This is a genomic window from Sandaracinobacter sp. T42 (genome assembly GCF_059115405.1).
The window spans coordinates 2416808-2474478 of sequence record NZ_CM181101.1; the positions used below are offsets into that span (position 1 = coordinate 2416808).

The 57671-nt window shown below is 66.0% G+C and carries 50 protein-coding genes (2 of these 50 running past the window's edge); 26 read left to right on the forward strand and 24 right to left on the reverse strand.

Annotation, left to right across the window (positions count from 1 at the left end):
* The 8 genes from ACW9TV_RS11785 to ACW9TV_RS11820 all read right to left on the reverse strand — a co-directional run.
* A protein-coding gene (locus tag ACW9TV_RS11785; protein ID WP_494303658.1) for a cytochrome P450 crosses the window boundary here: on the reverse strand, positions 1–977 show its 5' portion. 244 nt of this gene lie to the left of the window's left edge; the window shows 977 of its 1221 coding nt (coding positions 1–977); its start codon is at positions 975–977; the stop codon falls past the left edge of the window.
* A 43-nt stretch (positions 978–1020) separates the two neighbouring features.
* A complete protein-coding gene (locus ACW9TV_RS11790) occupies positions 1021–2169 on the reverse strand; it encodes an alpha/beta hydrolase family protein (RefSeq protein ID WP_494303659.1) in 1149 nt (382 codons plus the stop codon).
* Positions 2170–2171: 2 nt separating this feature from the next.
* A complete protein-coding gene (locus tag ACW9TV_RS11795; protein WP_494303660.1) occupies positions 2172–2762 on the reverse strand; it encodes a VOC family protein in 591 nt (196 codons plus the stop codon).
* A gap of 86 nt (positions 2763–2848) precedes the next feature.
* Complete coding sequence (locus ACW9TV_RS11800) at positions 2849–4996, reverse strand: TonB-dependent receptor (protein WP_494303661.1); 2148 nt, start codon at positions 4994–4996, stop codon at positions 2849–2851.
* Between the two features lie 421 nt (positions 4997–5417).
* Positions 5418–5867: a MarR family winged helix-turn-helix transcriptional regulator gene (locus tag ACW9TV_RS11805; RefSeq protein ID WP_494303662.1), complete on the reverse strand. Its 450-nt coding sequence runs from the start codon at positions 5865–5867 to the stop codon at positions 5418–5420.
* 119 nt (positions 5868–5986) lie between these two features.
* On the reverse strand, positions 5987–7237 hold the full coding sequence (locus ACW9TV_RS11810) for a cytochrome P450 (RefSeq protein ID WP_494303663.1): 1251 nt from the start codon (positions 7235–7237) through the stop codon (positions 5987–5989).
* 38 nt (positions 7238–7275) lie between these two features.
* Complete coding sequence (locus ACW9TV_RS11815; protein WP_494303664.1) at positions 7276–8796, reverse strand: AMP-binding protein; 1521 nt, start codon at positions 8794–8796, stop codon at positions 7276–7278.
* An 83-nt stretch (positions 8797–8879) separates the two neighbouring features.
* On the reverse strand, positions 8880–9869 hold the full coding sequence (locus ACW9TV_RS11820) for a flavin reductase (protein WP_494303665.1): 990 nt from the start codon (positions 9867–9869) through the stop codon (positions 8880–8882).
* 94 nt (positions 9870–9963) lie between these two features.
* On the opposite strand from ACW9TV_RS11820, the gene ACW9TV_RS11825 reads away from it, so the two are divergent.
* Together ACW9TV_RS11825 and ACW9TV_RS11830 are read left to right on the forward strand one after the other, a co-directional pair.
* Positions 9964–11199 carry an acyl-CoA dehydrogenase family protein gene (locus ACW9TV_RS11825; RefSeq protein ID WP_494303666.1) on the forward strand — a complete coding sequence of 412 codons (1236 nt, stop codon included), beginning with the start codon at positions 9964–9966 and terminating at the stop codon, positions 11197–11199.
* A 104-nt stretch (positions 11200–11303) separates the two neighbouring features.
* On the forward strand, positions 11304–11912 hold the full coding sequence (locus ACW9TV_RS11830; protein ID WP_494303667.1) for a LysE family translocator: 609 nt from the start codon (positions 11304–11306) through the stop codon (positions 11910–11912).
* Between the two features lie 55 nt (positions 11913–11967).
* On the opposite strand, the gene ACW9TV_RS11835 is transcribed toward ACW9TV_RS11830, so the two are convergent.
* The gene (locus ACW9TV_RS11835; RefSeq protein WP_494303668.1) at positions 11968–12858 is read right to left on the reverse strand and encodes a ribose-phosphate diphosphokinase; all 891 of its coding nucleotides are present in this window, start codon (positions 12856–12858) and stop codon (positions 11968–11970) included.
* On the reverse strand, positions 12855–14378 hold the full coding sequence (locus ACW9TV_RS11840; RefSeq protein WP_494303669.1) for a thymidine phosphorylase family protein: 1524 nt from the start codon (positions 14376–14378) through the stop codon (positions 12855–12857). Before ACW9TV_RS11840 ends, ACW9TV_RS11835 begins: the two co-directional genes overlap by 4 nt.
* Before the next feature lie 121 nt (positions 14379–14499).
* Here ACW9TV_RS11840 and ACW9TV_RS11845 point away from each other — a divergent pair, with 121 nt between their 5' ends.
* From ACW9TV_RS11845 to ACW9TV_RS11875, 7 genes are all read left to right on the forward strand, one after another.
* Positions 14500–15243, forward strand: a complete 744-nt coding sequence (locus tag ACW9TV_RS11845) for an ABC transporter ATP-binding protein (protein WP_494303670.1) — start codon at positions 14500–14502, stop codon at positions 15241–15243.
* On the forward strand, positions 15240–17603 hold the full coding sequence (locus ACW9TV_RS11850) for an ABC transporter permease (protein ID WP_494303671.1): 2364 nt from the start codon (positions 15240–15242) through the stop codon (positions 17601–17603). The genes ACW9TV_RS11845 and ACW9TV_RS11850 overlap by 4 nt, the downstream gene beginning before the upstream one ends.
* Complete coding sequence (locus ACW9TV_RS11855) at positions 17600–18757, forward strand: efflux RND transporter periplasmic adaptor subunit (protein WP_494303672.1); 1158 nt, start codon at positions 17600–17602, stop codon at positions 18755–18757. Before ACW9TV_RS11850 ends, ACW9TV_RS11855 begins: the two co-directional genes overlap by 4 nt.
* Before the next feature lie 58 nt (positions 18758–18815).
* The gene (locus ACW9TV_RS11860) at positions 18816–20390 is read left to right on the forward strand and encodes an MBL fold metallo-hydrolase (protein ID WP_494303673.1); all 1575 of its coding nucleotides are present in this window, start codon (positions 18816–18818) and stop codon (positions 20388–20390) included.
* Positions 20391–20512: 122 nt separating this feature from the next.
* Entirely contained in the window at positions 20513–23065 is a 2553-nt protein-coding gene (gene mgtA, locus ACW9TV_RS11865; protein WP_494303674.1) for a magnesium-translocating P-type ATPase, read from the forward strand.
* A gap of 175 nt (positions 23066–23240) precedes the next feature.
* The gene (locus tag ACW9TV_RS11870) at positions 23241–23735 is read left to right on the forward strand and encodes a GAF domain-containing protein (RefSeq protein WP_494303675.1); all 495 of its coding nucleotides are present in this window, start codon (positions 23241–23243) and stop codon (positions 23733–23735) included.
* Positions 23736–23811: 76 nt separating this feature from the next.
* Complete coding sequence (locus ACW9TV_RS11875; protein ID WP_494303676.1) at positions 23812–24612, forward strand: enoyl-CoA hydratase/isomerase family protein; 801 nt, start codon at positions 23812–23814, stop codon at positions 24610–24612.
* On the opposite strand, the gene ACW9TV_RS11880 is transcribed toward ACW9TV_RS11875, so the two are convergent.
* Positions 24609–25157, reverse strand: coding sequence for a hypothetical protein (locus ACW9TV_RS11880; protein ID WP_494303677.1), 549 nt, complete (start codon positions 25155–25157; stop codon positions 24609–24611). The two genes, ACW9TV_RS11875 and ACW9TV_RS11880, sit on opposite strands and share 4 nt — an antisense overlap.
* Positions 25158–25260: 103 nt before the next feature.
* A complete protein-coding gene (locus tag ACW9TV_RS11885) occupies positions 25261–26385 on the reverse strand; it encodes a baeRF11 domain-containing protein (RefSeq protein ID WP_494303678.1) in 1125 nt (374 codons plus the stop codon).
* Positions 26386–26544: 159 nt separating this feature from the next.
* Here ACW9TV_RS11885 and ACW9TV_RS11890 point away from each other — a divergent pair, with 159 nt between their 5' ends.
* A complete protein-coding gene (locus ACW9TV_RS11890; RefSeq protein WP_494303679.1) occupies positions 26545–27060 on the forward strand; it encodes a DUF1269 domain-containing protein in 516 nt (171 codons plus the stop codon).
* 31 nt (positions 27061–27091) lie between these two features.
* On the opposite strand, the gene ACW9TV_RS11895 is transcribed toward ACW9TV_RS11890, so the two are convergent.
* Positions 27092–29353, reverse strand: a complete 2262-nt coding sequence (locus ACW9TV_RS11895; RefSeq protein WP_494303680.1) for a S9 family peptidase — start codon at positions 29351–29353, stop codon at positions 27092–27094.
* Positions 29354–29481: 128 nt separating this feature from the next.
* Between ACW9TV_RS11895 and ACW9TV_RS11900 the strand changes: the two genes are divergently transcribed.
* The 6 genes from ACW9TV_RS11900 to ACW9TV_RS11925 all read left to right on the forward strand — a co-directional run bounded on the left by ACW9TV_RS11900 (position 29482) and on the right by ACW9TV_RS11925 (position 32637).
* The gene (locus ACW9TV_RS11900) at positions 29482–29832 is read left to right on the forward strand and encodes a hypothetical protein (RefSeq protein ID WP_494303681.1); all 351 of its coding nucleotides are present in this window, start codon (positions 29482–29484) and stop codon (positions 29830–29832) included.
* A complete protein-coding gene (locus tag ACW9TV_RS11905; protein ID WP_494303682.1) occupies positions 29829–30116 on the forward strand; it encodes a type II toxin-antitoxin system RelE/ParE family toxin in 288 nt (95 codons plus the stop codon). Before ACW9TV_RS11900 ends, ACW9TV_RS11905 begins: the two co-directional genes overlap by 4 nt.
* 39 nt (positions 30117–30155) lie before the next feature.
* Positions 30156–30587 (forward strand): hypothetical protein, encoded by a 432-nt coding sequence (locus tag ACW9TV_RS11910; protein WP_494303683.1) that lies wholly within the window; start codon positions 30156–30158, stop codon positions 30585–30587.
* Between the two features lie 177 nt (positions 30588–30764).
* Positions 30765–31517: a sterol desaturase family protein gene (locus ACW9TV_RS11915; RefSeq protein ID WP_494303684.1), complete on the forward strand. Its 753-nt coding sequence runs from the start codon at positions 30765–30767 to the stop codon at positions 31515–31517.
* A complete protein-coding gene (locus ACW9TV_RS11920; RefSeq protein ID WP_494303685.1) occupies positions 31514–32185 on the forward strand; it encodes a methyltransferase family protein in 672 nt (223 codons plus the stop codon). The genes ACW9TV_RS11915 and ACW9TV_RS11920 overlap by 4 nt, the downstream gene beginning before the upstream one ends.
* Before the next feature lie 86 nt (positions 32186–32271).
* Positions 32272–32637: a hypothetical protein gene (locus ACW9TV_RS11925; protein WP_494303686.1), complete on the forward strand. Its 366-nt coding sequence runs from the start codon at positions 32272–32274 to the stop codon at positions 32635–32637.
* A 9-nt stretch (positions 32638–32646) separates the two neighbouring features.
* Here the strand turns inward: ACW9TV_RS11925 and ACW9TV_RS11930 are convergent, their stop codons facing one another.
* From ACW9TV_RS11930 to ACW9TV_RS11945, 4 genes are all read right to left on the reverse strand, one after another.
* A complete protein-coding gene (locus ACW9TV_RS11930) occupies positions 32647–33432 on the reverse strand; it encodes a DUF2189 domain-containing protein (RefSeq protein ID WP_494303687.1) in 786 nt (261 codons plus the stop codon).
* A 333-nt stretch (positions 33433–33765) separates the two neighbouring features.
* Positions 33766–35424: an ATP-dependent nuclease gene (locus ACW9TV_RS11935; RefSeq protein WP_494303688.1), complete on the reverse strand. Its 1659-nt coding sequence runs from the start codon at positions 35422–35424 to the stop codon at positions 33766–33768.
* A 24-nt stretch (positions 35425–35448) separates the two neighbouring features.
* A complete protein-coding gene (locus ACW9TV_RS11940; protein WP_494303689.1) occupies positions 35449–36498 on the reverse strand; it encodes a ribonucleotide-diphosphate reductase subunit beta in 1050 nt (349 codons plus the stop codon).
* Between the two features lie 378 nt (positions 36499–36876).
* A complete protein-coding gene (locus ACW9TV_RS11945) occupies positions 36877–38745 on the reverse strand; it encodes a ribonucleoside-diphosphate reductase subunit alpha (protein WP_494303690.1) in 1869 nt (622 codons plus the stop codon).
* 393 nt (positions 38746–39138) lie between these two features.
* On the opposite strand from ACW9TV_RS11945, the gene ACW9TV_RS11950 reads away from it, so the two are divergent.
* Positions 39139–40656 (forward strand): fumarate hydratase, encoded by a 1518-nt coding sequence (locus ACW9TV_RS11950; protein WP_494303691.1) that lies wholly within the window; start codon positions 39139–39141, stop codon positions 40654–40656.
* A 95-nt stretch (positions 40657–40751) separates the two neighbouring features.
* On the forward strand, positions 40752–41258 hold the full coding sequence (locus tag ACW9TV_RS11955) for a RidA family protein (protein ID WP_494303692.1): 507 nt from the start codon (positions 40752–40754) through the stop codon (positions 41256–41258).
* 19 nt (positions 41259–41277) lie between these two features.
* On the opposite strand, the gene ACW9TV_RS11960 is transcribed toward ACW9TV_RS11955, so the two are convergent.
* Positions 41278–42558: a serine hydrolase domain-containing protein gene (locus ACW9TV_RS11960; RefSeq protein ID WP_494303693.1), complete on the reverse strand. Its 1281-nt coding sequence runs from the start codon at positions 42556–42558 to the stop codon at positions 41278–41280.
* 154 nt (positions 42559–42712) lie between these two features.
* Between ACW9TV_RS11960 and ACW9TV_RS11965 the strand changes: the two genes are divergently transcribed.
* Positions 42713–43339, forward strand: a complete 627-nt coding sequence (locus ACW9TV_RS11965; RefSeq protein WP_494303694.1) for a glutathione S-transferase family protein — start codon at positions 42713–42715, stop codon at positions 43337–43339.
* Between the two features lie 25 nt (positions 43340–43364).
* Here the strand turns inward: ACW9TV_RS11965 and ACW9TV_RS11970 are convergent, their stop codons facing one another.
* The 4 genes from ACW9TV_RS11970 to fsa all read right to left on the reverse strand — a co-directional run bounded on the left by ACW9TV_RS11970 (position 43365) and on the right by fsa (position 47031).
* Positions 43365–44117: a hypothetical protein gene (locus tag ACW9TV_RS11970; protein ID WP_494303695.1), complete on the reverse strand. Its 753-nt coding sequence runs from the start codon at positions 44115–44117 to the stop codon at positions 43365–43367.
* A 17-nt stretch (positions 44118–44134) separates the two neighbouring features.
* Positions 44135–45403: an amino acid permease gene (locus ACW9TV_RS11975; RefSeq protein WP_494303696.1), complete on the reverse strand. Its 1269-nt coding sequence runs from the start codon at positions 45401–45403 to the stop codon at positions 44135–44137.
* Positions 45404–45472: 69 nt separating this feature from the next.
* Positions 45473–46378, reverse strand: a complete 906-nt coding sequence (locus ACW9TV_RS11980) for a tyrosine recombinase XerC (RefSeq protein WP_494303697.1) — start codon at positions 46376–46378, stop codon at positions 45473–45475.
* The gene (fsa, locus tag ACW9TV_RS11985) at positions 46378–47031 is read right to left on the reverse strand and encodes a fructose-6-phosphate aldolase (protein ID WP_494303698.1); all 654 of its coding nucleotides are present in this window, start codon (positions 47029–47031) and stop codon (positions 46378–46380) included. Before fsa ends, ACW9TV_RS11980 begins: the two co-directional genes overlap by 1 nt.
* Before the next feature lie 60 nt (positions 47032–47091).
* Here fsa and ACW9TV_RS11990 point away from each other — a divergent pair, with 60 nt between their 5' ends.
* A complete protein-coding gene (locus ACW9TV_RS11990; RefSeq protein WP_494303699.1) occupies positions 47092–49254 on the forward strand; it encodes a primosomal protein N' in 2163 nt (720 codons plus the stop codon).
* 15 nt (positions 49255–49269) lie between these two features.
* On the opposite strand, the gene thpR is transcribed toward ACW9TV_RS11990, so the two are convergent.
* Together thpR and ACW9TV_RS12000 are read right to left on the reverse strand one after the other, a co-directional pair.
* Positions 49270–49818, reverse strand: coding sequence for an RNA 2',3'-cyclic phosphodiesterase (gene thpR / locus ACW9TV_RS11995; RefSeq protein ID WP_494303700.1), 549 nt, complete (start codon positions 49816–49818; stop codon positions 49270–49272).
* 10 nt (positions 49819–49828) lie between these two features.
* Positions 49829–50440 carry an arylesterase gene (locus ACW9TV_RS12000; protein WP_494305090.1) on the reverse strand — a complete coding sequence of 204 codons (612 nt, stop codon included), beginning with the start codon at positions 50438–50440 and terminating at the stop codon, positions 49829–49831.
* Positions 50441–50523: 83 nt separating this feature from the next.
* On the opposite strand from ACW9TV_RS12000, the gene ACW9TV_RS12005 reads away from it, so the two are divergent.
* The 6 genes from ACW9TV_RS12005 to rpsA all read left to right on the forward strand — a co-directional run.
* Complete coding sequence (locus ACW9TV_RS12005) at positions 50524–51243, forward strand: ABC transporter ATP-binding protein (protein ID WP_494303701.1); 720 nt, start codon at positions 50524–50526, stop codon at positions 51241–51243.
* Positions 51244–51248: 5 nt separating this feature from the next.
* Entirely contained in the window at positions 51249–53795 is a 2547-nt protein-coding gene (locus tag ACW9TV_RS12010; protein ID WP_494305091.1) for an ABC transporter permease, read from the forward strand.
* Positions 53796–53944: 149 nt separating this feature from the next.
* Positions 53945–54685 (forward strand): Bax inhibitor-1/YccA family protein, encoded by a 741-nt coding sequence (locus ACW9TV_RS12015; protein ID WP_494303702.1) that lies wholly within the window; start codon positions 53945–53947, stop codon positions 54683–54685.
* A gap of 201 nt (positions 54686–54886) precedes the next feature.
* Positions 54887–55372: a glutathione peroxidase gene (locus ACW9TV_RS12020; RefSeq protein WP_494303703.1), complete on the forward strand. Its 486-nt coding sequence runs from the start codon at positions 54887–54889 to the stop codon at positions 55370–55372.
* Positions 55373–55517: 145 nt separating this feature from the next.
* Entirely contained in the window at positions 55518–56153 is a 636-nt protein-coding gene (cmk, locus tag ACW9TV_RS12025) for a (d)CMP kinase (RefSeq protein ID WP_494303704.1), read from the forward strand.
* Between the two features lie 132 nt (positions 56154–56285).
* A protein-coding gene (rpsA, locus tag ACW9TV_RS12030; RefSeq protein ID WP_494303705.1) for a 30S ribosomal protein S1 crosses the window boundary here: on the forward strand, positions 56286–57671 show its 5' portion. Its footprint extends 342 nt past the window's final position; the window shows 1386 of its 1728 coding nt (coding positions 1–1386); the start codon lies at positions 56286–56288; the stop codon falls past the right edge of the window.

Consider the following 57671-nt stretch of genomic DNA (forward strand, 5'->3'; position numbering starts at 1 on the left):
GCGGGGTCATGGTTGCCGGCCCCGTACAGCATCGCCACCCGCTCCCCCTTCCGGATCAGCTGCCCGCCGATTTCCACATCACATGTCGCGGTCCGCGCCATCTGGAAGACAGGGCTGAACCAGCGCAGCAGTTCATTCACCGCGCCGGGAATCAGCGACGGATCCGAAACCAGTTTCGCCCGCTCTTCCGGAAAGAGATGCAGGGCCCACAGCGCGCCCGCCAGGGAACTTCGGGTCGTTTCGTTCCCGGCGGCGATCATGTTCGAGAAGAAGCTCTTCTGCTCCGTCGTGTCGAGCGGGCGCCCATCGACCTGGCCGTTGGCGATCACCGTCAAAAGATCGTCCCTTGGTTCGCGCCGCCGCTCGGCCAGAAGATGCAACGCATATTCAAAGATCGCCAGATAGCGCGCATTGGCCACCTCCAGCGACGGGGCAAGATCCGGGTCATCCGTGCCGAACACCGCGTTGGTGAATTCGAACACGCGCCATTCATCCTCGGCAGGAACGCCCATGATCGCGCAGACGGTCCGGATCGGAACGATCGCGCCGACATCGCGGACAAACTCAACTTCGCCACGCCCTGAAAGGCTCCTGATCAGTTCGTCGATCGAGCCCCGGATCCGGGGCTCGATCCGGGCCATCGCAGACGGCAGGAAGGCCTGGGAGACAAGGTTTCGAAAGGCGGCATGTTCCGGATTGTCCATCGCCAGCATGAAACGGCTGAGCGTGCGGCCGATCTCGGGATCCATCGCCCCACGATTGTCTGTGGGGATCCGGAATCCGGCCGTGGAGGTGAAATGCGCCCCATCCACGGACACTGCGCGAATGTCTTCGTAACGCGTCAGCACCCAGAAGGGCGGCTGCTTCGACGATCCGGGATGACGATACACAGGCGCACGGGCGCGCAGTTCGTCATAGGCGGCATGCGGATGGCCGTACTCGAAACTCGATGTCTCGAGCAGATTGAAATCTGGCATGATCTGCCCTCCTCCGGCTGGCGCCGATCCAGCCGCAGCCCCTTCAGGGCCTGTTTGCGATCCAGTCCTTCACAAGCGTCGCGGCCTGTTTCACGAGCTCCGGCTGCCCGAAATAATAATGGTTGGCGCCCGGGATCACATGATGGTCGATGCTGCACCGGCTGGCGGCCTGCATCAGCCGCGCTGCGTGGCTGGGGGTGCAGGCATCGTCGGCCCCATTTTCGATCACCAGCATGGGGCAGCTGATGCGGGCCGCGCATTTCAGCCCGTCGGCATTGCTGTCGTCATAGGACCATTGCGACAGCCAGCTGCGCAGCGTGGTGAAGCGGGCCAGCCCCACGGGGCCGTCGTTCACCACCGCCGGATCACCCAGCATGCACCAGTTTGGCCTGCGCTCCGATGGCTCCAGCGTCGCGTCCAGGAAGCGTGGGTCGGCCATGGTGCCCTGCACGGTGAAGCAACGCTCGTGGTTCTCGAGCCCGGCCGCCTTCAGCGCCGCCAGTTCGGCCTTCACCCAGGCGGTGATGCGCCGGTTGCGCGCGATCTGCGCGGCGCGGTAGGTCGCCACGAAATCCGCGGAATAAGGCGGCTTCGGGCCGTCCGGGGCATAGAGGTTCAGGCGCGCATCGCGCTCGAACGGGCGGCTTTCATCGGTGATCGAAGGATCCATCCACTCCGTCAGCGTCAGGTTGCGCGACAAATGGGCGGCCAGCAGCAGAACGCCGTCCGCGGGAATGAACTTCGCCGCCGTCAGGTCATAGGGGTCACCCGCGGGCGTATGGGTCACGCGCGGATCCTGCGCCTCGGCCTGGTAGAACAGCGATTGCGCGCCCCCGCCGGACCAGCCGCCCAGATAGACGCGCTTGTAGCCCAGCCGTTCCCGCGCGTCGCGGATGCAGGCGCCGAAATCCATCACGGCCCGCTCCATGATCAGGGCGGTTTCATTGCCGCGATAACGGGTGTTGCAATAAATGGTGTGCACGCCCTGCCGCGCCAGCGTCGAAACCAGCGGCAGCCAGGCGCCGCCGCCGATCGGGTGGGAAAAGATCACCACGCTGTCGGACGGCGTCTCGGGCTTCAGGTGATGCGCCTCGATCGCCACCTTTCCGATCTGCCCCCCATAGGTGTCCTTGAAGCTGCTCGTCTCGTCGAACACGATCAGGTAGGGGATGCGCTCATAGGATACCGCCATGGTCAGGCCTCCTTTGTCTGCGGTTTCGATCGACCCCGCTGAAGAAGGGCGGCTTCGCCGAATTTCGCGATTTTCTGTTCGCGGGTGCGCGCGCTCCACCGGGCGAGCTGTTCAGGCAGGTGCGCGCGCTCCTCGGCGAAGATCCGGTCATGATCCGCTGTGCGGACTGTCAGTTCGATCTGGATGCCGTTTGGATCGTACATGTAGATGGATTTAACCATCCCGTGATCGACCGGCCCCAGCGCGCTGATTCCGTGGGCATTGATCCGTTCCTGCATGGCAAGCAGATCGGCTTCCGAACCCACTTCGAACGCGAAGTGCATGTCGAAGCTTTCCTTGCGCGCAAACCAGTCGGGATCGGCGGAACCCGGCGCGTCGAAGAACGCGATATATTCTCCGTTCTTCATCCGGAAGAAGATGTGCATGTAGGGATCCTGTTTGCCGGTCCCCGTCACCTCGTCCAGTACAAGGGCGCCGTCGGCCACCAGGCCAAGCACATCCTGGTAGAACCAGATGGTCTGTTCCGCATCGCGACAGCGGAAGGCCGCGTGATGCACGCCCCCGATCGGCCGCGCTTCGGTTGATGGGCTCATCCTGCCTCTCCTCGTTCAAATTCCATTCTGACCAGACGTCGGCTTTGCACAATCCCCCCGGTCGATCCGGCGTTCCCCCGCGTACGTCAGTAACGGAACTTCGCCTGGACGGCGATCGAACGGGGTTGCTGAATGAACTTCGAGATCACGTTGGCCGCCAACGGCGTCGCAAAGGCGTGGGAAGCCGTGATCTCGTTGGTTAGGTTTTTCCCCAGGAAGGCCAGTTCCCACCGGTCGTCGGCCGAACGGATGGCCGCGCGCAGATCGAACTTCGCGTGGCCGTCCTGCCCGGCGGCGGGATCGTAGGATTCTTCCAGATAGGCGAAACTGCGGAATGTCATGCCGGCATTGATGTTGAATTCAAGGCTGTCGCTTGCCGGCAAGGTCAGATCGGCACTCAGCGTGCCGCTCCATTTGGGGGATCGCGGCAGGGGCCGGCCGGCCGCATTGTTGTCGGCCGGAACGCAGCTGAGGTTGTCATACGGGCACTGGGCGCCGGGAAAATCCAGGAACTTCGCATCGAGATACGCGAGCGAGCCGGTCAGCAGAAAGCCTTCTGTGATGGCGAAGCTCAGATCGCCCTCGAAGCCCTGGCTGCGCGCCTTGCCCGCATTGCTCGTGATGAAGCTGGTCGTCACAGCATCGAACGAACTGACCTGCAGATTGCGGAAGTCCGTGCGGAACAGGGCCGTGTTGATCCTCAGCCGCCGGTCTAGCAGCGCCAGCTTCGCACCGACTTCGAAGGTCTCCGCACTTTCGGACTCCACCTGAAACTGAGCCGGTGTCGTCGTCGCCTGCGCGCCGACAAAGCCGCCGGCTTTCGACCCCTGCCCGTAAGAGGCATAGAGCATCGCTTCGGGCGTGGCATTCCACTGCACCGCGACCGACGGATCCCATTCCCGCTCCGTGCGCTGACCGGACAATGGCGTGGCAAGCCAGGTCGGAAGAACCACACCCGTCTTGTGCCGGGTCTGGTTGGCGCGCTTGCGATCAAAGGTATAGCGCAGGCCGCCGATGAGCCGCAGGGTTTCGGACATGTGCCATGTGACATTTCCGAAACCGGACCAGACGACATTTTCCTGCCGGAAGACCCGGTCCGACTCCCCATTGAACGGACCGAACTTGATCAGCGTGGTTTGCAGCAGATCATAGTCGTTCACATGAAAATATCCGCCGAAAATATACTCAACGGTTCCGGTCTCAGGCGAAGCCAGCCGCAACTCCTGAGACATCTGGCTGAATTTCTCGGCAAAACTCGATGCGAAAGCCGGCGCGGGCCCGAAATCCGCGTCAAGCCGCTTCTCGAAATCATAGGATGAATAGCCCGATATCGAGGTGAGCACATGCTCGCCGATTTCGAGGTTGGCGATTGCCGTGAGGTTCAGGTTGTTGGTGTTGTCGAAGTCCCTGTCGACAAAACCCGGAAAGCCACCCGTCGATCGCTTCAGATCAGGATCATCCGGCGTCAGGATCTGTTCCGACGCAGTCCCGGTCAGATCGACATGCCCGCCCTCCACCTTCAGCAGGAAATCCACCGGCCCGCCGGAATCCACAAGGATGGAGGCACGCCCGAACAGCGTCTTGCGCTTGGTTTCCTTGCCGCCGAGGATCAGGTTTTCGATGTACCCGTCATAGTCTTCATATTGCGCGGCCACACGAACCGCCACGGCCTCGCTGATCGGGCCCGAGACCATGCCGTAAAGACGGGTGCCGCCGGGTTCGAATTCGTAGCTGCCCTCGGCCGCCGCCTGAAGCTCGAAGGTGGGTCGGGCACTGATGACACTGATCGCCCCGGCACTGGTGTTCTTTCCCACGAGTGCGCCCTGCGGCCCGCGCATCACCTCGATCCGCGCCACGTCCAGAAACGGCGCCTGGAACTGCCGGGCATGGCCGCCATAAACCCCGTCCACGAACAGACCCACGGTCTGTTCGAAGGCGAGATTGCCGGGCGACGAGCCAATGCCCCGAATATAGAAGGCGTTGTTCCCGGGCGTCGTCTGCACATAGAAATTCGGCACGAAGCGATCGAGCTGATTGAAATCCTGGATGCCCATGGTCGTCAGCTTCTGCCCGCTCGCCACGGTCATGGAGATGGGCACATCCTGCACATCCTGTTCCCGCTTCTGGGCGGTCACGACAATCACATTGCTATCCACCTCAGCGGCGGCGTCCGCCGCCCCGGCCATCGCGGGCCCCGCAAGCGCCGACGAGGCGACGGACGCAATCAGGCCCACCCTTATAAGACGGGCGCGTTCAGCAAGCATAGCCACAGGCTCTCTCCCCTTCCCCATGAACGATCCGCCCGCTTTTCGCGGGTCACAATCTTCGGATCCCTCCGTCGCGGCCAGCCTCCCTCGCTGGCCTCCTCCAGACAGTTCGAACCTAGCCAGTCCAACCCATAATGTAAAGCAGATTGACATTATTGACAGCCGGAATGGCAGTCCTGAAATTATAAATATTTAATAATAAACAGATTTTTGTCATTTGCGGTCACGCGGCTTGCGGCATCGCGTGAAGCCTGTTCACCTGTCATGTCAGTCCCGATCCGCTGGAAGGATCAGCCACTCTTCCCGGGAAAACCCCGGGAACCCGATCGCCGGGCGCGGCCTTCCGAAGACCGGAACCGAATCGGCACAGGGGGATCGGCAAGCCCGGCTATTGAGCCGTGCGGGGCCCGATCATGACAGGCTCGCCCCAGGGATGGCGGAAGGCGCTGCGCAGCGCGTCCACCTGTTGCTGGCCGATGCGGTAGGCGAGCACTTCGGTCACCTCCCGCACGATGCGATTGGCATCCTTGCGCATAGCCCGCCCCTTTTCGGTGAGATGAACCGTCCGGATGCGGCCATCTTCAGCATCGGGCCGCAGTTCGAAGATGCCGCGCGCAACAAGGGAGTTGATCGTCTGGTGCACGGCCTGCCGCGTCAGCCGCAAACTCCGCGCGATGTCGGCCGGTCGGATGATGTTCATCTGCACATGGGTCATGATCATGGATTCCGTCCGGGACAGTTGCGGCAATCCGTGCGCCTTCAGGCTCCGCTGCAGGCTCTCGTCGAACCACTCGAAGCCTTCCATCAGCGAGACCAGAAGAAACTCGGTTTCAACCACGCCCATCCTCCCTTTCCGGCTCACGCAGGCCAAGACATACCCGGATCCTGGCGGCGGCAGCGATCCGGAGCTGGGCGGCGTCTTCTGCGGACATCCCATGAGGCCCGCTTGATCACATGTCAGCCCATGACTCGCCCCGATCCGGTCATAACCGCAAGCCTCTTGATTCCGCACACGAAATTGCTCTGCAGATAGTCAGGCTCTCCGATCGCTTCCAGCCCGGGAAAGCGCAACAGCAGCGCGCGCAGCATCGCGCCGAGCTGCATGCCGGCAATTCGCGCGCCCAGACAGTGGTGGATGCCGATTCCGAACGACAGATGACGGGCTGCGTTGTGGCGGCCGACATCCAGCCGGTGCGGATCGGTGAAAACGTCAGGATCCCGGTTGGCCGCACCGTAAAGCAGGGCCACGCGGTCCCCTGCCCCGATCCGCTGGCCGCCGACTGTCACCTCCGCCTTCGCCACGCGCATCATCTGGATCACCGGCGTCACGAATCGAAGCAATTCGGGCACGGCCTGCTCAATCAGGTCGGGATTGTCCGCCAGCATCCGCCGCTGATCGGGAAAGCGGCTCAGCGCCACGATGCTCCCTGTTAGCGAATTGCGCGTTGTCTCGTTCCCGGCAGCAAGCAGCAGTGTGAACATGCCGTTCAGCATTGTCTGCGACTGCGGCGTGTCGTCGGGAAAAAGCTGCAAGACAGTGCTCAGCAGATCATCGCCCGGCGCCTCCCGCCGTCTCTCCAGAAGCCGGGCACCATAATCGAACACTTCTTCGAACACCGCGTTCGATTGTTCGCGCCCCGCCCCATATTCCGGATCCGACGTTCCGACCAGGCGATTGGTCCAGTCGAACACGCGGGGCCGGTCTGCTTCCGGAATCCCCAGCAGCAGGCAGAGGGTGCGGATCGGAACTTCCGACGCAACGGCGGTCACGAATTCGATCTCGCCCCCGGCCGGAAGGTCCGCGACCATGGTCCGCACGAAACCATCGACCTGCGCTTCCAGCCGCCGCAACGCCGACGGCAGGAAGTGCGCCTGCATCGGCCGACGGACATCGCCATGCCGGGGCGGGTCCATGGTCAGCAGGGTGCTGGCGACGGCTTCGCGGATATGCGGCTTCAGCAGGGCGATGCCGCTGCCCCGCTCCTGGATCCGGAACCCCTGCGCAGAGGTGAAGTTGACATTGTCGCGCGCCACCGCCTCGACATCCGCATGGCGCGTCAGCAGCCAGAGAGGATGCGAACCGTCATCGACCGGATTCCGACAGACCGGCTGGGTCGCCCGCATCCGATCATAGGCCGCAAACGGGTGGCCCAGACGAAAGCTTGCGGGATCGGTCAGGTCAAAATCCGGTGGAGGTGCCTTCTTCATGGCCATTCACTCCCTAAAATGCCGGGCTACGGCCTTGATCAGGCGCCCGCCTGAATGGCCCCGGCGGGTTCCGGGCGAAGTTCACGCTTCAGCACCTTGCCCGCCGCCGATCGCGGAAGCGGCGCATCCCGGAATTCGTAACTCTTGGGGATCTTGTAGCCGGCGATCCTGTCCCGGCAGAAGGCGGTCAGCGCCTCGGGCGTCGGCGCCGCCCCATCCACCGCGACGATGATGGCATGAACCCGTTCCCCCCAGTCAGGGTCGGGCAGGCCGATCACGGCACATTCCAGAACATCCGGATGATAGGACAGGGCATTCTCGACCTCGATCGAATAGACATTCTCCGCCCCCGATACGATCATGTCCTTCAGCCGGTCGGTGATGAAGATGTAGCCGTCCTCGTTCCTGTAGCCGGCGTCGCGCGTGTGCAGCCAGCCGTCGCGCAGCACTTCGGCGGTTTCATCTGGCCGCCCAAGATAGCCAAGCATCACATTGTCGCCCCGGCCAACGATCTCCCCGACGACACCCGGCGGGCATTCCCGCCCCGCCGGATCGAGGATGCGGATGTCATAGCCCACGCACGGGCGCCCGCACGATCTCAGCAGCGCGGGATCGGCGCCGGGGGCATGATCCGCCGGCGAAAGAAAGGTGGCGGCGGGAAACTCCGTCTGCCCATAGCCCTGGATGAAGTGCACACCCGGGAACTGCGCGCGCGCCCTTTCAAGGGAAGCCGCCGCCATCGGAGAGCCGCCATAGCCCAGATAGCGCAGGCTGCCGGTTCCAAGCCCGCGCGCCGCCGCCTCACGCGTCAGCCGCTCGATCATTACCGGCACCGTGAAGCAATGGGTCACCCCGTGGCGCTCGAAATCGGCCAGCATGGTCGCGCTGTCGAACTCGGCGCGGAACACATGTGTTCCGGCCGCCATGGTTCCGAACAGGGTGCCGATATCGGCCAGGTGAAACATGGGGGCCGCATGGAACAGGACATCGCCTGGCGCGAAATCCATGTGCACCAGCAGGTTCATCGCCATGGCCGTCAGATTGGCATGGCTCAGCATCACGCCCTTCGGAAGTCCCGTGGTGCCCCCGGTATAGAAGATGCCGGCCAGCCCCTGATCGCCCGCGAACTCCGGCAATTCCGCGCCGTCGGCCAGCCGGGCTTCGGTTTCGGGTGACGCCAGCGCCAGCACGCTGCCGACGGCCCCGCCGGCCAGCAAATGCCGGGCCCGGTCCGCAAAGACAGGATCATGCAGCAAAAGCGACACGCCGGCATCGCGCAGCTGGAAATCCAGCTCGGCAGGCGCCAGCCGCGTGTTCAGGGGCACGATGACGGCCCCCGCCCAGGACACCGCGAACCACGCCTCGAAATAGGAAATGCCGTTCTGGGCCAGTACCGCCACGCGGCTGCCGGGGCCGGCCCCGGCAGCCGCCAGCAGCGCAGCCAGCCGCGCCACACGCGCACGCATCCGGGCCCATGTGTACGACCGGTCGCCTTCGATCACGGCCACCCGCCCCGGCGCGACGCGGGCAGTCCGAACCAGCGCGTTGGAAATTCTCATTCAGTCCCCCCTTGTCAATCTAGTTGACAAGATGCGGCGCTTTGCAGGGGGCGTCAACCGGGGCTTTTCACCCCCGGCCGTCCTCAGCCCCGATCAGGGAAAGAGGCGGCGCCCCAATCCTTGCCAAGGGATTCGCGAAGCGATTTCATGGGCCCGGCGCCGATCCGCTTCGCAACCGTGGCTTCCAGCTGGCCCAGAATCTCCAGCGCGTCGGCCCGCAACCGGGACGAGGATTCGCTGAAATTCACGACGGACGCCCGCCGATCCGAGGGATCGGGTTCGATCGTAATCAGACCCTCACGGACCATGTCCTGCAGCATGTTGCTGACAGCCTGTCGGGAAATGCCCAGATTGCGCGCAATATCCGCCGGTCGGCGGATCCCCAGTGCGATATTCGCCAGCGTGATTGACTGAGACCGGGACATGCTCTGCCAGCCCCGCGCCTTCAGGGCTGATTGCAGGCCTTCGTCAAACCAGTAGAAGGCACGCATCAGATCCATCATCAGGAAGCCGTCTTTCATCCCGACCGCTTCGCCCAGTTCCCGGGATCGCGCAACCAGGTTCAGCGCCATGGCCGCAAATGGAAACACATAGCCGCCATCGTGGAAGGCAAGGGGCGTCAGCCGCGGCCTGTGCACGATCTCGACAACTTCACCGATCACGACGGCATGCGTGCCCTGGTCGACGATGTGGCCGGGCCGCAGAACCATGGCCGCACAGCTGTCGGCAAGCAGCGGCGGCTTTCCGGCCTGGAACAGCCACCGCCCTTCGTCGAACTTCGCGTCCTGCGCGGCTGCGCCCCCGCAGGTCCGCGATACGGATTCCTGATCTTCGGACAGAAGATTCAGCCCGATATCGCCGCCATTGGCAACGGCCGTGAACGTCGCGTTTGCGCGGTTGATGCACACAAGCATCGATGGCGGCGCCATGCTGACCTCGCAGAAGGCGGTGGCGGCCATGGCATGCCGAACTCCCCTCTCCTCCGCCGTTACCACCGCCACCGGACGCAGCAGCGACCGCAGGGCGGCGCGAAGCGCGCCGGCTATTTCCGGAGGAGGCGGTTCGTCTCGCATGCAGAAATCTAGCCAGTCTCACTTCATTTAGTCAACCTAGTTGACATTACGGTATGCCAATCTATGAATCGCGAAGGGATTGAGGGAGATCATGATGAGCGAACGACTGGCAGACCGCCACATACCGGCCGGCGATGATTTCCTGACACCACAGGAGCTTCAGTCGATAACGCCCGAAATCCTGATCGAGCGCATGCGCGCGCTGAAGCCACTCGTGGCGAGTCGGGCGGCAGCGGCGGAACAGGCCCGGAAGCCCGATGACGATGTCTGGAACGCGCTCCGCCGAAGCGGCTATTTCTACATCTACGTGCCCAGGCGATTCGGCGGCCTTCAGTTCGACCCGGACACCTATATCAGCGCCACGCTGGAAATCGCGCGGGCCTGCCCGTCAACAGGCTGGACCGCCTGCTTCGCCGCCGAACATAACTGGCTGATCGCGCAACTGCCTGAGGAAACCCAGGCCGAAGTGTGGGGCAAGACCCCCTATGTGATCGCCCCAAGCTGCGCGTCGCCGCCGGGAACGGCGACGCCGGTCGATGGCGGCTATCGCCTGAAGGGGCGGTGGAAATGGGGCACGGTGGTCATGCACGCGGACTGGCTGCTGCTGAATGCGCTGGAACCTCAGGAAAACGCCCCGCCCATCGTCAGGATGATGCTGCTTCCCGCCGACCAGGCGACCGTTCTCGACACATGGCACATGGCCGGCATGGCGGCGACCGGAAGCAACGACATCGTCGTCGACGATGTGTTCGTGCCGCAGGGCTATCAGTTCGCCGTCCAGCCCGTGCGTTCGGGCCGTGGAAACGGCCGGACGGTCCACGGACCCGGGCTCTACGGCTCGCCGATGCTGCCCAACCTGTGCGTCACCGCATCCATCCCCGCGCTTGCAGCCGCACAAGAGGCGATCCGCCTCTGCGCAGAACGGCTGAAGGGGCATGTGAAGCTCGGGATGACCAGCGCGACGGTTGAAAAACCCGCAGCGCAGATGCGCCTCGCAAGGGCGGATCTGCTTGCAAGATCCGCCGAGCGCACGATCCGCCATGCCGCAAGGGAAAATCTCCGCATCGGCGACATCGATGAACCGGAACAGACAAGGGAACGAATCCGGCTGAGAGCGGAAATCGCGGTCGCCGTGCAGCAATGCGCCGAGGCCGTGCGCACCTGCTGCGAAGCGGTCGGCTCCAGTGTCCATGCGCTCGAAAACCCCATGCAGCGCCTGCTCCGCGACGTGCAGGTGATGCAGAGCCATGTGGTCTACGATCTTGATCTGGCAACGGAACTCCACGGTCGCGCCATGGTGGGCCTGCCGCCCAATTCACTTCTGCTCTGAAGCCGCATTCGGCCACTGGCGATGCCGGCCGGCGGGCGGTAGGGTTGGGCCCTCCAGTCCGGCACACCCCGGCGGCAACGGCAGCTTGAAGGCAGGATCGCGTTTTGGACATCGTCGGCTTTGCGCTTGCCGTTCTTCTGATCGAGCTGACACCGGGGCCCAACATGGCATGGCTGGCCGGGCTGGCCGCCACCGAAGGGCGGCGCGCGGGGTTTGCCGCCGTCGCCGGCGTCGCGCTCGGCCTGCTGGCCAACGGCGCGCTCGCCGCGCTCGGGCTGGCGGCCCTGCTGCAGGCGGCCCCGCATCTGTGGACGGCGCTTCGGCTGGCCGGCGCGCTGATGATGACATGGCTGGCCATCGAAGCCTGGCGCGGCGCGGGGCTGGACGGTGCCGCGCCCCCGCCCGACAGCACCGCCCGGCGCGCCTTCCTGACAGGCGCCTTCATCAACCTGCTCAATCCAAAGGCCTATGTCTTCTTCGTGGTCGTCGCGCCGCAGTTTCTCGATGGCGGGGCCCTCAGCCTGGGCAACGCCCTGCTGCTGGCCGTGATCAGCGCCGGGATCGCCACCCTCATCCACATCGCAATCGTGCTTGCGGGCAGCCGGGCACATGCGTGGCTGTCTGACCAGTCGCGCACGCGCCTGGTGCGGCGGCTGTTCGCCATCCTCATGCTGGGCGTTGCGGCCTCCTTCCTTCTGGCGGACATCGGCTGAGCGCGACCGGCGGCGCACAGGGCCGGCCCCCTGTCGCGCTCAGCCGATATCCGCCTCAGGCCAGGCCATGCCTGCGAATGGCGGCAGCCAGCGCGGGGGCCAGCGGGATCGTCGCTGCCGGGCCGGGCACGCTGTCGCAGGCCAGCAGCGGCGCGATCCCGGCGGCCGCCAGCCGGGCCAGATCCTCGGGCCCGGCAAGGCAGTGCGCAACCGCCGCGCCCGCCAGCCGCGCCCCGGCTTCGCGCAATTGCCCGGCGCAGGCGATCAGCGTGCCGCCGCTTGACAGCATGTCGTCCACCAGCAGCACCGGCCGCCCGGCCGCGCGCGCGGAATCAGGGATGGTGATGGCCACGGCCCGGTCACCCCGGCGCTGCTTTTCGGCCACAAGATGCTCCAGCCCCAGCGGCGCGGCCAGCGCCGCCACCCAGGGCCGGGATTCGGCATCCGGGCCCACCAGCACGGTATCGGCCGGCAAATGCCCCTTCAGCGCGCCGGCGATGCTGCCCGCCGCCGAAACCGCGACGGCCCTGCAGCCGGGCAGCACGGCGGCCAGATCGGGCGTGCGGTGCAGATGCGGATCGACCGTCACCACCGCATCGAAGGTCACGGCCAGCAGGCTGCCGATCACCGCCTGGGATACGGCCTCGCCAGGGTTGAACGCGATGTCCTGCCGCATGTAGGGCAGATAGGGCGCCACCAGCACAAGGCGCTGCGCCCCGCGGCGGCGCAGCGCATCGGCGGCCAGCAGCAGTTCGACCAGCCGGGCATCGGGATCGGCCAGCGTTCGATAGAGCAGCGCCACCGGCGTGGTTTCGGCAGCGGTGACGAGCCGCTCCCCATCGGGGAAGCGGCGGCTGGCGATCGGTCTTGTGGTGATGCCCAGGGCCGTCGCCAGCCGCCCGGCCGGGGCGGAATCGTCGGCAAAGGCGTGCAGCGTCGCCGTCATGCCGCCATCGCGTAGCCACTGGCTTCGGCCGCCAGTTCGCAGGCATAGGAAAGGCCGGCCTGCGACACGGCATGGATGCGGTACAGCGGCTGCCCCCTGACCACTTCTGCACCGACCTTGCAGAACAGATCGATGCCCGCGCCCTTGTCCATCGGGGCCCCTGCCACCCGCGCGATGCGGGCGATGCGGTGGCAATCGATGGCCATCACCCGCCCGCCGGCCGGCGCCGCGACATCGTGAACCAGTGCGCCCGGAACGGCGGCCTCCGGCGGCGCGCCCTGCGCGCGCATCAGCCGGTGCATCACGTCGAGCGCCGCGCCCGAGGCAAGCAGTTCGGCGGCCCGCGCGGCGCCGGCGCCGCCGGGCATTGCCGGATCAAGCTCCAGCACCCGCCCGGCCAGCATCAGCGCCCGTTCGCGCAGATCGGCCGGGGCATCGGGATCGCAGCGCAGCACCTGCATCACATCGCGCGCCTCCAGCACCGGGCCGATTCCGCGCCCCACCGGCTGGCTGCCATCGGTAAGCACCACATCCACCACGATGCCCAGCTGGCCGGCGACAAATTCGAACAGCTTGCGCAACCGCACGGCATCGGCCTCGTTGCGCACCTTCGCGGTCGGCCCGACCGGCATGTCGATGACAAGATGGGTCGCGCCGGCCGCCAGCTTCTTCGACAGGATGGACGCAACCATCTGCTCGGCGGTGTCGATGCCCAGCGGGCGCTCCACGCTGATCAGGATATCATCTGCCGGGGACAGGTTCACCCGCCCCCCCCAGGCCAGCACTGCGCCCTCGCGCTCCACGATGGCCTGGATGCGGTCAGCCGTGATGTCCACATTGGCGAGCACCTCCATCGTATCGGCCGTGCCCGATGGCGAAGTGATGGCCCGGGAACTGGTCTTGGGAATGATCAGGCCGTGCGCGGCGGCGATCGGCACCACGATCATCGATGTGCGGTTGCCGGGGATTCCACCGATGCAGTGCTTGTCCACCACCAGCGGCTTCGACCAGTGCAGCCGCTCGCCCGCATCGGCCATGGCCCGCGTCAGCGCCAGCGTTTCGCTGCGCGACATCGAACCGGCGCAGGCGACAAGGAAGGCGGCGATCTCCATCGGGGCATAGCGGTGGCGGGCGATGTCGTGCACGATGGCGTCGATCTCGGGCGCGTCCAGCACGGCGCCGCCGATCTTGCGGCGCACGGCGTCCAGGCTGGAAGGCGGGCGGGCCTGGGCGATGCTGACTTCCGTGCCGGCTGCCAGGCCAAGCCTGCGGAACGCCTGTTCCCCCAGCCCGATCTCGCCGGGCTGCAGCAGATGTTCGTCATCCAGGATCGCCAGCGTGGCAAGGATGCTGGCCCCCTTTCCGCAGATCTCGATCTTCCGGAGCGCCTGGAACTGTTCGGCGCCATAGCTGCTGCCGGTGCGCGGCAGAAAGGCCATGTTTTCCGGATGGGTATCGATTGCGACCAGACGGATGGTGAACATGGGCAGGCGCATCTCCCGAAGGGCAGGCCGGATCATGCACCACTGCCCCGGGCAAGCCAACGTCCGTCTGCGACGGCGGGATGAATGCCGACATCGTGACTTGCCGACAGCCACCGGGCGCAGGATACTGCCCGGCAGGAGGGCGTGGCAGGCATCGGTGCAGCAAGGCGCAACCGTCTCCGGCGCATCGGGCGCGGCACCCGGCAGTTTTGCCGCAACCGGGCTTGGAAAACTGTATCGCACCGGCATGGCCGATGTGCACGCCCTGCGCGGCGTGGATCTCGCGATTCCCGCGGGCGAGATGCTGGTGCTGCTCGGCCCGTCGGGCAGCGGCAAATCCACCTTGCTCAACATCCTCGGCGGGCTGGACCGGCCCACCAGCGGCCGGCTGTGGTTCGGGGACGAGGAGCTGACCGCGCTGGACGACACCGGCCTCACCCGGTTCCGCCGCGCCAATGTCGGCTTCATCTTCCAGTTCTACAATCTCATCCCCAGCCTCACCGCCGAAGAGAATGTGCGCCTTGTCACCGACATTGCCGAACGGCCGATGGACGCCGGCGAAGCGCTGGAGCGGGTCGGCCTGGCTGACCGCCGGCACAATTATCCGGGCCAGCTGTCAGGCGGGGAACAGCAACGGGTTGCCGTTGCCCGCGCCATCGCAAAGCAACCCAAGGTGCTGCTGTGCGACGAACCAACCGGTGCGCTCGACAGCGCAACCGGAATCCGCGTGCTGGAAGCGCTGGCCGACGCCAACCGGCAACTGCATGCCACCGTCGCCATCATCACCCACAATGTCGCCATCGCCCAGATGGCGCATCGCGTCATCCATTTCCGCGACGGCCTCATTGCCCGCGAAACACGGAATGAACGCACCGTGGCGCCAGCGGAAATCAGCTGGTGAGGGCGCTGGATACCAAGCTGCTGCGCGACCTGTCGCGCCTGCGCGGGCAGGTGCTGGCGATCGCGCTGGTGCTGGCCGCCGCCACCGCCACCCTGATCATGTCGCTGGGCCTGCACCGGTCCCTCAGCGAAACGCGCGACGCCTATTATGCCCGCAACCATTTCGCAGACCTGTTCGCACAGGCCGTGCGCGCGCCGCGAACCGTGGTGGACCGCATCGCCGCCATTCCCGGCGTCCGGCGCGCGCAGGGCGGAATCCAGACCTATGCGACACTGGATTTCCCCGGCAGCGTGGTGCCCGTCAGGGCGCTCCTCAATTCGCTGGACGAAAGCGGACAAAACCAGCTCAATCAGGTCACGCTGCGGGTGGGCCGGATGCCCCAGGCCGACCGGCACGACGAGGTGGTGGCCGACGAAGCCTTCGCCCGGGCCAACGGCTTCGGGCCCGGAACCCGGCTGACGGCGATCGTTCATGGCCGCCGCCTCTCCTTGCTGGTGGTCGGCATCGGCATGGCGCCCGATTTCGTCTATGCCCTGGGCCCCGGAGATCTCCTGCCCGATGACGCGCGCTTCGGGGTGTTCTGGATGGGGCGCAAGGCGCTGGAAGCCGCCACGGACCGCAAGGATGCCATCAACAGCCTGGCCGTCACGCTCGATCCCGGCGCGCGTGAGGCTGACGTGATCCGCGCCATCGACACCATGCTGGTTCCCTATGGCGGAACCGGCGCCTATGCCCGTGCCGATCACCTGAGCCATGCCTTCATCGAAAATGAACTGCAGCAACTTGCGGCCATCACCCGCGTGATCCCGCCGGTATTCGTGGTGGTGGCAGTGTTCCTGGTCACCGTCGTGATGGGTCGCATGGTCCGCACCGAATCCGGCCAGATCGGGCTGATCAAGGCGCTGGGCTATTCGAACTGGTCGGTCGGGGCGCATTATCTGAAATTCGCCGCTGCAATCGCCGGCCTGGCCAGCCTGATGGGCGCCGTTGCCGGAATCTGGATGGGCCGGGCTCTCGCGCGGGTTTACAGCGACTATTACCATTTCCCCTTCCTCGATTACCGGATCTCGCCGCAACTCATCCTGGCAGCCGCCGGCCTGTCGCTGGCGACAGCGGCCGTGGGCGCCATGGCCAGCGTCCGCACGGCGGTCCGGCTGACACCGGCGGCCGCGATGTCGCCCCCGGCGCCGACGGTCTATCGCGCCGGGGCGGTGGAGCGGCTGTCCCGCTATCTGGGCTTTTCCGCCATCGGCCACATGATCGTGCGCCACATCGCGCGCTGGCCCGGCCGGTCCGCCGTCACGGTGCTGGGCGTGGCGATGGCCGGCGGCCTGCTGTTCGCCACCCTCCAGTTCATCGATTCCAGCCGGACGATGATCGACAGCTATTTCTTCCGCGCCCAGCGACAGGATCTGACCGTGACCTTCGTGGACCCGCGCGGCCAGGATGTGCTGTTCGCACTGGCCCGCATGCCCGGCGTGTTGCGGGCCGAACCGGTGCGCGGCCTTCCCGTCCGGCTGGTCAATGGCCCCCGCACCGAACGCACCCAGATCGAAAGCGCGCGCCCCGACACCCGGCTGAGCCTGCGGATCGACAGCAATGGCCGGATCATCGCCATTCCCGAGCGCGGCCTGATGCTCAGCCGGCAGCTGGCCGACAAGCTGGACGTGGCGCCGGGCCAGCGCATCGAGGTGCATCTGCTGGGCGGCCGCCGCACCGTCACCAGCCTGCCTGTCGTCAGCATCGTCGATGAACAGATCGGCAAGCGCGTCTATGCGACCGAATCCACGCTTGCGGCCCTCGCGCGCGACGACGCGCCGGTGGGTGCCGTTCTGCTGCGCATCGATCCGGCCGCCCGCGATTCCATCCTGATCCGGCTGAAGGCCATGCCCCAGGTGCTGGGCGTAACGGAAAAGGCCGCGGCGCTGGAAAGGTTCGAAGCGATGATCGATGAAAACCTGCTGACGATGATCGGCTTCTATGTGGGCTTTGCCGGCGCCATCGTGGTGGGCGTGGTGTACAACAGCGCCCGTATCCTCCATTCCGAACGGGCGCATGAGCTGGCAACGCTGCGGGTGCTTGGCTATTTCCGCGGCGAAGTGGTGCTGGTGCTGCTGGGGGAGCTGGCGCTGCTGGTGCTGCTGGCCGTGCCGCTGGCCTGCCTGATCGGCTATGGCCTGGCCCAGCTGATGACGGCGATGTTCAGTTCGGATCTGTTCCGGCTGCCCTTCTCGCCCGCGCGCGCCAGCTATGGCTGGTCGGTGCTGATCGTGCTGCTGGCCGCGACAGCCACGGCCGCGACCGTCGCCCGCCGCGTTCGGAATCTCGATATGGTCCGCACCTTGAAGGCACGGGAATGAGGCTCGGTTTCCTGAAACGCTGGCGCTGGGCGCTGCTGCTGCTGGCCGCGCTGGTCGGGGGCCTTCTGTTCGCCTTCTGGCCCCAGCCGCTGCTGGTGGATGCCATGTCTGTAAGCCGCGGGCCGATGATGGTTGGCATCACCGATGACGCCGTCACCCGCGTGCGCAGCCTGCATGTGGTGTCGGCCCCGATCACAGGCCTGGTGGAGCCGATCACGCTGGAACCCGGCGACGCCGTCAGGCGCGGCCAGCTGATAACCCACATGCACGGCCCGCCATCGGCCCCGCTTGATCCCACCAGCCAGCGCGAGACGGCGGCAGCACTGGCGGCGGCCCGGGCCAGCACTGGCGGGATGGCGGCAACGCTGGCCCAGGCCCGGCGCGATCTGGCCCGGGCCGAGGATCTGGCGAAGCGCGGCTTCATGGCCCGCGCCCAGCTGGAAGCGGCGCGCACCCGGGTTACCACCGCCAACGCCGCACTGGCCCAGGGCCGTGCCGAGATCGAGCGGCTTCACGCGCAGCTCGCCGATCCGACCGGCGCTGCGGGCCGCGCCGAAGTGCCGGTGCGCGCCCCGGTCGGCGGCACCGTCCTGTCGATACTGCGGCAGGCCGACGCCATCGTGCCGGAAGGAACGGAACTGATGACGATCGGAAACCCGGCCGACATCGAGGTGGTGGTTGATCTGCTCTCGCGCGATGCGGTGCAGGTGCAGCCGGGCGCGCGGGTGACGTTCAGCCAGTGGGGCGGCGATGCCCCGCTGACCGGCACGGTGAAACGCATCGAGCCGCTGGGCCGGCTGAAGGTATCCGCGCTGGGCATCGAGGAACAGCGCGTCAACCTGATCGTCGGCTTCACGCCCGACGCGGCCGGACAGGCCGCACGCCTGGGCCATGGCTATCAGCTGGAAGCCACCGTGGTGCTGTGGCAGGCGGCAGATGCGCTGCGCGTGCCGATCGGCGCGCTGTTCCGCGCGCCGGACGGCGGCTGGCAGGTGCTGGTGATCGAAGCAGGCCGGGCGCGGCGGCAGGCCGTGACGATCGGCCATATCAACGATGAACATGGCGAAGTCCTCGACGGCCTGTCCGAAGGCCAGATGGTGGTGCTGAACCCCGGCAGCATGGTCGGTGACGGCGATCGGGTACGCCCCAGATGAACCCGCAGACGAGATGAAACCCCGGGAAAGTTGATCCCCCACGCAAGGAGAGCCCATCATGGCGATGACGATCTGTTTCCATGGCGCGGCGCGCACCGTCACCGGCTCCTGCCTGGAAGTGGTGGCCGGCGGCCGGCGCATCCTGCTGGATTGCGGGCTGTTCCAGGGCACACGAAGCGTGGAGGCGCTGAACCACGAGCTCCTGCCCGTCGATCTGGCGAAGCTGGACGCCGTCATCCTCAGCCATGCCCATATCGATCATTGCGGCCTGCTGCCCAAGCTGGCCGCGCAGGGCTATGCCGGGCCGATCTGGTGCACATCCGAAACCGCAGACCTTCTGAAGTTCATGCTGGCCGACGCCGGACGCATCCAGGAGGACGAGGCCGAGCGGCGCAACCGCCGCCGCGACCGCGCGGGCGATGAGCCGTTCGAGCCGCTCTATACCGAGGAAGATGCGCTGACCGCCTGGCGGCTGGCCAGCCCGGTGGCCCTGGACGACTGGTTCGCCCCGGCCGAAGGCCTGCGCGCACGGCTGCGGAACGCCGGGCACATTCTGGGCGCCGCCTCGATCGAACTGGAAGGCGGCGGCGTGCGCCTGATCTATTCCGCCGACATCGGGCCGGAAAACAAGGCCTTCCTGCCCCAGCCCGAAGGCGACGCCGGCTTCGACCATGTGATCTGCGAATCCACCTACGGAGACCGGGCGCGCAACCGGGTTTCGATGGAAGACCGCCGCGAACTGCTGCGGGCCGAGATCGAAACGACGCTGAAGCGGGGCGGCAATCTGGTGATCCCGGCCTTCGCGCTGGAGCGCACCCAGGAACTGCTGCTGGACATCGCGACCCTTTCCAGCAGTGGCCGCATCGGCGGGGCGATGGTGTTCGTGGATTCACCGCTGGCCAACCGCGCCACCGGCGTGTTCCGGAAATATGTGCGCGGGCTGCAGGATACCGGCGGGCGCGATATATTTGCCCACCCTTCGATCCATTATGTGCACGAAGCGACGGAATCGATGCGGCTGAACCGCATGTCGGGTGCAATCATCATCGCGGCATCCGGCATGTGCGAGGCCGGGCGCATCCGCCACCATCTGCTGCACAACCTGCCGCGCCGGGATTCCACCATCCTGTTCGTGGGATTCCAGGCCGCCGGATCCCTGGGCCGGGTGATCCAGGAAGGCGCGCAGCGGGTGCGCATTTCGGGGCAGGATGTGGCGGTGCGCGCCCACATACACAGCATCGACAGCTATTCCGCACATGCCGATCAGGGCGAACTGCTGGAATGGATCCGCGAACGCGGACCCATCCGCGGCAGCCTGTTCCTCGATCATGGCGAAGAGGAATCGGCCCTCGCGCTCGCCAGGCTGGCAGAAGCCGGGCATCTGGCGCCCAGCGTCATCGTGCCCGAAATCGGGGAGCAATATGAGCTGCAACCCGGCGCGCCGGCCCGGCGGCTCCGCACCGGCCGGCCGGATCTGCGCAAAACGATGATGCGCGACTGGCAGAATGACTATGCCGACCTGGCGGCCAGCCTGAAACAGCGCCTTGGCCGCATCAAGGATGCCGAAGCCCGCCGCGAAGCCATCGCCGCCATGCGGCGCGTGCTTGACAGCTACGGGGATGCGCAGACCTGAAAAAAACCCTGCCCTGGCCGCAAACATCCTGCTCCCGCATTGCGGGGAAGCCATGATAGCCTGCATCCCGATCTGAAGCAGGCCCGCTCGTCAGGGAACCGGCCGGGAGGAGCGTATCCGGCATGACGCCTTTGCCGGACACATACTGGCGGTTGGCGGCCGCCGACGTGATGGCGGCCCTCGATGCCGGCGACTCCGGGCTTGCCGGCGGCGAAGCGGCAAGGCGGCTCGCGGCCTTCGGCCCGAACCGGATCGACGGGCGCAGGCGCCGGCGCCTGCTGGCCGACCTTGGCCGACGCCTCGCGAACCCGCTGGTTGCAATCCTGCTGGCGGCCTCGGCCGTGGCGGGGGCCACCGGCGACATGGTCAGCTTCACCATCATCGTGTCGATGGTGCTGCTCTCGAACATCCTGGACATGGTGCAGGAAAGCCGCGCGCAGGCCACGGCCGAAGCGCTGAAACGCGCGATCGCGCTGAAAGCCGTCGTTCTGCGCGACGGCAGCCCGGCCGAGCTTCCGGTGGACGGGATCGTGCCGGGCGACATCGTGGATCTGGCGGCCGGGGATCTGGTGCCCGCCGATGGAATCGTGCTTTCCGCGACGGCGGCCCAGGTGAATCAGGCCGCCCTGACAGGAGAGCCCTATCCGGTTGCCAAGCGGCCGGATCCGTCGCCCGATGCGGATATGGCGGACGCGCCCAACCTCGTCCTCCAGGGCAGCCCGGTGATCGGCGGCAACATCCGGATGCTGGTGGTGACGACGGGCGGCCGCACGCTTTTCGGCGGCATCGCCCGCTCGCTGGCCGATGCCGAGCCGCCCACCGCCTTTGAACGCGGCCTTCACAGGCTGGGCCTGCTGATCATGCGGCTGGTCGTGTTCCTGGTGCTGTTCGTGCTGCTGGCGCATCTGGCGCTGGGCCGCCCGCCGCTGGACTCCTTCCTGTTTGCGATGGCGCTTGCCGTGGGGCTGACACCTGAACTGCTGCCGATGGTGGTGACGGTGGCGCTGGCGCAGGGCGCGCGCCGCATGGCCGGCAGGAAGGTGGTGGTGAAGCGGCTGTCGGCCATCCACGATCTGGGCCAGATGGACATTCTGTGCACCGACAAGACCGGCACGCTGACGGAAGCGCACATCCGCATGACAGGCCATCCCGGCATCGACGGCGCCGACAGCGACAGGGTGGCGCTCCTCGCCGCCGTCAACGCCCGGTTCGAGACCGGGCTGAAGAGCCCGCTGGACGAAGCCCTGCTGGCGCATCAGTCAGGCCAGGTGCTCGATGGCTGGCGCAAACTTGATGAGCGCCCCTTCGATTTCGAGCGGCGGCGCGTCTCGGTGCTGGCCGAGCAGGCCGGCGAGCGGGTGGAAATCGTCAAGGGCGCGCCGGAAACCGTGCTGGCGCTGTGCGATCGCGCGGAAACCCCGGCCGGCGTGGTGGCGATGGACGACAGGCTGAAAGCCGGCATCCGTGCCCGGCATGACGACCTTGCCGGGCAGGGGCTGCGCATGCTGGCGGTGGCCTGGAAGGAAGCCGCCGGACGCACCCGCATCGACACCGACGACGACGCCGGTCTGGTTTTCGCCGGCCTGTGCGTGTTCGTCGATCCGCCCAAGGAAAGCGCCCGCGGTGCCATCGCCCGGCTGGAAGCCGGCGGCATCCGCATCAAGGTGATTTCAGGCGATGCCGGGCTGGTGGTTGCGCATGTGGCCCGGGCGCTTGATCTGCCGGCCGGGACCCTGCTGACGGGCGAGGACATCGCCGCCCTGTCCGACGACGCCCTGGCCGCGCGCGTCGAGGACGTCGATCTGTTCGCACGCATCACGCCCGATCAGAAGCTGCGCATCGTCAAGGCGCTGAAGGCGCGCGGACACACCGTCGGCTTCCTCGGCGACGGCATCAATGACGCGCCCGCGATCCGGGCCGCCGATGTCGGCCTTTCGGTTGACAGCGCCACCGATGTCGCCCGCGAAGCCGCCGACATGATCCTGCTCGCGCCGGATCTGAACGTGCTGGCCGATGGCGCCATGGAGGGCCGGCGCACCTACGCCAACGTGATGAAATACATCCGGATGGGCACCAGTTCCAACTTCGGCAACATGCTCACCATGGCGCTGGCCTCGCTGGTCCTGCCCTTCCTGCCGCTCACCGCCGTTCAGGTGCTGCTGAACAACATCCTTTACGACATCTCGCAGGCGGGCATTCCGCTGGATCGCGCCGACCCGCGCGACATCGAACGGCCGGAAGCCTGGGACATGTCGGCCGTCGTGCGCTTCACGCTGGTGATGGGGCCGCTGTCCTCGCTGTTCGACATCGCGACCTTCGCAACGCTGCTGATGCTGTTCGATGTCGATGTCGAAACGTTCCGCGCGGCATGGTTCATGGAATCGATGGCGACACAGATCCTGGTTGTCTTCATCATCCGCACCAGCCGGCCCTTCTGGCGGGACTGGCCGCATCCCGCGCTGGTCGCCTCGGCGCTCGGCTGCCTGCTGGTCGCACTGGCCCTCCCCTTCCTGCCGCTCGCCCGTCTCACCGGCTTCTCGGCCCCGGCGCCGGCCATTGTGCTGACCATTGCCGCGCTGGTGGCGATCTATCTGCTGGCGGCGGAGGCCCTGAAGCGGCTGGCGATGCGCCGTCCGGCGCCCGGCCGCCAAAGCCCTCAGCGATCCACCGGATGATCGGCCGCCTGGCCGCCCTGCCCCGTTGTCGCGCCCCCCATTCCCTGTTATCGCCCCGTCAATTCCTGTTCCCTCAGCTGTCTGCATGTCGGCAGGGCCCATCCTTCCCGATGGATGGTCAAAGGCCCGGCGACACGGACGGCTTCCACCCACCTTCACGAACAAAGCCCGGAACATGTATCAGGCCACCGATCTCGCCGCCCTGTCTGGCCCCGCCTTCTACGCCGAACTGGAAGCCCAGCTCGCCGGCCTGATCGCGGGCGAACCCGATGCAATCGCCAACGCCGCCAACTGCGCCGCGCTGATCTTCCATCAGGTGCCCGATCTGAACTGGGCGGGCTTCTACTATGTCGAAGCCGCAACCGGCGATCTCGTCGTCGGCCCGTTCCAGGGCAAGCCCGCCTGCGCCCGGATCGCGCCCGGCAAGGGCGTCTGCGGCGCGGCCGTGGAACGCGGCACGACCATCCTGGTGCCCGATGTCCATGCCTTCCCCGGCCACATCGCCTGCGATGCGGACTCCCGCTCGGAACTGGTCGTTCCGCTGCGGCGCGATGGGCGGATCTTCGGCGTCCTCGATCTCGACAGCCCCACCCCCAACCGCTTCACGGCCGAGGATCAGGCTGGCATGGAACGGCTGATGGCCGTGCTGCTGGCCGCCGGCGAAAGCTGACAGCCTCTCCCCTTCGCGGGGTTTCAAGCCGCGCGGTCGGGCCTATCCCTCCCGGATCAGAGGGAGACTGCACCGCATGACCGCCGACCTGACAGAGGGCCCCGTCCTCACCCGCCGCGAAGGCGATATCCTGTTCGTCACGCTGAACCGGCCCGAAAGCCTGAACGCGATGGACAATGCGCTGGTGAACAGCCTGCGCGACCTGTTCACCGGGCTCTACTGGCGGCGCGACGTGCGCGTCGTGGTCCTCACCGGCGCGGGCCGCGCCTTCTGCGCCGGGCTCGACCTCAAGTCGTGGAACACCGGCGGCGGGGGCAGCACCGGGGAAGGCCTGGACGGCCAGCGCCGGATCGCGGAAATCGTGATCGCGATGCGCCGCTGCCCGCAGCCCATCATCGCGCTGGTGAACGGCCCGGCCTCGGGCGGGGGGTTCGCCGTCGCGCTCGCCTCCGATGTCCGCATTCTCACGCCCACGGCGAAGATGAACGCGGCCTTCATCCGCATCGGCCTGTCCGCCTGCGACATCGGGGTGTCCTATTTCCTGCCCCGCATGGTCGGCTCGTCGGTCGCCTCCGAATATATGCTGACGGGCCGCTTCTTCACCCCTGACCGCGCGCAGCAGCTGGGCCTCGCCTCCGCCGTCGTCGATCCCGCCGATCTGGCCGCCCATGGCCGCGCCCTGGCAGAGGAAATGCTCCACGCCAGCCCGCTGGGCCTGCGCCTCACCAAGGATGCGCTGAACCACTCGATCGATGCCGGCGGCCTCGAAGCCGTGATCGCCATGGAAGACAGGAACCAGGTGCTTACCGCCCGCGACGAGAATTTTGCCGAAGGGGTGAAGGCCTTCTTGGAAAAGCGGAAGCCGAACTACCTTTAAAGCCCCAGCGTCTCCCTGGCCTCCTCCTTGTCCCGCTCGCGCAGGGCAAGGCCGGTCAGGAAGGCGGCATCCGCGATCAGTTCCAGCCCCAGCACCACGCCAAGGAAACCGGCGGATACGTCCGCCCAGTTGAACAGGGTGATCAGCCCCAGCACCACCGAAATCACGCCCGATCCCAGCAGCAGAAGGAAATAGCGGGATTTGCGATACCCCGGCACGCTCAGCAGCTTGGCGAGCCCGCCGCCCACCAGCAGCAGCGCGAACAGGAAGGGCAGCCCCACCGGACCCACGGCGCGCGGATCCCCGAACTTCAGGGACAGCCCGGCATAGACCAGGAACACACCCACAAGCCCGGGCAGGATCATCGTCAGCGGCCGCACCCGCTTCCGCAGCAGCACGCCCAGCAGATAGATCGCGCCCGCGCCCACCAGCAGCCAGGGAATGATTCCGGCCACCAGCGTGGTGATCGAAACCGGATTGAACGTCACATAAAGCCCGATGGCCGCCAGCACACCCGCCAGCACCGTCCTCACCTGCCAGTTCATCACACCCTGCCTTCTTGCTGTTTCCGCCCATGGTAGGGCGAAGCGGAAAAGGCGCAAGCCGCTTGCGGCCCGCGCCCTTCCGCCCCCGCCCCGAACGACGCCGTCAGGCCGCCCAGCGAAGGATGGCCGCAACCGGGCTGTCGGTCGGCAGGTCGGCGGCGCGAACCGCCATCACCCGCGCGCCCGATTGCAGCGCCCGCCGCGCCACCTCGTCCACCACCCCATAGGCGGCAGCGTCATTGGCCTCCGCGAAGGTCACCGCGCCGGTTTCATCGTCCACGAACCCCGGCACCAACCGGTCGATGTCCACCAGCAGCGTCTGCACCGCACCCTGCGTGGCGGCACGCGCGGCCTGGTCGATGTCGGCCGTCGACCGGCCACTGCCCTTGCGATCCGCGAACTCGGCCTTCAGCGCGGCCACCTCTTCGGCATGCAGCCGGTCCAGCAGCCGCCGCGCTTCCTCGGAAATTCCGCTGTCGCTCAGCGATTCCGGGGTCTTGTCGATGCCGAAGGGGACAAGGTGCGGGTAGCTCGAAACGCTGCGATAGATGGCGCCGATCGCCGTGTCGGCGGCCAGGAACAGGGGCACATGTTTGCCCGCCAGATACGGCCGCAGCGCCCGGTCCACGATGCGGCAGAACTGCACCAGCCGCGCCCGCTGCCCCGCGGCCGTGTCGCTGCGGCGGCTTTCCGTGCCCACACCCAGAGAGGCCACGCCCAGCGCATCGGTCGCGCTCTTCGGCAGATCGTGCAGCTTCACCTCGGTCGCCGGTTGCTCCGCCGTCAGCTGCAGCAGGCGCACATGGCCCAGCGACAGCGCCAGCACATAGGCCCCCTGCCCGAAGGTCACCGCGCGCAGCAGCGGCTTCAGGTGGAAACGATCCGCGACATCGATGGCCGGCGTCAGGGCATTCGGCACGCGGAAGGTGCGCACGCTGTCGGGCGTCGCATAGACCGCCAGGCTGTGGGCCTGGAACCGCCAGAAATCATCGTCCTCCACAAGCTCGGCCAGCGCGTCCCCGATCGCGTCGCGGGCTTTCTTGGAATGGCCGGCCGATTCCAGCTGGCCCAGCGCCTCGGTCGCCAGATTCTTCAGCACGATGCGGTCGCCCGAAATCTCGCCGGCAACCGGCGTCGTCGGCAGGAAGATCGAAACGCTCGCAGGGTTCCTTGCGTCCGCAAGCGTGCGAAGATCGGTCTCGGTCGGAATGTCGACATGCAACAGCATCGGGTGCTCCTTCGGTTCTGCTTCTGTTGCAGTCCTTCTGGCCGCCCCGGCCGCAATTGGCCTTGCGCTATATCATGGTTCCGCAACAGGATTGCGGCAAAGGATCGGAATCATGGCTTCGTCTTGAAGCGAAAATCCCCCCGAACAGGAGCATGCGATATGGGACAACTGGTGGTTCTCGGTTTCGATGGCGTCACCGCCGCGGACGAAGTGCTGAACAAGGTTCGCGGGCTGAAGGCCGAACATCTGATCGATCTGGAAGACGCCGTCGTCGTGGAGCGGGACGCGGAGGGCAAGGTGCACATCAAGCAGGCGCTGAACCTGACCGCGCTTGGCGCGACTTCGGGCGGGCTTTCCGGCGCCTTCTGGGGCACGCTGGTCGGCCTGCTGTTCCTGAACCCGCTGGCGGGCATGGCGATCGGCGCCGCGACCGGGGCCGGCGCAGGTGCGCTTTCCGGCAGCCTGATGGATTATGGCGTGAACGACGAGTTCGTGAAGAAACTGTCGGAAACCATCCTCAACAACTCCTCCGCGCTGTTCGTGCTGGTGCGGGAAGTCACGATGGACAAGGTGGTGGACGCGATCCAGCCCTGGAACCCGCGCGTGCTGAACACCTCGCTGTCGAACGAACAGGAAGCGAAGCTGGTGGAAGCGCTGAAGGCGCACGGCGCCTGATACCCGGGCCTCCGGGCGAAGCGAAGGGCCGTCAGCGGCCCTTCGCCTTCACCGTGCGGTCCAGGAAGGCCAGGATCGTCCGCCACAGATGCTGTTGCAGGGCCGGATCGCGGATCGCGTGGGTCTGGCCGGGATAGACCATGGTTTCGAACGGCCGGCCCGCCTTCTGATAGGCGGCCATCACGCGGGCGGAATGGTCGAACACCACATTGTCGTCGGCAAGGCCGTGGATAATCAGCAGCGGGTCCGACAGCGCGGCTGCGTCCCTTGTCACGTCGCCGGCCACATAGGGCGCCGGATCGCTGGCGGGATTGCCCAGATAGCGTTCGGTATAGTGGGTGTCATACAGCCGCCAGTCCGTCACCGGGGCGCCTGAAACCCCCGCCGCAAACGCACCGGGGTGCTTCGTCAGCAACCGCTGCACCATGTAACCGCCATAGGACCAGCCATAGATCGCCACCCGGCCGGGATCGATCCCCGGCTGCGCCTTCAGCCAGCCCAGCGCCGCCATCTGGTCGTCCACTTCCGGGAAACCCAGCCGCAGATGGATCGGCGCCTCGAAGGCGGTGCCGCGATCGGGCGTACCCCGCCCTTCCACCTGGAACACCGCCCAGCCCTGCTGCAGCAGATACTGGTGCAGCATCGTGCCGAAGGCATGGCGCACGCGCCGCACGCCGGGGCCGGCATAGATTTCGAAGAACACGGGCGCGCGCGCGCCGGGCTTCAGGCCGGGCGGCATCGTCAGCGCATAATGGAGGTCCGTCTTGCCGTCAGCGGCCTTCAGCGTGCCGAAGCGCGGCGCGGCATGGGCCGGAAGGTTGGCGGCATAGGGAAAATCGGCCGGGCTCACCTGCCGGCGGATATCCAGCGGCCCGCCCGCAGTGGTGGCAAGGACCACGGTGGACGGCTGCGTCGGGGTGGAGCCGGTCAGCAGCAGCGTCGAGCCTGTCCGGTCCGCCACGCTTTCCGTCCAGCCGCCCGGCGCCGTCAGCCGTTCCACCGCACCGCCGGACAGGCGGATGCGATACAGCGCCTTTTCCATCGGCGTCTCGCGGAAGCCTGTGAACAGGATGGTGCCGGCCGCCTCATCCACCGCCAGCAGTTCGTCCACCGGCCAGTCCCCGGCCGTAACAGCGTTCAGCTTCGCGCCGTCCCACAGATACAGGTGGCGAAAGCCGGACCGTTCCGACGCCCACAGGAAGCGCCGGCCATCCGCCAGCGGCTTCAGGCTGTCGTGCAGGTTGATCCAGGTGTCGGCGGTTTCCGTCAGCAACACACGGGATTTGCCGGTTGCGGCCTCCACCAGCAGCAGATCCAGCCGCTTCTGATCGCGGGACTGGCGCTGGACGATCAGCTGATCCGGGTTCAGCCAGTTGACGCGGGCCAGATAGATGTCGCGGTCCGGGCCCAGATCCACCTGCACCGGCGCATCGCCCGAAATGCTGTGGATTTCCAAGGAAACCAGTGCGTTGGGCGTTCCGGCGAAGGGATATCGCTGTTCGGTCACCTGGGTTCCGCTGGATCCGATGGCGGCCCGCACGGCAACCTTCACCGGGGTTTCATCCACACGGGCCACGGCGATGCGGCGGTCATCCGGCGCCCACCATTGGCCCGTCATCCGGCCCATTTCCTCCTGCGCCACGAATTCCGCGACGCCATAGCTGACAAGCCCGCCGCCGCCCGTCGTCAGCGCCCGTTCCCTGCCGGTCGAAAGCGCCGTCACGAACAGGTTCTGATCCCGCACGAAACTGGCGTGGCTGCCCTTGGGGCTCAGCTTCGCGTCGATCTCCGTCGCGTCCGTCTCGGTCAGTCGCCGGGGCGCGCCCTGCAGCGGCGCCAGCCAGATATCCCCATCCAGCGGCACCAGCAGGGTCTCCCCATCGGGGGACCAATGATAGTCCACGATGCCCCGCACAGAGGCGAGGCGCGCCCGTTCCCGGCGCATCAGTTCGGCTTCCGAAAGCTGCGCGGCCCCAGCGGAAAGGGCCAGGCTGTCAACCGCCATCCGGCGGCGGCCGGAAGCGACATCCTCCACCCAGAGGTCGTAGCGAAGCTGATCGTCCGCGCGGGGCTGAAGCCAGGCGATGTGGCGGCCATCCGGCGCGATGGTCAGCGCGCGCGGCGGTGTTCCAAGCAGGGGCGGGTTGGCGAACAGCCGTTCCAGCGTGAGCGGTTGCACCGGCTGGGCAGGAACCGGCTGGGAAAGGACAGGCGCGGCGGCCAGCAGGAGGGCGGACATCAGCAGGGTCTTCATGCCGATCGCGTGGCCCGATCCGCGCCCGAGTTCAAGCATTTCCGGATATTATTGGTTACCGCCGCCGATGTTCATGCGGCGATGCAGCATTATGTGGTTAATTGCGCGGGGGACGCCGTTGACTTTGCGATTCGCTTGCTCACATTGAGTGGCAAGGGGTTCGGACCATGGGCAATTTGCCGCTGCCAGAGCATTTGATGGGATGGGCGGAGCAGCAGGTCGATAATGGCCGGGCTGTGAACCTCAACGCCTATCTCGCCCAGCTGGTTGCCGAAGACCGGATCCGTACGGACCGGCAGCGCTTTCGCCGCAGGGCCATCCAGGAAGCCCGCGCCTCCGGCGTTTCGATGGAAGCCCCCGACGGGCTGCTGGAACGGCTGCTGGCCGAAATGCCCCGCCCCGGCCGCGACAGGATGCGTGAAGCCATCCGCGAGGGCCGGGCGAGCGGGGCCTCCTATGCCTCCATCGACGGGATTCTTGCCCGTGCGCTGATGCAGCGGCAGCCGCGCGCGGCATGAACGTGCTGAAGCTCACCATCCGGGCGGAAAAGGATCTGTCCGAAATCTTCGCGCAGGTCGCGCATGAATTCCGTTTTTTCGGCGAGGATGCCGCGCGCAGCTATTGCGAGGGGCTGAAGGAAGCCCTGCAGCAGCTGGCGCGCTTTCCCATGAACGGCCGCGCCGAACCGGCGATCGACGAACGCACGCGCAGCCTGCCCTTCCGCAAGCATGTGATCTATTACGAGATCGACGGCGAAGGGATCGTGGTGCTGAGGATCCTGCCCGACACGGTTTCCGCCTGACCGATCTTGCGCTAGGCACGGCCGGAATGGAGGCAGTGCATGGGCAATGATGGCGTTCGGGCGCTTGAAGTGGTGGCGGCCGATTTCCTGGGTTTTTCCAGGGTTCTGGACAAGGTGATCAGCACCGAACTTGAAAGCTTCCAGGGGCTTTCCGGGCAATATGGCCTTTACGAGGATGTGGATGGCGTTCAGACCCGGCTGCAACGGCTGACCGCGCATATCCTTTCTGCACTGGAAGGCCTGCGCGACAACGGGTTCGAGGACAGCGCCCTGTGGGCCACATCGCGGCAGGCGGAATTGCTGGACAGCCTGCTGGAGCAGCTGGATCGCTATGTCGCCGTGGCCGACCTGCGCGGCGCGACGCTGACATCGGGCGACCTGCTGAAGAAGCTGCAGGGCTGGATCAAGACCCTGCGCGAATGGCTGGCGGGCGTGCGAAAGCAGCTGGCGGCAATCGCGGGCGAAAGCTGAGGCGGGCCCGTTCCGGGAACTCCGGCCCTGCTACAATCCTTCACGTTTCGGCCGTGACCACCCCGGCGGTCGATGTCGATTGATATTGCCGTGTTGGTTGAAGGATGTTAACCAACCCACAAGAACAAAAGAAAAAGGGCTGGGTTGCTTCATATGGACTGGCGGCAAATTCTCGTCTTGCTGCTGATTTTCGTTCCGCTGGAACGGCTGCTGCCGAACCGGCCGGAACAGGGAATCTTTCGCCGCCACTGGGTGACGGACAGCGTCTATCTGCTGGTCAACGGGCTTCTGATCCGTTTTCTGTTCCTGGGCCTGCTGGCGCTGGCGCTGACGGTGATCGACCGCACGGTTCCCGATGCGCTTCAGGCACAGGTGGGTGGCCTGCCGATCTGGGTTCAGCTGCCGATCGCGATCCTGATCGCGGATCTTGGCTTTTATGTGCACCATCGGTTGTTCCACAGCGTGCCCTTACTGTGGCGGTTCCACGCCATTCACCATTCGATCGAAGATCTGGACTGGCTGGCAGCGCACCGGGTGCATCCTGTCGACCAGCTGGCCAGCAGCTCGTTGTCGCTGCTGCCACTGTTCGCGTTGGGATTTTCAACAGACGTGATCGCGCTGCATGCGCTGATCTATTTCGTTCATTCCCATCTGCTGCACGCGAACACGCGGCTGCGGCTGGGGCCGCTGGAGTGGCTGGTTGCTTCGCCGCATTTTCATCATTGGCATCATGCCGCCGAACATGCCGCGTTTGACCGGAACTTCGGCGGGCAGACGCTGATCTGGGACCGGCTGCTCGGGACATTGCGCCTGCCCGAGTCCTTTCCCGAGGGTTATGGGGCGGCAGATCCGGTTCCATCCGATTATCTTCGCCAGCTGGCCTGGCCATTCCTGGGGCTGTTTCCGCGAAAGGGGTATCCGGCAAAATGAACGCGCGCACTGAAGACCTTATCGGCAAGTCGCTTCTGCTGCTCAGCTTCGGCTGGGTGCTGCTGGGCAAGATCCGGGGCCTGATGGGCCTGCTTTCCCTGCCCGAGCGGCCCGACGGGCTGATCGTGGATCTGATCAACCAGTCGCTGAGCCTGCTGTTCGTGGCGATGGTGATTTCGCTGACGATCCGGCGGCTACCGCCGCGCACCAGTGCATCCGGCTGGGAACCGAGGGCGGTCGCCATTGCGGGGACGTTCACGCTGATCCTGCTGCTGTGGGTGCCCAGCGGCACACCCGGATCGCTGGTGCTTTCGATTTCGAACCTGCTGATGATCATCGGTGTCGCCGGATCGCTGTGGAGCCTGCATTTCCTGGGCCGCAGCTTTGCGGTGATGGCGGCGGCCCGCGAACTGGTTACGGGCGGGCCTTATGGCCTGGTGCGCCACCCCCTTTACCTTTTCGAAGGGTTGGTGACCGTGGGTATAATCCTGGCGCACTGGAACCCCTGGGCCGTGCTGGTGGGCGCGGTACATTTCTTCTTCCAGTTCCGCCGCATGCAGCATGAGGAGCGGGTGCTGCGCGCCGCCTTCCCGGATTATGACGGCTATGCCGCCCGGGTGCCCATGATCGTGCCGCGCGTGCGCCTGGCCGCTTCCGCCGCAGCCTGACACGGCCCGGCTTCTTCCGCCGGCTTCGTCTCTTTGGCCTGATGCGTTATGATTAATGCGGGATTGAAGTGGCGGGGAGGCCTTTCATGACTGTGGAGCAGGCGATCACGGATGCGCTGCGGGGCATTGAGGTGAAGGATGTGCGGCATGGGGGGCGGCACAAGTTCAACATCCACCCGCTACGGGTTTCCGGCCAGGCCGGCGGCACGTTCGAGGTGCGGGGGCAGATTTCGCACCAGTTGCGGTTCCGGCCGGATGATCAGGTGAAGTTCAGCATCCGATCCGGGCCGTTCAGCCCCATCATCGACATGTCGATCAAGCGGGGCGGGCTGGGGCGGCTGCTGGGGGCGGACAGCGAGATTTCCGACTGGATCGGCAAGGAAATCGACGGTTCGTGGGAAGGCGCCTGCCGTGACATCATCGTGCGGATCGCGGCCCGCTTCAAGGGATAGGAAGCCGGTTCAGCCAAGGCCCGACGGGGTGACTGCCCTGCGGTAGAGGTGCCAGGTTGCGTGGCCGAGCAGCGGCAGGATCAGCAGCAGGCCCAGGAACATCGGCAGCATGGCGAGGAACAGGAGCGTTGCGACCAGTAGGGCCCAGCCGATCATCACGGCCTTGTTCGAGCGGACGACGCCCAGGCTGACGATGATGGCGGTGATGAAATCCACCCGCCGGTCCACCAGCATGGGCAGGCTGACGACGGTGATGGCGAAGAAGGCGAGCGCCAGCAGCGCGCCGGCGAGGCTGCCGACGAGCAGCATGGCGAGGCCGGGGCCGCGCAGGAACAGTTCCGGCGTGGCGGCGCCGACGCTGGCGTTGGACATGAAGATGGCGAAGATGCCGTGGGCGATGAACAGCCACAGGCCGAAGGCCATGAACAGGATGAAGCCCATCATGCCGATCTGATCGTCGCCGCGCCCGCGCACCGCGCCGAGCACCGCGCCCCAGCTGACGGGAAGGCCGGCTTCGCGGCGGCGGCTGACTTCGTAGAGGCCGACGGCGGTGAAGGGGGCGACGAGGGGGAAGCCGGCGGCGGCCAGCACCAGCCAGCCCGGTTCGCCGCGGGTGAAGAGCGCGTGATAGAGCGCATAGCCGGCCAGCACATAGACGCCGGCGAAGAAGAGCCCGTAGGCTGGATGGGCGCGATAATCCCGCCAGCCGGCCGCCAGCGCCGAGCCGAGATCGGCCAGTTGCAGATTGGTGGCGACCGAAACCGGTGCGACCGGCGCAGAATCGAGATCCGGCATTGCCCTTCCCTTCCCCTTTTCACCGGCCCTCCCCGGCCGGGCGCAGTTTGCGCGCATTTTCACGGATGATGGCATGGGCGGCGGGGACGGAACTTGATCTGGATCAGACGGCGGGGAACCGTGTGACAGGGAATAACCAGATTGGTTGTTCCACGTGGAACATTGCCCTACACTTTGTTTTCAGAGGCTTAGGGGCAATGACTGTTGGATTTGTTGGAGAATTTTACTGCCATTGGCCCTGTATGGAAACGGTTGAGGAAGCGGATAATTAGCATACTACACCCGGAATTCTCCCAGAATTCTACCCAGTCTGCATAAGTCTACCGGATTGGCTCAAGAAAATAACTTCCTAATTGATTTAACAAGCGGATAAAAATCGGCATAGTCTGAACCCGGCGACGCTTTCGCTTTAAATTCTTCCAGTATCATCTTCTTGATTCTGGACTTTGCAGACTTAGAAGATTTTGGATCCATTAGCTTGGAAACCTCATCTGGATTTGCCCCAAATACAGACGACCTAATTCTGTCAGGTACTAGCCCCTCAATACACCTCTTTCCTTCAACATCTTTTCCAACAAAAAATAGATCATGTCCCTTCCTAAGTCCAATACCAGACAATACTGAAGTTATTTCACGCTCCGCGTCCAAGTCAGCAGTAACTGCAATCCTTCCGCCCATATTCTGTATAATTTTAAGAGGCAGACCAGTCTTGATATTATCCTTTCCTCCATATGGAAGGATCATTACACTTTCTGGCATGCAATTTGAGCCATGCGCTACATTCTTTAGCAACTCCAAGTACCCTACATCGAGATCGCCCTCCACGAGAAGAAGGCACTTTCCTCTACTTGCAAAAATATCGTGCCAGGGCGATAGCGAAGGCTCAGAAAGCCCAAGCATTGTAGCAAAAGGCCGAGTCCAATCTTTATCTGTGATGGGCGAGACGATTGTTGGACCGAGAGTTTTTCTGTAGCGCGCCCTATCCAGCAAAATGTTTGCGTCAGGCTGTACTGAGTTAAGCATATAAGGGCTGTGCGTGGCAATTATAATTTGAACTTGGAGCTCTTCCGCTAACCCCATCAGAAGATTTGCAAAATCCCCCTGCGCCGACGGGTGCAAGAAACTTTCTGGCTCCTCAATAACTACAATAGGCACAATACGCTCAGTTACATCCTCAGAAGATTTAAGTTGAGATGCCTGAATTAGACTAAGAACTATCTTAGTCTTGTTTCGAGTTCCGCTCCCCCAAAATTCGAGGGGAACGGATGCCTTTGAATCGCCTAAGGCCAGATTGAATGGAACATATGTTTCAAACTGAGGCAACTCAATTGAAACAGTATAACGATCTCCAAGCCTACCAATAATATCCTGAATTTCTGATTGCTTGCTTGCAGTTAAGCGCTTTATCTTTTTTTCAATTTCCACGCGAGATTGTCTGATTGCTTTAGAAACACCTTCAGCAATATCAGAAATGTCACCGACTGCATCGAAGGGGAAGTATGGATTGTCGCTTGTTGAATTGTGAAATATTATTGACTTTGACGACTTCACTTTTTTCCATACTTCTGTCGCATTCTTATCAGAAAAAGTCAGCTCGCCTACCGTAATCGTAATTGTTGGCTGCTGGTCTTTTTTTTGAACGAGCGACAGGCGAAACTCATTGATTGGAACAGAATCATCGATTCCTAGGTTTTTTCTGACAAAACCTGTAATAGCTGCGTCGTTGTTAGGATCAAGTTCTATGATTCCAGACAATGTTATAGCTTCGGAATCTAGGGAAGTCTTCCATCTGGGAAAATCGGTATCAAAATCGATCTCCATTCTTTCTCGATAGTACATTCGTCTACCGCCGAATAGAATGCGCATAGCACTGAAAATATTGGACTTACCGCTATCGTTTCTTCCAGAAATTGTTGCGTATCGATGCTGAAAATTCAGCGATGCCGATTCGATAGACTTGTAATTCTGTATTTCCAGTGCGCGAACAAACACAAGATCATCCCCAGCTTTTGAGTATCACTCCGCAGCCCCAACCCCGCCCAGCAAATCCGCCTCGACCACTCCGTCGTTCGCGGGTGTTTCCACCTTCGCGGCCTGGCGGCGGTCGAAATTCTCCCACACCTCGTTCCAGTTGCCCTTGGTTGCGGCCTTGGAATATTCCGTCGCGCGGGTTTCGAAGAAGTTGGCGTGTTCCACCCCGTTCAGCAGCGGTTGCAGCCAGGGCAGCGGGTGTTCATCGATCAGGTAGATGGGTTGCAGGCCCAGCTGCTTCAGCCGCCAGTCCGCGATGAAGCGGATGTATTTCTTGATCTCCTTCGCGGACATGCCGGGCACCGGGCCCATTTCGAAGGCGAGATCAATGAAGGCGTCTTCCAGACGGACGGTCTTCTGGCAGATATCGCTGATATCATCCCGCACCGATTTCGTGAGGCATTGCCGTTCGGCGCAGAAGGCGTGGAACAGGCGGGTGATGCCTTCGCAGTGCAGGCTTTCATCGCGCACCGACCAGCTGACGATCTGGCCCATGCCCTTCATCTTGTTGAAGCGCGGGAAGTTCATCAGCATGGCGAAGCTGGCGAAGAGCTGGAGCCCTTCGGTGAAGCCGCCGAACATCGCCAGCGTGCGGGCGATATCCTGATCGCTATCCACCCCGAAGGTGGCGAGATAATCATGCTTGTCCCGCATTTCCTTGTAGCTGAGGAAGGCGGAATATTCGGATTCGGGCATGCCGATCGTATCGAGCAGGTGCGAATAGGCGGCGATGTGCACCGTTTCCATGTTGCTGAACGCGGTGAGCATCATCTTGATTTCGGTGGGCTTGAACACCCGGCCATATTTTTCGTGGTAGCAATCCTGCACTTCCACATCGGCCTGGGTGAAGAAGCGGAAGATCTGGGTGAGCAGGTTGCGCTCATGCTCGTGCAGCTTCTGCGCCCAATCGCGGCAATCTTCGCCCAGCGGCACTTCTTCCGGCAGCCAGTGCAGCTGTTGCTGACGTTTCCAGAAATCATAGGCCCAGGGGTATTCGAAGGGCTTGTAGACGCGGGAGGCTTCGAGAAGGGACATGGGCGGTTATCCTTGGGAATGCGAGAACGAATATAGAACAGAGAGCCGCCGGCGGGAAGGGGCCGGGCGGCCCTTCAGCGGCTTCAGGCGGCGCAGGCGCGCCAGCCTGAGGAGCGTGGCGGTGGCGAGGACGGCGTGGCGGCGACGCGGCGGCACGGGCATGTCAGCGGCTTGCGGGCATGGGCAGGGCGACAACCCGGGGGGTGCGGGATTTGCGGCGCTGCGCCGGGGGCGTTGCGCGGGAGTCGTCGGACGGGCTTGTCCGCGCAGGCCGTCGGGTCGGCAAAGCCGCCCGAGCGGCCTGCCCGGACAACCCGCCGGCCGGTCGCTGCGGCGTGTCTGCGAGATAACGCTGCGCGTTATTCGCAGCCGCCTTCGCTACTGACATGCCAGGCACTCGTCGTAGTTCGTTACCGTGACTTCGATCTGGCGGAGTTCGGGGGTGTTGTCTGCCTCGACCGCGCCGGCGAAGCCTGCGCGCTGGATGGATTTGGAGCGGAGGTAATAGAGGCTCTTGATGCCCAGTTCCCAGGCGCGGAAGTGGAGCATGAGGAGATCCCATTTTTCCACGTCGGCCGGGATGAACAGGTTCAGCGACTGGGCCTGATCGATGTAGGGCGTGCGATCGCCGGCGAGTTCGAGCAGCCAGCGCTGATCGATTTCGAAGGCGGTCTTGAAGGTGGCCTTTTCATCGGGGCTGAGGAAATCGAGGTGCTGGACCGAGCCGCCCTGTTCGAGGATGGAGTTCCAGACGGCGTCGGAGTTCTTCGCCTTTTCGATCAGCAGTTTTTCCAGGAACGGGTTCTTCACCGAGAAGCTGCCCGAGAGCGTCTTGTGGGTGTAGATGTTCGCCGGGATCGGCTCGATGCAGGCGCTGGTGCCGCCGCAGATGATGCTGATGCTGGCGGTGGGGGCGATCGCCATCTTGCAGGAGAAGCGTTCCATCACGCCGCGTTCTTCCGCATCGGGGCAGGCGCCGCGTTCGGCGGCGAGCAGCATCGAGGCTTCGTCCACCCGGGCGCGGATGTGGCGGAACATCTTGTTGTTCCAGGCCTTGGCGCTGGCGGATTCGAAGGGGATGCCGCGCGCCTGATAGAAGCTGTGCAGGCCCATCACGCCGAGGCCGACGGAGCGTTCGCGCTGGCAGCTGTACTTGGCGCGGGCCATCTCTTCGGGGGCGCGATCGATGTAATCCTGCAGGACATTGTCGAGGAAGCGCATCACATCCTCGATGAAGCGGGGGTCCTTGTTCCACTCATCCCAGGTTTCGAAGTTGAGGGAGGAGAGGCAGCAGACGGCGGTGCGGTCGTTGCCGAGATGATCCTTGCCGGTGGGCAGGGTGATTTCCGAGCAGAGGTTCGAGGTGGAGACCTTCAGGCCGAGCTCCCGGTGGTGCTTCGGCATGTTGTCGTTCACATGATCGATGAAGACGATGTAGGGTTCCCCCGTTTGCAGGCGGGTTTCAACCAGCTTCTGGAACAGGGCGCGGGCATCGACCTGGCCGCGCTTTTCACCCGTTTTCGGGGAGACGAGATCGAATTCGTCGCCGTTGCGCACGGCTTCCATGAAGGCGTTGGTGACGAGCACGCCGTGGTGGAGGTTCAGCGCCTTGCGGTTGAAATCGCCAGAGGGTTTGCGGATTTCCAGGAACTCCTCGATCTCGGGGTGGGAGATGTCGAGGTAGACGGCGGCCGAGCCGCGGCGGAGCGAGCCCTGCGAGATGGCCAGCGTGAGCGAATCCATGACGCGGACGAAGGGGATGATGCCCGATGTCTTGCCGTTGAGGCCGACGGGTTCGCCGATGCCGCGCACGCGACCCCAGTAGGTGCCGATGCCGCCGCCCCTTGCAGCCAGCCAGACATTCTCGTTCCAGGTGCCGACGATGCCCTCAAGGCTGTCGGAGACGGAGTTCAGGTAGCAGCTGATGGGCAGGCCGCGCCCGGTGCCGCCATTGGAGAGGACAGGGGTGGCGGGCATGAACCAGAGGTTGGAGATGTAATCATAGAGGCGCTGGGCGTGACCGGCATCGTCGGCATAGGCGGCGGCGACGCGGGCGAACAGATCCTGACAGGATTCGCCGGGGAGCAGATAGCGATCCTTCAGCGTTTCGATTCCGAAGGCCGTGAGGCGGGAATCGCGCGACGGATCCGTCTTCACCGGGAAGCGGGGGCCGTAGATCGCGTGGCTGTCAGGCTTGGTGGCTGCGACATCGCCTTCGGGCGGCGTTTCGCTGCGCTGGAAATCCATCATCGTCCCCTCTGACTCAACTCTTCTTGTGGGCGGCCGAACGTGTCTGTCCGGATACCCGATATAGGTTGTCCCGCCCGATTCTGGCACCCCCGCCGCTGTTGCCGCGATGGGGATGGAACCGAAGCAGACACAAATTGTTGGGGTAAGTTCGCGACCCCCCACACAAGGGATAGTGCCACGTCCGTCCGCCCACGCAAGCGGATTTTTTGACACGGCGCGCTGGATCAACCCTTGCCACGGCCTTCATGACACTGGTGTGAAAGGCGGCGATTGGCCAGCGGCGCGATGCGTTCACGGCACTTCTCCCCCAATCCATGCACAGCTTTCGGCGGGCTTGGCTTTCGGGCGGGGCCGGGGCTAGAGCGCGTGGCGACGAAGGAGATTTGGACGATGGCGCTGATCCGGGCCGAGGATGTGATCGAAAGCGTGGCGGATGCGCTGCAGCACATCAGCTATTTCCATCCGCTGGACTATATCGAGGCGCTGGGCCGCGCCTGGGAGCTGGAAGAATCACCCGCGGCGAAGGACGCCATCGCGCAGATCCTGACCAACAGCCGCATGTGCGCCGAGGGGCACCGGCCGATCTGCCAGGACACCGGCATCGTCGCCGCCTTCGTGAAGGTGGGCATGGGCGTGCAGTGGGACGGCACGATGACGCTGGACCAGATGATCAACGAGGGCGTGCGGCGCGGATACGGCAATCCCGACAACAAGCTGCGCGCCTCGATCGTGGCGGACCCTGCCTTCACGCGGGTGAACACGCGGGACAACACGCCGGCGGTGATCCATGTGGAAATGGTGCCGGGCGACCATCTGGAAATCGCGCTGGCGGCCAAGGGCGGCGGCAGCGAGAACAAATCGAAGTTCGTGATGCTGAACCCCAGCGATTCGATCGTGGACTGGGTGGTGAAGACGGTGCCGCTGATGGGCGCCGGCTGGTGCCCGCCGGGCATGCTGGGCATCGGGATCGGGGGCACCGCCGAAAAGGCCATGGTGATGGCCAAGGAATCGCTGATGGGCCCGATCGACATGGCGGCGCTGAAGGCGCGCGGACCGAGCAGCCGGATCGAGGAGCTGCGCATCGAGATCTTCGACGCCGTGAACGCGCTGGGGATCGGCGCGCAGGGGCTGGGCGGGCTTTCCACCATCCTGGACGTGAAGATCCTGGATTATCCCACCCATGCGGCCTCCAAGCCGGTGGCGATGATCCCCAATTGCGCCGCCACCCGCCATGCGCATGTGCATCTGGACGGATCCGGCCCGGCCTATCTGCCGGCCCCTGATCTTTCCAGATGGCCGAAGGTGGACTGGAAGCCTTCGCCCGAAGCCATCCGGGTGGACCTGGACACTCTGACGCCCGAGATCGTTGCGAGCTGGAAGCCGGGCGACCGGCTGCTGCTGAACGGCAAGATGCTGACCGGGCGCGATGCCGCGCACAAGCGCATCGCCGACATGCTGGCGAACGGCGAGGAATTGCCGATCAGCTTCAAGGGCCGGGTGATCTATTATGTGGGGCCGGTGGATCCGGTGCGCGACGAGGTTGTGGGGCCCGCCGGGCCGACGACCGCGACGCGGATGGACAAGTTCACGAGGCTGATGCTGGAACAGACCGGCCTGCTGGCGATGGTGGGCAAGGCCGAGCGCGGACCCGTCGCGATCGAGGCCATCCGCGACGCAGCATCCGCCTATCTGATGGCGGTTGGCGGGGCGGCCTATCTGGTGGCGCGCGCGATCAAGGGTGCGAAGGTGCTGGCCTTCGAGGATCTGGGCATGGAAGCCATCTATGAATTCGATGTGCGGGACATGCCGGTGACGGTGGCCGTGGATTCGCAAGGCACCAGCGTGCACAATACCGGACCGGCTATCTGGGCACAGAAGATCGCGGAGAAGAAGGCGGAGTCGGCCTGAGGCATTGCCCATCGCGGCCGGCACGCCGGCGGGCTTGCGCCCCGCCCCTGCCCTGCCCTAGCGTCGCCCCGAACTGGGATGACGGGGGAAACTCAATGCGGATGATCGGGCTGATGGCGGGGGTTCTGCTGGCGACGCCTGCGCTGGCGGAAACGCCCGAGCAGCGGCTGGCGGCGAAGGGCTTCACCCTGCCCCAGCCGGTGGCGCCGGTGGCAACCTATGTGACCAGCGCGCAAACGGGCAATCTTCTGTTCCTTTCCGGCCATGGGCAATGCGGCCAGCAGGCCAGCGGCAAGCTGGGGGCGGACCTGACGGTGGAACAGGGCCGCGATTCTGCCGAGAAGGTGGGGCTGTGCATGCTGGCGACGATCAAGGCCAGCGTGGGCGAGCTTTCGCGGGTGAAGCGGTTCGTGCGCATCCTGGGCTTCGTGAATTCGACACCCGATTTCACCCAGCATCCCAAGGTGGTGAACGGCTTTTCCGACCTGATGGTGGTGGCCTTCGGGGAGGGAGGCAAGGCACCGCGGAGCGCGGTGGGGGCCCCCAGTCTGCCGATGAACATCCCGGTGGAAGTGGAAGCCGTGGTGGAACTGGCGGACTGACCCGGCGGTCCGGATCCGATCAGGGCCGGGCAAGCCTGGCCGTGATCGCATCATAGGCCGGGATCGTGACCGGGTTGATCGCGCGGTTCGTCGCAACGGGATGGCTGGCGAAGCGGACGATCACCAGTTCGGCCTTCGGATCGATGTAGATGCCCTGCCCGTGGACGCCGACCGCCATGACCTGCCCGCCCGCGCGATGCCACCACTGGCTGCTGTAGCTGCCGCCATCGAGGCCCGGATAGCGGGTGCCGGCAAAGGCGGCTGCGTCGCCAGGCGAGAGGATGGCCCTGACCACTGCCGGGGGCAGGATCTGCCGCCCGTTCCAGCGCCCGCCCCGACGGATCATTTCCCCGAACCGTGCCATGTCTGCGAGGTTGGCGTTGAGACCGCCGCCGCCGAAGGCGGTGCCGATCCTGTCGACGTTGAGGGTGGCTTCCTGCGCCATGCCCATCGGTTTCCAGAAGCGATCCGCGATCTGGGTGGCGAGCGGGGCACCGCCAACCCGTTCGACCACCCATTGCAGCGCCATTGTGTTGGGCGTGCGATAGACGAAATCCCCGCCATGTGCGCCACTGGCGGCCAGGCTGGCGGCAAAGGCGAAACTGCCGGTGGGGCCGTTGAAGCCGGGCGGGCTGGGGGCCATACCGGTGGCGAACGCCATGCGGTTCACATCGGACAGCCCCTGACCGGCGTAATCCTCGGAAAAGGCGATCGCCGTTCGCATATCGAGCAGTTGCCGGAGCGTGGCGTTGCCGAATCCTGACGCGGCCAGTTCGGGGACATAGCTTGCGACCGTGCGGCCATCTTCCAGCCGGCCTTCGTGGATGAGAAGTTCAGCCAGCGTGCCCACGAAGCTTTTCGTGACGGACATGGCGATGTGCCGGCCGTTCGCATCCAGGGCGCCGGCATAGCGTTCATAGACGATGCGGCCCCTGTGGAGGACAAGGATGCCATCGGTGTAGTTGGCGTCAAAGGCTTCGCCCCATGTCATGGGCTTGCCATCCAGCGTGGTGAAAGCGACCGAATCCAGATCCCTGCGCAGCGCCCTGGGCAGCGGGGACACGGCACCTTCCCGCGCGATCGCGGCTGTGGGGACAAGCGCCTGCTGATTGGAGAAAGCCCAGCGGGTTTTCGGAAAGACCCACATCGAGCCGTCATCCCAGCGGACCTGCCTTTCCGGCGGGACAGGGCTGCCCCGCATCAGGCCGGCGGCGGCCGGATCCGATTGCGCGGCGCCGGGCGGCGATTGTGCAAGGGCCGGCGCTGCGACAAGCAGTGCCGCAAGGACACGCACAGGCATCATGGAACATCCCCCCTTATTCCGTTCCGGCAGAGGCTAGGGCGGGAAGGGCGAGGGTGCAAGACGGGCTGGCGACTCAACCGCGTTCCGGTTATGTTCCGAGACGGGCCGAATGAACAAGGCAAAGAGACACAGGCAGGGGGAGACGCAGGGCATGTCCGGGATCATCTTCTACACCAATCCGCAGTCCCGCGGGCAGACGGTTCGCTGGATGCTGGAGGAACTGGGCGAGCCCTATGAAACCGTTCTGCTGGACTACGGGACGACGATGAAATCGCTCGACTATCTGGCGATCAACCCGATGGGAAAGGTGCCGGCGATCCGGCACGGGCGCGCCATCGTGACGGAGGCGGCCGCGATCTGCGCCTATCTGGCGGACGCTTTCCCCGAGGCCGGGCTGGCCCCCGCCCTGCCCGACCGCGCGGCCTATTACCGCTGGCTGTTCTTTGCCGCCGGGCCGGTGGAGAGCGCGATGCTGGATCATTTCCGCAAGATCGTGCCGGAGGGGGAGCAGAAGCTGATGGCGGGCTATGGCAGCTGGGCGGATGTGCTGAACGCGCTGGAGATCGCGGTTTCACAGACGGACTGGATCGCCGGCGACCGGTTTTCCGCCGCCGATGTGTATGCCGGATCCGCGATCGACTGGCCGGCGAAGTTCGGCATGATCCAGCCGACGCCGGGGATGGCTGCCTATCTGGAGCGGCTGCGGGCGCGGCCGGCCTATATCCGGGCGAAGGCGATCGACGCGGAACTGGTGGTGAAGGCTGCGGACGGCGCATGAGGCATCCGGGCGGGGCGATGCGGCCCTAGCTGCCGGGGACAAGCCCGGCGAAGCCTTCCGTGAACCCCGCCCAGACCACGGAGGGGCCGATGGCCAGTGGCAGCAGGATCACGGCCATCGTTCCGGCGCTGACGAACAGCGTGGCGGGGTGGGGCCGGCCGAGGCTTCGCCTGTCGTGCAGGAAAAGCGCGCCGAAGAAGATGGCCCAGACCAGCAGGCCGGGCGGGACGGACACGAACACGGGCGGCGGGCCGCTGACGCCGGGCGGCGTCAGCGCGACCTGAAACCAGCGCGCCACGGCGGCCTGAAGCAGCGGCACGCTGGCGCCATACATCAGCCGGCGGTGGACATCCGGGTTGCGGATGTTGCGGATCGCCAGCGTGAACAGCGTGGCGAACCAGAGGATGCCGATGAGGGAAACGCTGGAAAAGGCGCGGGCCTGCGGTTCCATCCCGATGCGCGCAGCGGCGGAGTAGCTGTTCAGCACCGCCAGCAGCACGGAAATGACCATGGCCGTGGCGACCGCGATTCCCGCCATTCCCCATTGGCGGTGATCGGCTGCCCGCCCGGTGGCGACCAGCCAGCTCTGCCAGAGGAACAGCATGTTCCAGGCGATGAAGAGGGCGCCATGGATGTGCAGGATGGGCGGGAAGCTGCGGCCTGCGGCCATCGGCAGCCAGTAGGTGGGCAGGAAACCCGCCATCGCGATCAGCAGCGCGAGGGCGCCCATGCGGACGAAGAAGCGGCCCTGTGAACGGACTGCGGAAGCACCGGACATGTCGAGGCTCCTTTTCTTCAGACGGGGTGGATTTTCCTGCGGCGGCGCCAGACGAGGAGGAGGGCGGCAACGACGACCGCCGCGCCGGACAGGACCGCCGCGTTGCGCAGGTCTGCCGGCGGCTGGGCCGCGACGAAGCCGAACAGGAGGAGGAAGCAGGCGATGCCTGCCAGACGTGGCAGGCCGGTTCGCGTCTTCACGAGGGCGGCGGCGGCCATCAGGTAGGTGACGATGCCGATGGTGACCATCGCGGTTGCCAGGACGGCGAACTGGGCGGCGGCTGACGGAGAGGAGGTGGCGATCGCAAGCGCGGTCGCCAGGACGCCCACGACCACGCCGGTCGTGGTGCGCGACAGGCCGGTGCCGGTTGTCTGGTGTTTCAGGATCAGGGTCGATTCGACGGTGCCCAGCTGGAGCGCGCCCAGTGTGCCCGACGCCTTGACGGCGCCGCAGACGGCGACGAGCAGCGCGGCGGTGGCGCCCAGGAAGATGGCGGCGGCATCGGCGAAGGGGGCGGCCGAGCGGGCAAGATCAGCGGCGGGGATCAGGCCCGAGACGACGGTGGTGGAGGCGATGTAGATGAGGGTGGTGAAGAGGATGCCGGCTATGGTGGCGATCGGCACATTGCGGCTGGGGTTTTCCATCAGATCCGAGAGGATGGAGGCGTTTTCGAGGCCGAGATAGGCCATGAAGAGAAGCAGCGCCGCGGACAGCATGGCCGAACTGTCGGGCCGGCCCGTCATGTTCCAGCTGGCCCGGAAGATGTCGGGATCGAAGTGGGTCCAACCCAGTGTGGCGACGAGGACAAGAGGGACGAGGCCGACGAACAGGGCGAGCGAGCCGAAGCGGGCGACGAGGGGGGCGCTGGCGGCGGCGAGGACAACGAACAGCCAGATGTAGCCGACCGCCAGCAGCAGTGCTTCGCGCTGCGCCGCGAGCGCGGGAAAGAGGAAGCCGGTGTAGCCCGCCGCTGCGACAGCCACCATCGGCAGGCTGATGAGCACCGAGAGGATGTAGAGGATTGCGGCGAGGATGCCGGCGAACGGCCCGAAGGCCCGGGCGATGGAATCGAGATAGGTGCCGCCGGTGCCGGCGCGGGCCAGGGCCGCGAGCGTGAGCCCGGTGAGGGTGGCGCCGAGCGCCGCAAGCAGCCAGCCGAGGATGGTGATGCTGCCGATCGACGCGGCGGCGGCCGGAAGCATGTAGATGCCCGAGCCGATCATGGTGGTCGCGACAAGGAAGGTTCCCGCGACCGGCCCGATCTTCGCGCCCTGCCCAGCCTTCATGAAGCCCCCCTTCGGACGGAGCCTATGCGATTGGCGGGATCCGGGAAAGGGGGCGGCCCGGTCGGATCCTTAGCCCCGGGGATGGGCCGAACGATAGATATCCAGCAGACGGGCCGTATCGACGCTGGTGTAGATCTGCGTGCTGACGAGGCTGGCGTGGCCCAGAAGTTCCTGGATGGTGCGCAGATCCGCGCCGCGGGCGAGGAGATGGGAGGCGAAGCTGTGGCGGAGCGCGTGGGGGGTTGCGCTGTCGGGCAGGCCGAGGGCCACGCGGGCCTTGCGGAGCGTGGCACGCAGGACGGCATCGTTGAGCGGGCCGCCCTTTGCGCCGCGGAACAGGGCCTGTTCCCGCGAGGGGGCGTAGGGGCAGAGCCGGAGATACTGGTCGATCGCTTCCCGGACGGCGGGCAGCAGGACGATGGTTCGGGTTTTCCGGCCCTTGCCCGTGACAGGCAGGGTTTCGCCCAGCGGCAGCACGGCGCCGGTAAGGGCGAGCGCTTCCCCGATGCGGAGGCCGGCGCCATAGAGCAGGAGCAGGACGGCCGTGTCGCGCGCCTGCAGCCAGGGTTCATCGTGGAACTCGCCGGTGGTTTCGGCGAGTGCCCTTGCATCCGCCGGGGAGACGGGGCGCGGCAGGCCCTTCTTCACCCGGGGGCTGGCGACGCCTTCCAGACCGCCGAGGCGGATGCCGTGGCGTTCCCTGAGATAGCCGCCGAAGGTGCGGACGGCCGAGAGTTCGCGGGCGGCAGAGATATTGGCGAGGCCCTCCGCGCGGCGGGCGGCGAGGAAGGCGCGGATGTCGGCCGCCGTCAGCGATTCGAGCAGCGCCGCATCGGCCGGGCGACCATGGGCAAGGTTCAGATGGGCGAGGAAGCGTTCCAGCGTGGCGCGGTAGGCGCGGAGCGTGTGGGCCGACAGGCGGCGCTCGTTCGAGAGGCTGGCGAGCCAGCCTTCGCCAAGCGCCGCTGCATCCATCAGGCGATGGTTTCGCCGGTTTTCGCCCAGTCCGCCAGGAACTGTTCGAGGCCGCGATCGGTGAGCGGGTGTTTCGCAAGCGCCTTCAGCACGGCGGGCGGGGCCGTGACCACGTCCGCGCCGATCTTGGCGGCCTGCAGGATGTGGACCGGGTGGCGGACGGAGGCGACGAGGATTTCCGTCTGATATTCGTAGTTGTCGTAGATGAGGCGGATGTCCTCGATGAGGTCCATGCCGTCGAAGCCGATGTCATCGTGGCGGCCGACGAAGGGCGAGATGAAAGTGGCGCCCGCCTTGGCGGCGAGCAGGGCCTGCGTGGCGGAGAAGCAGAGCGTGACATTGACCTGCGTGCCTTCGGACGTGAGGCGGCGGCAGGCCTTGAGGCCATCGAAGGTGAGCGGCAACTTCACGCAGACATTGGGCGCGAGGTTGCGCACGACATCCGCCTCTCTCAGCATGCCGTCGAGATCGAGGGCGACGACTTCGGCGGAAACGGGGCCGTCCACGATGGCGCAGATTTCCTTCACCACTTCCAGGAATTTCCGGCCGGACTTGTGGATCAGGCTGGGGTTGGTGGTGACGCCATCGAGAAGGCCGGTGGCGGCCAGATCGGCGATTTCGGCGACGTCGGCCGTGTCGACGAAGAATTTCATGCGCGCATCCTTGGGGCTTGAGGTTGAGGCGTTCAAAGCCCGACGCTAGGCGTTGAGTCAATGCGCGGCACGGTTCTTCTTCTGCAGCACGGGCTGGGGCCGCTGGATTATCTGGTGCCCGACGGCCTGGCGCCGGGCGCGGTTGTGGAAGCGCCACTGGGGCCGCGCCGGGTGCCGGGCGTGCTGTGGGATCCGGGCGTGTTCCAGACCCGGCCCGTGGACGAGGCGAAGCTGCGGGCGGTGCGCGCGCTGGACATGCCGCCCGTGCCCGCACCGATCCGCCGGCTGGTGGGCTGGGTGGCGGATTATTACCTGGCGCCACCTTCCGCCGTGCTGCGGATGGTGTTGCCGCAAGCGGCCTTTCTGGCGCCGCCCAAGGGGCCGGGCCAGTATGTGCTGGGGGATATTCCGGGCACCAGGACAGCTTCGCGCAGGGAGTTGCTTGCGCGGCTGGATTCCGTGCGAGGGATCGGGCCAGCGCCGCTGGCGGTTTGGGCGGCGGCGGCCGAAGCGAGGGTGGAGACGTTGCGCGGGCTGGTGAAGGCGGGCGTGCTGCTGCCGGCCGAGGCGGGCGAGGAGAGCCCGCAGGTGCAGCGCCCTGCCCTTCCCGCCGGACCGGTGCTGAGTGCTGCGCAGGCGGATGCGGCCCACGCGCTGCGCGAGGCGGTGGCGGCGCATCGGGCACAGCCCTTCCTGCTCGACGGAGTGACGGGCGCAGGGAAAACCGAAGTCTATCTGGAGGCCGTGGCGGAGGCGATATCCGAGGGCGGGCAAGCGCTGGTGCTGCTGCCCGAGATCGCGCTGACCGAAGCCTGGCTGCAGCGCTTCCATCGTCGGTTCGGCTTTGCCCCCGCGATGTGGCATTCGGGGCTGACCCCGGCGGCGCGGCGGGCAGCGTTCCGTGCGATCACCAGCGGCGAGGCGGCGGTGGTGGTGGGGGCGCGATCAGCGCTGTTCCTGGCCATGCCGGGGCTCAGGCTGATCGTGGTGGACGAGGCGCACGACCAGGCCTTCAAGCAGGAGGAGAGCGTACCCTATCATGGGCGCGATGTGGCGGTGATGCGCGGGCAATTCGAGAGCGTGCCGGTGGTGCTGGCGACGGCGACGCCCGCGCTGGAGACGATGGAGCAGGTGGCGCGCGGCACTTACCGCGAGCTTCGCCTGCCCGACCGGCACGGTGGGGCGCTGCTGCCCGACATCCACCTGATCGACCTGACCCGCGATCCGCCGCCGCGCGGGCGGTGGATCGCGCCGCCGCTGGCGAAGGCGGTTGAGGAACGGCTGGAACGGAAAGAGCAGAGCCTGCTGTTCCTGAACCGGCGGGGCTATGCGCCGCTGACCCTGTGCCGGGTCTGCGGCGAGCGAATCCAGTGCCCGAACTGCACCGCCTGGCTGGTGGAACATCGGCTGGCGCGCCGGCTGCAATGCCATCATTGCGGACATTCGATCCCGACACCGAAGCAGTGCCCGGCCTGTCAGGCGGAGGACAGCCTTGCCCCCTGCGGACCGGGCGTGGAGCGGCTGGCCGAGGAAGTGACCGCGACATGGCCCGACGCGAAGGTGCTGGTCGCGACATCGGACACCATCCGCACGAGCGCCGACATGGCCGCGCTGGTGGCAGCCGTGGCCGACGGCGAAGTGGATATCCTGATCGGCACCCAGATGCTGGCGAAGGGGCATGATTTTCCCAACCTGACGCTGGTGGGCGTGGTGGACGCCGATCTGGGGCTGGAAGGCGGGGACCTGCGCGCGGGCGAGCGGGCGTTCCAGCAGATCGGGCAGGTGGCCGGGCGCGCGGGGCGCGGGGCGAAGCCGGGCGAGGTGTTCCTGCAGACGCACCAGCCGCGCGCGCGGGTGATGCAGGCGCTGCTGCACGGCGCGCGCGATGAATTCTATGCCGCCGAACGCGAAGTGCGGCTGGCGGCGGGCATGCCCCCGTTCGGGCGGCTGGCGGCGATCGTGGTTTCCGCGCTGGACGGCGCGGCCGCGGCCGACGCGGCGAAGCGGCTTGGACAGGCGGCCCCGCATGCGGAGGGCATCGAGGTATGGGGACCGGCGCCCGCGCCGCTTGCCATGTTGCGCGGGCGACACCGGCACCGGCTGCTGGTGCATGCCCGGCGGACTTCGCCCTTGCAGGCCTATGTGCGCGACTGGCTGGGGCGTGTGGATCTGCCGGGGACGGTGCGGGTGACGGTGGACGTGGACCCGCAGAGCTTTCTGTGAAAGGGGCCCCGGCCCTCAGGCGCCGATGAGCGCGTAGCTGGCCACGGGCGCATAGTGCGGGCCGCTGTGGCCGAGGCGGCTTTCGACGAGATGGAACCTGTCTGCCTGCCAGCCGGCGCGGGGGGCGAACTGGGTGGAAAGCCAGGGGCGCAGGGCATCCCGGGGGGCGCCGGCGCGGCTGAAGCGGGCGAGCGTGATGTGGGGAACGAAGCGGCGGGTTTCGGACGGCACGCCGGCGCGGCGGAGGGCCGAGCGGATCGTGGCGGCGAGGTGGGCGAGGCCGTCTGCCGGTTCGACGCCGATCCAAAGGGTTGCAGTGCGGTCTTCGCGGCCGGCGTCGAAGCTGCCGAACTGGCCGAGCGAGAGATCGAGCGGCGGGGCGACGAGGGTGGCGAGGGCCTGCGCCGCGGCTTCGGCCTGCGGGCGATCCACTGCGCCGATGAAGGCGAGCGTCAGGTGAAGCTGGTTGTCGCTTTGCCAGCGGGCGCCTTCGATGCCGCCCGCCAGCGCGGCGAGGGCTGTGCGCACATCCGGCGGTGGGCGCAGGGCAACGAACAGTCTCATTCGGGCAGCCTCATTTCGGGGTGTCGAGCGCCTTGCGGACTGTTGGGAGGATGTTCTTCACCATCACGCCGACGCCGGCCGGGTTGGGATGCATGCCATCGGCCAGCAGCAGTTTCGGGTTCGCCGTGACCCCGTTGGTGAAGAAGGGATAGAGCGTGGCGCCGTGCTTCTTTGCCAGCGCGGGATAGATGGCGTTGAATTCCTTCGCATAGGCCGCGCCCATGTTGGGGGCCGCCATCATGCCCGCCAGCACCACGGGGATGTCGCGCCTGCCGAGTTCGGCAAGGATCGCATCGAGGTTGGCGCGGGCCTGCGCCGGGGGCTGGCCGCGCAGCATGTCGTTCGCGCCGAGGGCCACGATGGCGAGATCGGGTTTCTGCTTCTGGCTGGCCAGCACCCAGTTCAGCCGGGCCTTGCCCTGCGCCGTCGTATCCCCGCTGACGCCGGCGTTGTGGACGCGGACCTTGCGGCCTTCCTTCTGCAGCGCCGCCTGCAACTGGGCGGGGAAGCCCTGATCGGATTTCAGCTGGTAGCCCGCCGTGAGGCTGTCGCCCAGGGCGAGGATCAACTGATCCTTCGCGGCCGCGGGCGCCGCCAGCAGAAAGGCGAATATTGCCGCGATGAAAGAGAGGAACTGGTAAAGCGGCAGGCGCCGCCCATATGATTGCGAATTCGCCACCGACACCGTTTTCAAAAGGGGACTCCATGCACGGAACTGCCGCTGCCGCCGATATGGTGATCGATGCGCGCGATGTGAAGCTGGCGCTTGGAGACGGTGCGGCGCGGGTGGAAATCCTGAAAGGGGTGGATCTTCAGGTGCGCGGCGGCGAGCGGCTGGCGATCCTGGGGCCTTCCGGATCCGGCAAATCCAGCCTGATGGCGGTGCTGTCCGGGCTGGAGGGGGCGACGGGCGGCACGATCCGGGTGGCTGGGGCCGATATCGTGGGGCTTTCCGAGGATCAGCTGGCCGAAGCGCGGCGCGGTCGGATCGGCATCGTGCTGCAGGCCTTTCACCTGATCCCCACCATGACGGCGCTGGAAAATGTGGCCGTGCCGCTGGAACTGGCAGGCCATGCAGACCCCTTCGGCGAAGCGAAGCGTGAGCTGGAGGCGGTGGGGCTGGGGCACCGGATGACGCATTACCCCACCCAGCTTTCGGGGGGCGAACAGCAGCGCGTGGCCGTGGCGCGGGCCCTTGCGGTGCGCCCGGCGCTGATCTTTGCCGACGAACCGACGGGCAATCTGGATGCGGCGACCGGCGAGGCCGTAGTGGACCTGCTGATGCGGCGGCTGACGGAAACCGGGGCGACGCTGGTGCTGATCACCCATGACCAGGAGCTGGCGGCGAAGTGCAGCCGGGTAATCCGCATGCGGGATGGGCAGATCGTTTCGGATACGCTGGTTGGCGCGGAGACGGTCGCTTGAACGTGATGGCGCCGGTGCCGGTGGCGATCAGGCCGGTTCGGGAGTGGCCGCTGGCGGCGCGGATCGCGCTGCGCGAGGTGCGCGGCGGACTGGGCGCGCTGCGGCTGCTGTTCATCTGCCTGCTGCTGGGCGTGCTGGCGATGGCCGGCGTGGGCAGCCTGGCGACGTCGATCGGCAAGGGGTTGCAGGAACAGGGGCAATCCATCCTGGGCGCGGACGTGGAGGCGCGGCTGACGCAGCGGGCGCCGACGCCGGAGGAACTGGCGACGCTGGAAGGTTTTGGCGGCACGCGTTCGGAAAACATCAAGATGCGGGCGATGGTGCGTGGCGAAACTGGCGCGGCGACCGGGCGGCAGTTGCTGGCCGAACTGAAGGCGGTGGACGACAAGTGGCCGCTTTACGGCGCAGCAGACGTTGCGGGCGGCGGCGGCAATGCCGCCGTGCAGGCCGCCCTTGGCCGGGGGGCGGTGGTGGCCGCGGACCTTGCCGCGCAGATGGGGCTGAAGGTCGGGGACGAGGTGGGGATCGGCGAGGCGCGGATGCCCGTGGCCGCCATCCTGACGGTTGAGCCCGACAAGGCGAGCGAGGGGTTCACATTCGGCCCGAGCGTGCTGATTTCGATCGAGCGGCTGGCCGAGACGAACCTGGTGCAGCCGGGCAGCCTGTATCGCCACCATGTGAAGCTGAAACTGCCAGCCGGCGAGGACGCGGTGGCCGTGCGCGAGGCGATCGAGACGGCGCATCCGGACGCCGGGTGGCGGCTGGCCGACAGCAAGGACGGGGCACCGGGCGTGCGCCGCTTCGTGGAGCGGCTGGGCCAGTTCCTGACGCTGGTGAGCCTGACCGCGCTGGCAGTGGCCGGCGTGGGCGTGGGGGACGGCGTGCGCAGCTATCTGGACCGGAAGGCCGGCACGATCGCGACGCTGAAGGCGCTGGGCGGATCATCCGCGCTGGTGCTGAAGACCTATCTGCTGCTGGTGGGGGGTGTGGCGCTGGCGGCGGCAATCGCCGGTGCGGCGCTGGGGGCCTTCGTGCCCTGGGTGGTGGTGCAGGTGGCCGGAGACGCGCTGCCGGTGCCGCCGGCGCTTGGGCTGCACTGGGCCCCGATGCTGACGGCGATCGCCTTCGGTCTGCTGGTGGCGCTGGCCTTCGCGGTGCCGCCGCTTGCGCGGGCCGGGGCCTTGCCCGCGCAGCGCATCTTCCGGGGCAGCGTGGAAGCCTGGCCCTGGCCTTCGGCACGGGCCCTGACGGTGGCGCTGGTGGCCGGGGGTGTCGTGGCGGCGCTGGCGGTGTGGCAGGCGGCCGAACGCATCTTTGCCGCCGGTTTTCTGGGCGGGGCGGCGGCTGTGCTGCTGCTGCTGTTCGGGGCGGGCACACTGGTGCGATGGGGCGCGGCGCGGCTGCCCCGGCCGCGCAGGGTTCTGCCCCGGCTGGCGCTTTCGAACCTGCACCGGCCGGGCGCGATGACCCGGCAGTTGGTGGTGGCGCTGGGGCTGGGGCTGAGCCTGTTCGCCACGCTGGCCTTCATCGAGGCGAGCTTCAACGCGGAACTGCGCAAGACCGTGCCGGACAAGGCGCCCGGCTTCTTCCTGCTTGACCTGCCCAAGGAGGATGAACCGCGCTTCCGCGCGAGCCTGCCTGCCGGTTCGGACGTGACGATGGTGCCCAGCCTGCGCGGGCCGGTGACGGCCGTGAACGGGGTGCCGGCATCCGAACTGAAGGATGTGCCCGAGGGGAGCTATGTGCTGCGCGGCGACCGGGGTCTGACCTGGGCGGCCGAAGTGCCGGCGGGCAACCGCATCGTGGCCGGGAAATGGTGGCCGAAGGATTATGCCGGGCCACCGCTGGTTTCGATGGATGTCGAACAGGCCAGACTGTTGGGGCTGAAGGTGGGGGACACCATCACCGTTTCGGTTCTGGGTGTGGAGATCACGGCGACCATCGCATCCCTGCGGGAAGTGGACTGGGATTCGATGGGGTTCAATTTCGTGCTTGTCTATGATCCCGCGACGCTGCGCGACGCGCCCTACAGCTGGATGGCGACGGTGACGCCGCCCGACGCCGCAGAGGCCGGGTTCACGGGCGCCGTCAGCCGTGCCTTCCCGACGGTTTCGGTGGTGAAGGTGAAGGATGTGCTGAACGAGGTGGGCGACCTGGTGCGGCAGATGGGCATCGCCGTGCGCGCGGCGGCGAGCGTGGCGATCCTGGCCGGCATCGCCGTGCTGGTGGGGGCGCTGGCGAGCCAGGCGCGGGCGCGCATCCGTGACAATGTGATCCTGAAGACGCTGGGGGCCACGCGGCGGCAGCTGATGACGGCGGCCGGCCTTGAATATGCAGGCCTGGGGCTTCTGGTTTCGGGCATCGCCCTGCTGATGGGCGGCCTGGCAGGCTGGATCGTTGTGACGCAGGTGCTGAAGTTCCAGTGGTCGCCCGACTGGGGGGTGGCGCTGGCAACGGTTCTGGCAGGCGCGGTCGTCACGCTGGCGCTGGGGCTGGCCGGCGCATGGGCGGCGCTGGGCGCGAAGGTTGCGCGGGTTCTGAGGGCGAATTGAAATGTTTCAGCGATGAAAGATTTCGCTGGAATTCCTTGAAACCGCTTGTTACATGGGCGATATAGAACATCGAGCCGGGTGCCCGCTGCCTCAGACCGAGGGTTTGAAGCTGCGGTGCGCGACCCCCCGGGCCGATGGAGAGGATTTCGATGGTTAATCAGGCTGATCCCCGCTTTGGACGCGCCGTCACCGCCCGCGCCGGGACCGCTGCTGCCGAGTATGACGCCGGCCTGCGCAAGCACATGCTGAGCGTCTACAACTACATGATGTCGGGCGTGCTGCTGACGGGCCTTGTGGCCCTTGGCATGGCCTACACGGGCGCGGTGAACGCGCTGGTGAACCCGATGGGCGGGCTTTCGGGCCTTGGCTGGGTTGTGTCGCTGTCGCCGCTGGCCTTCGTGTTCCTGCTGGGCTTCAAGTATCAGAGCATGTCCGAAGGCGCTGTGCAGGGGCTGTTCTGGGCCTTTGCCGCGATCATGGGCGCGTCGATGTCGACGATCTTCCTTGTCTATACCTCCACCTCCATCGCGACGACCTTCTTCGCGACGGCGGCGGCGTTCGCGGGCCTCAGCCTGTATGGTTATACGACGAAGCGGGATCTCAGCCGGCTGGGCACCTTCCTGGTGATGGGCCTGATCGGCATCCTGGTTGCCATGCTGCTGAACATGTTCCTGCAATCCGGCGCGCTGGCGCTGACCATTTCGATTCTTGGCGTGCTGATCTTCGCGGGCCTGACCGCCTATGACACGCAGCGCATCAAGGAGACCTATGATTATGTCGCCGGCACCGACATGGCCGGCAAGGCGGCGATCATGGGCGCGCTGACCCTTTACCTGGACTTCATCAACCTGTTCCAGTTCCTGCTGAGCTTCCTGGGGCAGCGCGACTGACCGATTTGCAAGAAGAGCGACCCTCGGAGGGGCCCGGTCGCGACAACCGGGCCCTTCTTTTTTTATGCAGCGCCCTTCATTTTGGCGGGTTACCTCCCCGCTTCCCGATGAAGCTGTGGACAGGCTGGGCTTTGCCCTTTTCTTTCAGCGGGGGCGGGCCCATGAAGCGCTGCAATCCGGCTGATCTGCGGAGAGAGGGAAATGGCGGACGACATCTATCATCATCGCGCGGTCACGCTGGACGGGCGCGACGTTAGCCTGGCAGACTATCGCGGCAAGGTGCTGCTGATCGTGAATGTCGCATCCAAATGCGGGTTCACGCCGCAGTATACCGGCCTTGAGCAGCTGTATCAGCGCTTTCACGACAAGGGCTTCGAAGTTCTGGGCTTTCCCTGCAACCAGTTCGGCAATCAGGAACCGGGCAGCGACGCGGAGATCGCGACCTTCTGTTCCACCACCTATCCGGTGACCTTCCCGGTGTTCCGAAAGGTGGAGGTGAACGGCGACAAGGCCGATCCGCTGTGGCGGCAGCTGAAGGAGCAGGCACCGGGCCTGCTGGGCACGCAGGGTGTGAAGTGGAACTTCACCAAGTTCCTGGTGAACCGGCAGGGAGAGCCGGTGGAGCGCTTCGGGCCCACGGTGAAACCCGAGGACATTGCTCCGAAGATCGTGAAGCTGCTGGCGTGAGTGTGATGTTCACATCCTGCCCCCCAGCGCCCCGTGCCCCTGCCCGGCTGCCCCAAGGGTTTCATCGATGGGCGGCCGGGCGGGGGCGCGGGGCGGTGGGAGGTGCGCAGCGCCTGAAAGGCGCGAACGGCGCACGGCAGCCTGCATGCCCCTGATCGCCGTGGACGGGCCGGCGGCATCCGGCAAGGGCACCATCGCGCGCGCCTTGGGGCGGCATTTCGGCGTGCCGCACCTGGATACGGGCGCGCTGTATCGCGCGGTCGCATTGTCTGCGATCCGCGCGGGGCTGGATCTGGGCGACGGGCGGGCCGTGGGCGCGAAGGCGTCGGCACTTGACCTTTCGCTGCTGGAGGATCCCGAACTGCGCGGGGCCCAGACGGGGGAAGCCGCATCCCGCGTGTCGGCGCTGCCCGAAGTGCGGGCCGCGTTGCTGGCGTTCCAGAAGGCCTTTGCCGCTCAGCCTGCGGGCGCCGTGCTGGACGGGCGCGACATCGGCACGGTGATCGCGCCGGAGGCCGACGCCAAGCTATTCGTGACCGCCGCACCGGAAATCCGCGCGCACCGGCGTTTCCTGGAACTGACATCGGCAGGGCGGGAGGTTTCCGAAGCGCAGGTGCTGGCCGACATCCTGGCGCGCGACGCGCGGGACATGGGCCGCAGCGACGCGCCCCTGCGCCGCGCCGACGACGCCGACTTGCTAGATACGAGCAAATTGGATATAGCCGCGGCCGTCCGGAAGGCCGTGGAGCTTGTCTCCAGCCAGCTGGACCGGGTTTCCTGACAGGTCGGCGGCGAGGGGCATTGGCGCTCTCGTGCGCCATTTGCTGTTTTCGGAAATTCGTGGATCCGCTCTAACCCGAGCCCGCCGCCAACAGGATCTGCGGCAGGCCGGTATTTGAATGTTAGGAAATACATGGCTTCGACCGCAATGCCCACCCGCGACGATTTCGCCGCGCTCCTCGACAAATCGCTGGGCGAATCCCAGAGCTTCGAGGGGAAGGTGGTGAAGGGGCGGGTCACCGCCATCGAGAATGATCTGGTGGTGATCGACGTGGGCCTGAAGTCTGAAGGCCGTATTTCGATCCGTGAATTCACACCCCCGGGCCAGGCGCCGCAGGTGTCGGTCGGCGATGAGGTGGACGTGTATGTCGACCGCGTCGAGAACGCCTTCGGCGAAGCGATGCTGTCGCGCGATCGCGCACGCCGCGAAGCCGCCTGGGACAAGCTGGAAGGCCAGTTCAACGCCGGCGAGCGCGTGGATGGCGTGATCTTCGGCCGCGTGAAGGGCGGCTTCACCGTGGATCTGGGCGGCGCGGTTGCGTTCCTGCCCGGTTCGCAGGTGGACATCCGCCCCGTGCGCGACGTGACCCCGCTGATGGGTATCGCCCAGCCGTTCCAGCTGCTGAAGATGGACCGCAAGCGCGGCAACATCGTGGTTTCGCGCCGCAGCATCCTTGAGGAAACCCGCGCCGAAGCCCGCACCGGCCTGATCCAGAGCCTGTCCGAAGGCCAGGTGATCGACGGCGTGGTGAAGAACATCACCGACTATGGCGCCTTCGTGGACCTGGGCGGCATCGACGGCCTGCTGCACGTGACCGACATGAGCTACAAGCGCGTCGGCCACCCGAACGAAGTCATCAACATCGGTGACACGGTGAAGGTGCAGATCATCCGCATCAACCGCGACACCCAGCGCATCAGCCTGGGCATGAAGCAGCTGGAATCGGATCCGTGGGAAGGCGCGGAAGCCAAGTACCCGGTCGGCGCCAAGCTGAAGGGCCGCGTGACGAACATCACCGAATATGGCGCCTTCATCGAGCTGGAGCCGGGCATCGAAGGCCTCGTCCACGTCTCTGAAATGAGCTGGGTGAAGAAGAACGTGCACCCGGGCAAGATCGTTTCGACCAGCCAGGAAGTCGACGTTGTCGTGCTGGAAGTCGATGGCGAGAAGCGCCGCATTTCGCTGGGCCTGAAGCAGGCGCAGCGCAACCCGTGGGAAGTGTTCGCCGAGCAGCACCCGGTCGGCTCGATCGTGGAAGGCGAAGTGAAGAACTCCACCGAGTTCGGCCTGTTCATCGGCCTGCCCGGCGAAGTGGACGGCATGGTGCACATGTCGGACATCGCCTGGGGCGTTTCGGGTGAAGCCGCCCTTGCCCTGCATCACAAGGGCGAGATGGTGAAGGCGCAGGTTCTGGAAGTCGATGTCGAGCGCGAGCGCATCTCGCTGGGCATCAAGCAGGTTTCCGGCGAAGGCGCCGGCACCGGCGCCGGCACCGGCGCTGCGGTGGCCGCATCGGCT

What these genes read in the sequence shown, in the direction of transcription:
- ACW9TV_RS11790 (WP_494303659.1), bottom strand. Translation starts at nt 2,169, where the DNA reads ATGGCGGTATCCTATGAGCGCATCCCCTACCTGATCGTGTTCGACGAG.
- ACW9TV_RS11795 (WP_494303660.1), bottom strand. Translation starts at nt 2,762, where the DNA reads ATGAGCCCATCAACCGAAGCGCGGCCGATCGGGGGCGTGCATCACGCG.
- ACW9TV_RS11810 (WP_494303663.1), bottom strand. Translation starts at nt 7,237, where the DNA reads ATGAAGAAGGCACCTCCACCGGATTTTGACCTGACCGATCCCGCAAGC.
- ACW9TV_RS11815 (WP_494303664.1), bottom strand. Translation starts at nt 8,796, where the DNA reads ATGAGAATTTCCAACGCGCTGGTTCGGACTGCCCGCGTCGCGCCGGGG.
- ACW9TV_RS11820 (WP_494303665.1), bottom strand. Translation starts at nt 9,869, where the DNA reads ATGCGAGACGAACCGCCTCCTCCGGAAATAGCCGGCGCGCTTCGCGCC.
- ACW9TV_RS11825 (WP_494303666.1), top strand. Translation starts at nt 9,964, where the DNA reads ATGAGCGAACGACTGGCAGACCGCCACATACCGGCCGGCGATGATTTC.
- ACW9TV_RS11835 (WP_494303668.1), bottom strand. Translation starts at nt 12,858, where the DNA reads ATGACGGCGACGCTGCACGCCTTTGCCGACGATTCCGCCCCGGCCGGG.
- ACW9TV_RS11840 (WP_494303669.1), bottom strand. Translation starts at nt 14,378, where the DNA reads ATGATCCGGCCTGCCCTTCGGGAGATGCGCCTGCCCATGTTCACCATC.
- ACW9TV_RS11855 (WP_494303672.1), top strand. Translation starts at nt 17,600, where the DNA reads ATGAGGCTCGGTTTCCTGAAACGCTGGCGCTGGGCGCTGCTGCTGCTG.
- ACW9TV_RS11860 (WP_494303673.1), top strand. Translation starts at nt 18,816, where the DNA reads ATGGCGATGACGATCTGTTTCCATGGCGCGGCGCGCACCGTCACCGGC.
- mgtA (WP_494303674.1), top strand. Translation starts at nt 20,513, where the DNA reads ATGACGCCTTTGCCGGACACATACTGGCGGTTGGCGGCCGCCGACGTG.
- ACW9TV_RS11870 (WP_494303675.1), top strand. Translation starts at nt 23,241, where the DNA reads ATGTATCAGGCCACCGATCTCGCCGCCCTGTCTGGCCCCGCCTTCTAC.
- ACW9TV_RS11875 (WP_494303676.1), top strand. Translation starts at nt 23,812, where the DNA reads ATGACCGCCGACCTGACAGAGGGCCCCGTCCTCACCCGCCGCGAAGGC.
- ACW9TV_RS11880 (WP_494303677.1), bottom strand. Translation starts at nt 25,157, where the DNA reads ATGAACTGGCAGGTGAGGACGGTGCTGGCGGGTGTGCTGGCGGCCATC.
- ACW9TV_RS11885 (WP_494303678.1), bottom strand. Translation starts at nt 26,385, where the DNA reads ATGCTGTTGCATGTCGACATTCCGACCGAGACCGATCTTCGCACGCTT.
- ACW9TV_RS11890 (WP_494303679.1), top strand. Translation starts at nt 26,545, where the DNA reads ATGGGACAACTGGTGGTTCTCGGTTTCGATGGCGTCACCGCCGCGGAC.
- ACW9TV_RS11895 (WP_494303680.1), bottom strand. Translation starts at nt 29,353, where the DNA reads ATGCTTGAACTCGGGCGCGGATCGGGCCACGCGATCGGCATGAAGACC.
- ACW9TV_RS11900 (WP_494303681.1), top strand. Translation starts at nt 29,482, where the DNA reads ATGGGCAATTTGCCGCTGCCAGAGCATTTGATGGGATGGGCGGAGCAG.
- ACW9TV_RS11905 (WP_494303682.1), top strand. Translation starts at nt 29,829, where the DNA reads ATGAACGTGCTGAAGCTCACCATCCGGGCGGAAAAGGATCTGTCCGAA.
- ACW9TV_RS11910 (WP_494303683.1), top strand. Translation starts at nt 30,156, where the DNA reads ATGGGCAATGATGGCGTTCGGGCGCTTGAAGTGGTGGCGGCCGATTTC.
- ACW9TV_RS11920 (WP_494303685.1), top strand. Translation starts at nt 31,514, where the DNA reads ATGAACGCGCGCACTGAAGACCTTATCGGCAAGTCGCTTCTGCTGCTC.
- ACW9TV_RS11925 (WP_494303686.1), top strand. Translation starts at nt 32,272, where the DNA reads ATGACTGTGGAGCAGGCGATCACGGATGCGCTGCGGGGCATTGAGGTG.
- ACW9TV_RS11930 (WP_494303687.1), bottom strand. Translation starts at nt 33,432, where the DNA reads ATGCCGGATCTCGATTCTGCGCCGGTCGCACCGGTTTCGGTCGCCACC.
- ACW9TV_RS11940 (WP_494303689.1), bottom strand. Translation starts at nt 36,498, where the DNA reads ATGTCCCTTCTCGAAGCCTCCCGCGTCTACAAGCCCTTCGAATACCCC.
- ACW9TV_RS11945 (WP_494303690.1), bottom strand. Translation starts at nt 38,745, where the DNA reads ATGGATTTCCAGCGCAGCGAAACGCCGCCCGAAGGCGATGTCGCAGCC.
- ACW9TV_RS11950 (WP_494303691.1), top strand. Translation starts at nt 39,139, where the DNA reads ATGGCGCTGATCCGGGCCGAGGATGTGATCGAAAGCGTGGCGGATGCG.
- ACW9TV_RS11955 (WP_494303692.1), top strand. Translation starts at nt 40,752, where the DNA reads ATGCGGATGATCGGGCTGATGGCGGGGGTTCTGCTGGCGACGCCTGCG.
- ACW9TV_RS11960 (WP_494303693.1), bottom strand. Translation starts at nt 42,558, where the DNA reads ATGCCTGTGCGTGTCCTTGCGGCACTGCTTGTCGCAGCGCCGGCCCTT.
- ACW9TV_RS11965 (WP_494303694.1), top strand. Translation starts at nt 42,713, where the DNA reads ATGTCCGGGATCATCTTCTACACCAATCCGCAGTCCCGCGGGCAGACG.
- ACW9TV_RS11970 (WP_494303695.1), bottom strand. Translation starts at nt 44,117, where the DNA reads ATGTCCGGTGCTTCCGCAGTCCGTTCACAGGGCCGCTTCTTCGTCCGC.
- ACW9TV_RS11975 (WP_494303696.1), bottom strand. Translation starts at nt 45,403, where the DNA reads ATGAAGGCTGGGCAGGGCGCGAAGATCGGGCCGGTCGCGGGAACCTTC.
- ACW9TV_RS11980 (WP_494303697.1), bottom strand. Translation starts at nt 46,378, where the DNA reads ATGGATGCAGCGGCGCTTGGCGAAGGCTGGCTCGCCAGCCTCTCGAAC.
- fsa (WP_494303698.1), bottom strand. Translation starts at nt 47,031, where the DNA reads ATGAAATTCTTCGTCGACACGGCCGACGTCGCCGAAATCGCCGATCTG.
- ACW9TV_RS11990 (WP_494303699.1), top strand. Translation starts at nt 47,092, where the DNA reads ATGCGCGGCACGGTTCTTCTTCTGCAGCACGGGCTGGGGCCGCTGGAT.
- thpR (WP_494303700.1), bottom strand. Translation starts at nt 49,818, where the DNA reads ATGAGACTGTTCGTTGCCCTGCGCCCACCGCCGGATGTGCGCACAGCC.
- ACW9TV_RS12005 (WP_494303701.1), top strand. Translation starts at nt 50,524, where the DNA reads ATGCACGGAACTGCCGCTGCCGCCGATATGGTGATCGATGCGCGCGAT.
- ACW9TV_RS12010 (WP_494305091.1), top strand. Translation starts at nt 51,249, where the DNA reads ATGGCGCCGGTGCCGGTGGCGATCAGGCCGGTTCGGGAGTGGCCGCTG.
- ACW9TV_RS12015 (WP_494303702.1), top strand. Translation starts at nt 53,945, where the DNA reads ATGGTTAATCAGGCTGATCCCCGCTTTGGACGCGCCGTCACCGCCCGC.
- ACW9TV_RS12020 (WP_494303703.1), top strand. Translation starts at nt 54,887, where the DNA reads ATGGCGGACGACATCTATCATCATCGCGCGGTCACGCTGGACGGGCGC.
- cmk (WP_494303704.1), top strand. Translation starts at nt 55,518, where the DNA reads ATGCCCCTGATCGCCGTGGACGGGCCGGCGGCATCCGGCAAGGGCACC.